General features: G+C 71.4%; 53 protein-coding genes and 3 pseudogenes (2 of these 56 cut by a window edge). 31 read left to right on the top strand and 25 right to left on the bottom strand.

All coding sequences use genetic code 11. The annotated features are described in order from the left end of the window. The 3 genes from ACLHRZ_RS01575 to ACLHRZ_RS01565 all read left to right on the top strand — a co-directional run. Positions 1-322: the 3' portion of an OsmC family protein gene (locus ACLHRZ_RS01575; protein WP_490416334.1), read on the top strand. 143 nt of this gene lie to the left of the window's left edge; 322 of the gene's 465 nt are visible here — the last part of the coding sequence; the start codon falls outside the window, past its left edge; its stop codon occupies positions 320-322. Between the two features lie 247 nt (positions 323-569). Further along, positions 570-929, top strand: coding sequence for an ArsR/SmtB family transcription factor (locus ACLHRZ_RS01570; protein WP_490416333.1), 360 nt, complete (start codon positions 570-572; stop codon positions 927-929). 95 nt (positions 930-1,024) lie between these two features. After that, complete coding sequence (locus tag ACLHRZ_RS01565) at positions 1,025-1,633, top strand: cation efflux transmembrane domain-containing protein (protein ID WP_490416332.1); 609 nt, start codon at positions 1,025-1,027, stop codon at positions 1,631-1,633. A 23-nt stretch (positions 1,634-1,656) separates the two neighbouring features. Here the strand turns inward: ACLHRZ_RS01565 and ACLHRZ_RS01560 are convergent, their stop codons facing one another. Then, positions 1,657-2,067: a (2Fe-2S) ferredoxin domain-containing protein gene (locus tag ACLHRZ_RS01560; RefSeq protein WP_490416331.1), complete on the bottom strand. Its 411-nt coding sequence runs from the start codon at positions 2,065-2,067 to the stop codon at positions 1,657-1,659. Beyond that, positions 2,064-4,043 carry a heavy metal translocating P-type ATPase gene (locus ACLHRZ_RS01555; RefSeq protein WP_490416330.1) on the bottom strand — a complete coding sequence of 660 codons (1,980 nt, stop codon included), beginning with the start codon at positions 4,041-4,043 and terminating at the stop codon, positions 2,064-2,066. Before ACLHRZ_RS01555 ends, ACLHRZ_RS01560 begins: the two co-directional genes overlap by 4 nt. 111 nt (positions 4,044-4,154) lie before the next feature. Between ACLHRZ_RS01555 and ACLHRZ_RS01550 the strand changes: the two genes are divergently transcribed. Beyond that, positions 4,155-4,556, top strand: coding sequence for an ArsR/SmtB family transcription factor (locus ACLHRZ_RS01550; protein WP_490416329.1), 402 nt, complete (start codon positions 4,155-4,157; stop codon positions 4,554-4,556). A gap of 55 nt (positions 4,557-4,611) precedes the next feature. Here the strand turns inward: ACLHRZ_RS01550 and ACLHRZ_RS01545 are convergent, their stop codons facing one another. From ACLHRZ_RS01545 to ACLHRZ_RS01525, 5 genes and pseudogenes are all read right to left on the bottom strand, one after another. After that, positions 4,612-4,851, bottom strand: a complete 240-nt coding sequence (locus tag ACLHRZ_RS01545) for a hypothetical protein (protein WP_490416328.1) — start codon at positions 4,849-4,851, stop codon at positions 4,612-4,614. Positions 4,852-4,858: 7 nt separating this feature from the next. Beyond that, positions 4,859-5,191: a hypothetical protein gene (locus ACLHRZ_RS01540; RefSeq protein WP_490416457.1), complete on the bottom strand. Its 333-nt coding sequence runs from the start codon at positions 5,189-5,191 to the stop codon at positions 4,859-4,861. Between the two features lie 315 nt (positions 5,192-5,506). After that, positions 5,507-5,620 (bottom strand): annotated as a pseudogene (locus tag ACLHRZ_RS01535) (ATP-binding cassette domain-containing protein); the annotation flags it as partial. Between the two features lie 112 nt (positions 5,621-5,732). Next, positions 5,733-6,152, bottom strand: coding sequence for a hypothetical protein (locus ACLHRZ_RS01530; protein WP_490416327.1), 420 nt, complete (start codon positions 6,150-6,152; stop codon positions 5,733-5,735). A gap of 66 nt (positions 6,153-6,218) precedes the next feature. After that, positions 6,219-7,460 carry an MFS transporter gene (locus ACLHRZ_RS01525; RefSeq protein ID WP_490416326.1) on the bottom strand — a complete coding sequence of 414 codons (1,242 nt, stop codon included), beginning with the start codon at positions 7,458-7,460 and terminating at the stop codon, positions 6,219-6,221. Positions 7,461-7,692: 232 nt separating this feature from the next. On the opposite strand from ACLHRZ_RS01525, the gene ACLHRZ_RS01520 reads away from it, so the two are divergent. Further along, positions 7,693-8,148 (top strand): hypothetical protein, encoded by a 456-nt coding sequence (locus ACLHRZ_RS01520; protein WP_490416325.1) that lies wholly within the window; start codon positions 7,693-7,695, stop codon positions 8,146-8,148. A gap of 242 nt (positions 8,149-8,390) precedes the next feature. Here the strand turns inward: ACLHRZ_RS01520 and lepB are convergent. Continuing rightward, positions 8,391-9,341 (bottom strand): annotated as a pseudogene (gene lepB, locus ACLHRZ_RS01515) (signal peptidase I); the annotation flags it as partial. On the opposite strand from lepB, the gene ACLHRZ_RS01510 reads away from it, so the two are divergent. Continuing rightward, on the top strand, positions 9,288-9,986 hold the full coding sequence (locus tag ACLHRZ_RS01510) for an alpha/beta fold hydrolase (RefSeq protein WP_490416324.1): 699 nt from the start codon (positions 9,288-9,290) through the stop codon (positions 9,984-9,986). The pseudogene lepB and the gene ACLHRZ_RS01510 sit on opposite strands and share 54 nt — an antisense overlap. 4 nt (positions 9,987-9,990) lie before the next feature. Here ACLHRZ_RS01510 and ACLHRZ_RS01505 read toward each other — a convergent pair whose 3' ends face one another. Then, positions 9,991-11,073 carry a cytochrome P450 gene (locus ACLHRZ_RS01505; protein ID WP_490416323.1) on the bottom strand — a complete coding sequence of 361 codons (1,083 nt, stop codon included), beginning with the start codon at positions 11,071-11,073 and terminating at the stop codon, positions 9,991-9,993. A 21-nt stretch (positions 11,074-11,094) separates the two neighbouring features. Between ACLHRZ_RS01505 and ACLHRZ_RS01500 the strand changes: the two genes are divergently transcribed. The 7 genes from ACLHRZ_RS01500 to glsA all read left to right on the top strand — a co-directional run bounded on the left by ACLHRZ_RS01500 (position 11,095) and on the right by glsA (position 18,641). Continuing rightward, the gene (locus ACLHRZ_RS01500; protein ID WP_490416322.1) at positions 11,095-11,235 is read left to right on the top strand and encodes a hypothetical protein; all 141 of its coding nucleotides are present in this window, start codon (positions 11,095-11,097) and stop codon (positions 11,233-11,235) included. Between the two features lie 221 nt (positions 11,236-11,456). Next, the gene (locus tag ACLHRZ_RS01495; protein ID WP_490416321.1) at positions 11,457-12,212 is read left to right on the top strand and encodes a GNAT family N-acetyltransferase; all 756 of its coding nucleotides are present in this window, start codon (positions 11,457-11,459) and stop codon (positions 12,210-12,212) included. Then, positions 12,209-13,129: a lysophospholipid acyltransferase family protein gene (locus ACLHRZ_RS01490; protein WP_490416320.1), complete on the top strand. Its 921-nt coding sequence runs from the start codon at positions 12,209-12,211 to the stop codon at positions 13,127-13,129. The genes ACLHRZ_RS01495 and ACLHRZ_RS01490 overlap by 4 nt, the downstream gene beginning before the upstream one ends. A gap of 73 nt (positions 13,130-13,202) precedes the next feature. Continuing rightward, complete coding sequence (locus ACLHRZ_RS01485; RefSeq protein ID WP_490416319.1) at positions 13,203-13,508, top strand: acyl carrier protein; 306 nt, start codon at positions 13,203-13,205, stop codon at positions 13,506-13,508. Beyond that, entirely contained in the window at positions 13,505-14,740 is a 1,236-nt protein-coding gene (locus ACLHRZ_RS01480; RefSeq protein ID WP_490416318.1) for a beta-ketoacyl-[acyl-carrier-protein] synthase family protein, read from the top strand. The genes ACLHRZ_RS01485 and ACLHRZ_RS01480 overlap by 4 nt, the downstream gene beginning before the upstream one ends. Then, entirely contained in the window at positions 14,737-16,899 is a 2,163-nt protein-coding gene (locus ACLHRZ_RS01475) for an MMPL family transporter (RefSeq protein ID WP_490416317.1), read from the top strand. Before ACLHRZ_RS01480 ends, ACLHRZ_RS01475 begins: the two co-directional genes overlap by 4 nt. Before the next feature lie 170 nt (positions 16,900-17,069). Continuing rightward, positions 17,070-18,641: a glutaminase A gene (gene glsA / locus ACLHRZ_RS01470; RefSeq protein ID WP_490416316.1), complete on the top strand. Its 1,572-nt coding sequence runs from the start codon at positions 17,070-17,072 to the stop codon at positions 18,639-18,641. Between the two features lie 13 nt (positions 18,642-18,654). Here the strand turns inward: glsA and ACLHRZ_RS01465 are convergent, their stop codons facing one another. Both ACLHRZ_RS01465 and ACLHRZ_RS01460 read right to left on the bottom strand, forming a co-directional pair. Next, entirely contained in the window at positions 18,655-20,307 is a 1,653-nt protein-coding gene (locus ACLHRZ_RS01465) for an APC family permease (protein ID WP_490416448.1), read from the bottom strand. A gap of 116 nt (positions 20,308-20,423) precedes the next feature. After that, positions 20,424-21,812, bottom strand: coding sequence for a M14 family zinc carboxypeptidase (locus tag ACLHRZ_RS01460; protein WP_490416315.1), 1,389 nt, complete (start codon positions 21,810-21,812; stop codon positions 20,424-20,426). 299 nt (positions 21,813-22,111) lie between these two features. Here ACLHRZ_RS01460 and ACLHRZ_RS01455 point away from each other — a divergent pair, with 299 nt between their 5' ends. The 3 genes from ACLHRZ_RS01455 to ACLHRZ_RS01445 all read left to right on the top strand — a co-directional run bounded on the left by ACLHRZ_RS01455 (position 22,112) and on the right by ACLHRZ_RS01445 (position 25,969). Then, entirely contained in the window at positions 22,112-22,879 is a 768-nt protein-coding gene (locus ACLHRZ_RS01455; protein WP_490416314.1) for a GNAT family N-acetyltransferase, read from the top strand. Positions 22,880-22,927: 48 nt separating this feature from the next. After that, a complete protein-coding gene (locus ACLHRZ_RS01450) occupies positions 22,928-23,773 on the top strand; it encodes a chitosanase (protein WP_490416313.1) in 846 nt (281 codons plus the stop codon). Positions 23,774-23,923: 150 nt separating this feature from the next. Beyond that, positions 23,924-25,969: an alkyl/aryl-sulfatase gene (locus ACLHRZ_RS01445; RefSeq protein WP_490416312.1), complete on the top strand. Its 2,046-nt coding sequence runs from the start codon at positions 23,924-23,926 to the stop codon at positions 25,967-25,969. Between the two features lie 57 nt (positions 25,970-26,026). Here ACLHRZ_RS01445 and ACLHRZ_RS01440 read toward each other — a convergent pair whose 3' ends face one another. Further along, positions 26,027-26,167 (bottom strand): hypothetical protein, encoded by a 141-nt coding sequence (locus tag ACLHRZ_RS01440; RefSeq protein WP_490416311.1) that lies wholly within the window; start codon positions 26,165-26,167, stop codon positions 26,027-26,029. A 246-nt stretch (positions 26,168-26,413) separates the two neighbouring features. Between ACLHRZ_RS01440 and ACLHRZ_RS01435 the strand changes: the two genes are divergently transcribed. Beyond that, a complete protein-coding gene (locus ACLHRZ_RS01435) occupies positions 26,414-26,815 on the top strand; it encodes a chitosanase (RefSeq protein WP_490416310.1) in 402 nt (133 codons plus the stop codon). On the opposite strand, the gene ACLHRZ_RS01430 is transcribed toward ACLHRZ_RS01435, so the two are convergent. From ACLHRZ_RS01430 to ACLHRZ_RS01395, 8 genes are all read right to left on the bottom strand, one after another. Further along, positions 26,730-27,986 (bottom strand): beta-ketoacyl-[acyl-carrier-protein] synthase family protein, encoded by a 1,257-nt coding sequence (locus ACLHRZ_RS01430; RefSeq protein WP_490416309.1) that lies wholly within the window; start codon positions 27,984-27,986, stop codon positions 26,730-26,732. The genes ACLHRZ_RS01435 and ACLHRZ_RS01430 overlap by 86 nt on opposite strands. Next, positions 27,983-28,252, bottom strand: a complete 270-nt coding sequence (locus tag ACLHRZ_RS01425; RefSeq protein WP_490416308.1) for an acyl carrier protein — start codon at positions 28,250-28,252, stop codon at positions 27,983-27,985. The genes ACLHRZ_RS01430 and ACLHRZ_RS01425 overlap by 4 nt, the downstream gene beginning before the upstream one ends. A gap of 12 nt (positions 28,253-28,264) precedes the next feature. Continuing rightward, complete coding sequence (locus ACLHRZ_RS01420) at positions 28,265-29,326, bottom strand: beta-ketoacyl-ACP synthase 3 (protein ID WP_490416307.1); 1,062 nt, start codon at positions 29,324-29,326, stop codon at positions 28,265-28,267. A gap of 39 nt (positions 29,327-29,365) precedes the next feature. Next, positions 29,366-30,418: a 3-oxoacyl-ACP synthase III family protein gene (locus ACLHRZ_RS01415; protein WP_490416447.1), complete on the bottom strand. Its 1,053-nt coding sequence runs from the start codon at positions 30,416-30,418 to the stop codon at positions 29,366-29,368. Beyond that, complete coding sequence (locus tag ACLHRZ_RS01410) at positions 30,418-32,253, bottom strand: acyl-CoA dehydrogenase family protein (RefSeq protein WP_490416306.1); 1,836 nt, start codon at positions 32,251-32,253, stop codon at positions 30,418-30,420. Before ACLHRZ_RS01410 ends, ACLHRZ_RS01415 begins: the two co-directional genes overlap by 1 nt. After that, positions 32,250-33,227 carry an acyltransferase domain-containing protein gene (locus ACLHRZ_RS01405; protein ID WP_490416305.1) on the bottom strand — a complete coding sequence of 326 codons (978 nt, stop codon included), beginning with the start codon at positions 33,225-33,227 and terminating at the stop codon, positions 32,250-32,252. Before ACLHRZ_RS01405 ends, ACLHRZ_RS01410 begins: the two co-directional genes overlap by 4 nt. 52 nt (positions 33,228-33,279) lie before the next feature. Beyond that, a complete protein-coding gene (locus tag ACLHRZ_RS01400; RefSeq protein WP_490416304.1) occupies positions 33,280-34,728 on the bottom strand; it encodes an NsdA family TPR-like regulatory protein in 1,449 nt (482 codons plus the stop codon). Between the two features lie 239 nt (positions 34,729-34,967). Next, positions 34,968-35,147: a hypothetical protein gene (locus ACLHRZ_RS01395; protein WP_490416303.1), complete on the bottom strand. Its 180-nt coding sequence runs from the start codon at positions 35,145-35,147 to the stop codon at positions 34,968-34,970. 200 nt (positions 35,148-35,347) lie between these two features. Here ACLHRZ_RS01395 and ACLHRZ_RS01390 point away from each other — a divergent pair. The 3 genes and pseudogenes from ACLHRZ_RS01390 to ACLHRZ_RS01380 all read left to right on the top strand — a co-directional run. Then, positions 35,348-35,506: pseudogene (locus ACLHRZ_RS01390) on the top strand (LuxR C-terminal-related transcriptional regulator); the annotation flags it as partial. 39 nt (positions 35,507-35,545) lie between these two features. Continuing rightward, on the top strand, positions 35,546-36,481 hold the full coding sequence (locus ACLHRZ_RS01385; protein ID WP_490416302.1) for an NAD-dependent epimerase/dehydratase family protein: 936 nt from the start codon (positions 35,546-35,548) through the stop codon (positions 36,479-36,481). Positions 36,482-36,533: 52 nt separating this feature from the next. Beyond that, positions 36,534-36,908, top strand: a complete 375-nt coding sequence (locus tag ACLHRZ_RS01380) for a hypothetical protein (RefSeq protein ID WP_490416301.1) — start codon at positions 36,534-36,536, stop codon at positions 36,906-36,908. A 273-nt stretch (positions 36,909-37,181) separates the two neighbouring features. On the opposite strand, the gene ACLHRZ_RS01375 is transcribed toward ACLHRZ_RS01380, so the two are convergent. Next, a complete protein-coding gene (locus tag ACLHRZ_RS01375; protein WP_490416300.1) occupies positions 37,182-37,604 on the bottom strand; it encodes a Rid family hydrolase in 423 nt (140 codons plus the stop codon). Between the two features lie 47 nt (positions 37,605-37,651). Continuing rightward, positions 37,652-38,326 (bottom strand): HD domain-containing protein, encoded by a 675-nt coding sequence (locus ACLHRZ_RS01370; RefSeq protein ID WP_490416299.1) that lies wholly within the window; start codon positions 38,324-38,326, stop codon positions 37,652-37,654. 71 nt (positions 38,327-38,397) lie between these two features. Between ACLHRZ_RS01370 and ACLHRZ_RS01365 the strand changes: the two genes are divergently transcribed. The 4 genes from ACLHRZ_RS01365 to ACLHRZ_RS01350 all read left to right on the top strand — a co-directional run bounded on the left by ACLHRZ_RS01365 (position 38,398) and on the right by ACLHRZ_RS01350 (position 40,859). Further along, positions 38,398-39,378 carry a GlxA family transcriptional regulator gene (locus ACLHRZ_RS01365; protein WP_490416298.1) on the top strand — a complete coding sequence of 327 codons (981 nt, stop codon included), beginning with the start codon at positions 38,398-38,400 and terminating at the stop codon, positions 39,376-39,378. A 45-nt stretch (positions 39,379-39,423) separates the two neighbouring features. Beyond that, a complete protein-coding gene (locus ACLHRZ_RS01360) occupies positions 39,424-39,693 on the top strand; it encodes a TetR family transcriptional regulator C-terminal domain-containing protein (protein ID WP_490416446.1) in 270 nt (89 codons plus the stop codon). A gap of 147 nt (positions 39,694-39,840) precedes the next feature. Beyond that, complete coding sequence (locus ACLHRZ_RS01355) at positions 39,841-40,605, top strand: SDR family NAD(P)-dependent oxidoreductase (RefSeq protein ID WP_490416297.1); 765 nt, start codon at positions 39,841-39,843, stop codon at positions 40,603-40,605. 56 nt (positions 40,606-40,661) lie between these two features. Further along, positions 40,662-40,859, top strand: a complete 198-nt coding sequence (locus tag ACLHRZ_RS01350; protein WP_490416296.1) for a hypothetical protein — start codon at positions 40,662-40,664, stop codon at positions 40,857-40,859. Positions 40,860-41,052: 193 nt separating this feature from the next. Here the strand turns inward: ACLHRZ_RS01350 and ACLHRZ_RS01345 are convergent, their stop codons facing one another. Beyond that, positions 41,053-42,465 (bottom strand): amino acid permease, encoded by a 1,413-nt coding sequence (locus ACLHRZ_RS01345; protein ID WP_490416295.1) that lies wholly within the window; start codon positions 42,463-42,465, stop codon positions 41,053-41,055. A 205-nt stretch (positions 42,466-42,670) separates the two neighbouring features. Here ACLHRZ_RS01345 and ACLHRZ_RS01340 point away from each other — a divergent pair, with 205 nt between their 5' ends. Next, positions 42,671-43,126 carry a DNA-binding protein gene (locus tag ACLHRZ_RS01340; RefSeq protein ID WP_490416294.1) on the top strand — a complete coding sequence of 152 codons (456 nt, stop codon included), beginning with the start codon at positions 42,671-42,673 and terminating at the stop codon, positions 43,124-43,126. 59 nt (positions 43,127-43,185) lie between these two features. On the opposite strand, the gene ACLHRZ_RS01335 is transcribed toward ACLHRZ_RS01340, so the two are convergent. Beyond that, positions 43,186-43,572: a hypothetical protein gene (locus ACLHRZ_RS01335; RefSeq protein ID WP_490416293.1), complete on the bottom strand. Its 387-nt coding sequence runs from the start codon at positions 43,570-43,572 to the stop codon at positions 43,186-43,188. Positions 43,573-43,725: 153 nt separating this feature from the next. Here ACLHRZ_RS01335 and ACLHRZ_RS01330 point away from each other — a divergent pair, with 153 nt between their 5' ends. The 6 genes from ACLHRZ_RS01330 (at position 43,726) to ACLHRZ_RS01305 (ending at position 56,117) form a co-directional block, all read left to right on the top strand. Then, a complete protein-coding gene (locus ACLHRZ_RS01330; RefSeq protein WP_490416292.1) occupies positions 43,726-44,781 on the top strand; it encodes a chitinase in 1,056 nt (351 codons plus the stop codon). A 115-nt stretch (positions 44,782-44,896) separates the two neighbouring features. Continuing rightward, positions 44,897-45,673: a GNAT family N-acetyltransferase gene (locus ACLHRZ_RS01325; protein ID WP_490416291.1), complete on the top strand. Its 777-nt coding sequence runs from the start codon at positions 44,897-44,899 to the stop codon at positions 45,671-45,673. Positions 45,674-45,721: 48 nt separating this feature from the next. Continuing rightward, entirely contained in the window at positions 45,722-53,083 is a 7,362-nt protein-coding gene (locus ACLHRZ_RS01320; RefSeq protein WP_490416290.1) for a type I polyketide synthase, read from the top strand. Positions 53,084-53,287: 204 nt separating this feature from the next. Next, the gene (locus ACLHRZ_RS01315; RefSeq protein ID WP_490416445.1) at positions 53,288-54,310 is read left to right on the top strand and encodes an alpha/beta hydrolase; all 1,023 of its coding nucleotides are present in this window, start codon (positions 53,288-53,290) and stop codon (positions 54,308-54,310) included. Positions 54,311-54,458: 148 nt separating this feature from the next. Then, on the top strand, positions 54,459-54,674 hold the full coding sequence (locus tag ACLHRZ_RS01310; protein WP_490416289.1) for a hypothetical protein: 216 nt from the start codon (positions 54,459-54,461) through the stop codon (positions 54,672-54,674). A 216-nt stretch (positions 54,675-54,890) separates the two neighbouring features. After that, the gene (locus ACLHRZ_RS01305; RefSeq protein ID WP_490416288.1) at positions 54,891-56,117 is read left to right on the top strand and encodes an acyltransferase family protein; all 1,227 of its coding nucleotides are present in this window, start codon (positions 54,891-54,893) and stop codon (positions 56,115-56,117) included. Positions 56,118-56,181: 64 nt separating this feature from the next. Here the strand turns inward: ACLHRZ_RS01305 and ACLHRZ_RS01300 are convergent, their stop codons facing one another. After that, positions 56,182-56,444: the end of a DUF937 domain-containing protein gene (locus ACLHRZ_RS01300; RefSeq protein ID WP_490416287.1), read on the bottom strand. Its footprint extends 304 nt past the window's final position; 263 of the gene's 567 nt are visible here — the last part of the coding sequence; its start codon lies beyond the right edge, outside the window; the stop codon is at positions 56,182-56,184.

The raw sequence follows: 56,444 nt of genomic DNA, 5'->3' as shown, positions 1-56,444 counted from the left end.
AGGCAACGACGAGGGCCCCACCCCAACCGACCTGTTCGCCGCCTCGCTCGCGTCCTGCGTGGCCTTCTACGCAGGCCGATACCTCAAGCGCCACCAGGTCGACCCGGCCGGTCTGCAGGTGGATGCAGAGTTCACCATGGCCGGGGACCGGCCCGCCCGTGTAAGCGCGCTGCGGCTCACGGTTAAGACCCCCGCCGGGCTGGAGCCACAACGCCGTGACGCGTTCCTGGCGGTCATCTCCCACTGCACCGTGCACAACACCCTTCAGCAGCCGCCCGGGGTCAGCATCGCACTCGAATTGGCGACCCCGGCTGAGTACTGAAGTTCGCGGTGGACAGGAGGGCCACCGCTCTGCAGCGCCTCTAATAACAGGCCCAACGCGCGCCTTCACCGGTGAAATGGAGAAAGAGCAAGCGACAGCCCTTCGAGTTCGGGTGGCGGATCGGTGACGTCGCGAGGGGGGGCGGGGTTGCGGCCGTGGAGCGTGACGGACAGTTCTGGAGTGCTGGGGCCGACTTCGTCGCGGCGTCGGGGCTTCACACCAGCGCCGCGATGTCTAGCATCGTGATATGGCGATGATGACTCCGGAGGTCGCTGCCGGGCGGAGTGAGCTGGCGCCGGCGGCTGCCTTGTTCCGATCGCTCGGCGACCCTGCCCGTCTGGCGATCGTGCGGCGGCTCGCGGTCGGTGAGGCGCGCGTGGTGGACCTGGTCGACCAGCTTGGCCTGGCGCAGTCGACGGTCTCCAAGCACCTGGCGTGCTTGCGCGAGTGCGGCCTCGTCGGATCCCGGCCGGTGGGCCGTGCATCGGTGTTCTCACTCACCCAGCCCGCGCTGCTTGAGGTGCTGGCTGCGGCGGAGGCCGTGCTGGAAGCCACCGGGTGCGCTGTCGCTCTGTGCCCTGCCTACGGGAAGGAGAGCGACGCGTGAGCCATGAGGGAGGCAGCGGGATATCCACCCAGCGGGAAGGGGGTGGGTGTGCGTGCGGTCCGGGGTGCACGGACGTGTGCTGTCGCCCGCCGGTCGTGCGGGATGCAGCCTGGCATGCGGCGGCCCGTAGGGCGAAGCTGCTGTCGTGGATCTCGCTGGGGTACATGGCCGCCGAGGGCCTGATCGCCGTCATTGCGGCGGTGCTGGCCTCTTCGGTCGCGCTGCTCGGCTTCGGCCTGGACTCGGTGATCGAGGGGCTGGCCTCCATCGTCATCGTGTGGCGTTTCAGCGGTAGGCGGACCTTGTCGGAGACCGCCGAGGCGCGCGCGCAGAAGGCGGTGTCGGTCACCTTCTTCCTGCTGGCCCCGTACATCGCCTACGACGCCATCTCGACCCTGGCTGCCGGTGAGAAACCCTCCGCCAGCTGGCTCGGCATCGGCCTGTCGATCACGTCGCTGATCGTCATGCCGTGGCTGGGGCGGGCCAAGCGTCGTCTCGGTGCCGTCCTGGAATCGGCCGCGACCAGTGGTGAGGGCACGCAGAACCTGCTGTGCGCGTACCTGGCCGCAGCTGTTCTCGTCGGACTGCTGGCCAACGCCCTCTTCGGGCTGTGGTGGCTCGACCCCGCCGTCGGCCTGCTTGTCGCCGGCCTCGCGGTGCGCGAGGGCCTCGAAGCCTGGCGGGGCGAGGAGTGCGGCTGCTGACCGGGCCGGGTCGACCCGCCCGCTTATGCGTCCAGGGCCTGGCGGATGCGGCGGGACGGGACGAAAGTGTACAGGTCGAGGGCGCCGGGCGGATCTGCGAGTCCGGGCCCGCCGTCACGTATCCAGGCGGCAGTGTCCTGCGCGGCGTCCGCGTCGTTGACCAGCCCGAGCCAGACCGGTCGTCCACCGGCTTTGCGCCCTTCCGCTGAGGGCTGGACAACGATGACGTTGGCGTGTTCGCAGGCGTCCAGGCAATTGGTCACGCGTACCTGGGCCGAGTCCGGGAGGGACCGTCGGAGTTCGGCAAGCTGGGCGGTGTGGTCGAGGCCAGGGATCTTGGGTGTGCCGCAGCAGCAGCCGCGGCAGACGGTGATCGTGCAGCGGGCTGCCCCCGTGGTGGCGGGGGCAGCCTTGCGGTTGGCGCGGCGGCTCACTGGCCGTTTCCGCTGCGGGCGCGACGCCATGCCGCGTCGGCCAGCAAGCGCAGGCCGTTGAGGCCGACGATCACGGTGGAGCCCTCATGCCCGGCCACGCCGAGCGGCAGCGGCAGAGTGCCAGCAAGGTCCCAGATGACCAGGCCCGTGATGAACACCGAGGCGATGACCAGGTTCTGCACCACCAGATGCCGGGCCTGGCGCGAGAGCGCCACGACCGTGGGAATGGTGGCGAGTTCGTCGCGGACAACGACGGCGTCGGCGGTCTCCAGAGCGAGGTCGGATCCGGCGCGGCCCATGGCGATGCCGGTGTGGGCTGCGGCGAGCGCCGGGGCGTCGTTGACGCCGTCGCCGACGACGAGCACCTTCCGGCCTGCCTGTTCCAGCTCCTGAACAGTCGTGACCTTGTCCTGAGGCAGGAGTCCCGCGCGGACGTCGGTGATGCCGACCTCGGTCGCGAGGCGGGTGGCTGCGCGCGGGTTGTCGCCGGTGACCAGGATCGGGTTGGTGCCGGTCAGGGTGGACAGGGCGGCGACGGTGGAGGTGGCCTCGTCGCGCAGGCGGTCGGCGATGCCGAGCACACCGACGGGGACGTCGTCCGCCTCGACCAGGACGGCAGTGCGGCCATCGGCTTCCAGCTGTGCTGCAACCTCTGCTGCGGGGTGGTCGCCCCGGCCGTTCAGGAGACGAGCGGGGCTGCCGACAGCGACCGCGCGGCCGTCGACGCTGGCGGTGACGCCGGTGCCGGGTGCGGAAGCGAAGTCCTCCACCACGGGGATGGCCAGGCCGCGTGTGCGGGCGGCGTCAACGATCGCGCGGGCCAGGGGGTGTTCGCTGGGGTGCTCGGCCGCCGCCGCCAGCGTCAGCAGCGCGTCCTCGTCAAGGCCGGATGCGGGCAGAGGACGGACGTCGGTGACGCGGGGAGTGCCTTCGGTGAGGGTGCCGGTTTTATCCAACGCCACCTGGTCGATCTGTCCGAGCCGCTCCATGACCACCGCCGACTTCACCAGCACACCGTGACGTCCGGCGTTGGCAATGGCGGACAGCAGCGGCGGCATCGTTGCCAGCACCACCGCGCACGGCGAGGCGACGATCATGAACGTCATCGCCCGCAGCAGCGTCGGCTGCAAGGCGGCGCCGAAGAGCAGGGGAAGCGCGAACAGGGCCAGGGTGGCGGCCACCATGCCGATGGAGTACCGCTGTTCGACCTTCTCGATGAACAGCTGGGTCGGCGCCTTGGTCTCGGATGCCTCCTCGACCATGGCCACGATCCGGGCGATCACCGAGTCCGACGGGTCGCGCTCGACCTTCACCCGCAGGACACCCGTGCCGTTGAGCGTGCCGGCGAAGACCTCGTCCCCGGTCTCCTTGGCGATGGGCAGGGGCTCGCCGGTGATAGTGGCCTGGTCGACCTCGCTCGCCCCGTCCAGGACCCGTCCGTCGGCGCCAATCCGCTCACCGGGCCGCACCAGCACGGTGTCGCCCACGGCCAGCTGCTCGGTCGGGACGGTCTCCTCGGTGCCGTCATCCAGCAGCCGGGTCGCCGTCGCCGGAGCGAGGTCGAGCAGGCCGCGTACCGAGTCGGCAGTGCGGGCAGTGGCGATGGCCTCCAGGGCGCCGGAGGTCGCGAAGATGACGATCAACAGGGCGCCGTCCAGCACCTGCCCGATCGCCGCCGCGCCGATCGCGGCGACGACCATCAGCAGGTCCACGTCGAGGGTCTTCTCGCGCAGTGCTTGAAGCCCGGCCCAACCGGGCTCCCAGCCACCGGTGATGTAGGCCAGCGCGTACAGCGGGCCCCACGCCCACGCGGGGGCACCCAGCAGATGCAGCGGGAACGCGATCAGAAACAGCACCAGGGCCGCCGCTGCCCAGCGTGCTTCGGGCAAAGCGAAGATCCGCGTACGACGGCGGGGCGCCGTCACGTCACGGACGGCGCCGCTCGGCGGCGCCGGGCAGGTCAGGGTGGAAGACATCGCAGCGGGTAATCCTTCGCATGCGGGGCTCGAACGAGATCCAACCCTTCCACCATACAGGAACACATGAACATCGATTCATGTATTCATTCGGATCGGTACCATGGGGGCATGGGTCATGGAGCCGCTCCCGCGAAGAACGCCGTCCCGCGCAGCCGTCTGGACGCGAGCACCGCTACGAAAGTGGCCACCACGCTCCAGGCGCTGGCCACCCCCTCCCGGCTGCTGATCCTCGCCCGCCTGCGCGAAGGCCCCCTCGCGGCCACCGAGCTCGCCGCCGAAGTCGGCATGGAACAGTCCGCCTGCTCCCACCAGCTCCGCTTGCTGCGCAACCTCGGACTCGTCGTCGGCGAACGCCACGGCCGCTCGGTCGTGTACTCGCTCTATGACGACCACGTCGCCGAGCTCCTCGATCAGGCCCTCTATCACGTCGAACATCTGCGCCTTGGCATCACCGACACCCCCGCCCGCGCCGAGCCGGAGGACGTGCCGGTCGGCACCCCGAGCGCCTGACGGGCACTTCGTGTACGTCCGCTGCACGACGACTGGTTTTCCGGCGGCACACCGTTCAGGCGTAGGGATCGTGGAGGAGCTGACGGGCGAGCGTGGCGTACTTCGTGGCCGTGGCCGGGGAGAGGTCGAAGAGCACGGTCAGGTGGAGGGGGTCCGCGCCGGTGGCGAGGGCCTCGGCGAGGACCCGGTCTGCGCGGATCCGGTCGAGGCTGACCCCGTGGAGGGTGAGCTGCCGCTTGAGGAAGTAGGTACTCACCGGGCCGTTGCTGCCGGCGTTCTGCTGGGAGACGAGCACGTGACGGTTAAAGCGTGTGCGGCCACCGTGCCTTGCGCTCAGCGAGACAGGCCCGCAGGGCGGCGCGGGTGAGGGCGCCCATGGGCTGGACGTGGCCGTCGAGGGTGATGGTGCCGGCGGCGAAGTCGAGGTGGTCCAGCAGCAGGGCCCGCATCGCTTCCTCCCGGGCGGCGTGGGCGGCGGCCAGGGCGGCGGCGAGCCGGGCGGCCGGCCTGAAGCGGGGGCGCTCAGGGGTCCGTCCGGCCCTCCTCGGTGCCCGCGCCCCGGAGAGACCATGGAAGGGGAGGTCGCCTGCGGGCGTCCGCTCGAGCCCCGCCGATCTGGGGAAGTGAGCCGCCACGAACTGCCGGGCACCACGTTCTCCACTACCGCCGAGCGCGGCGCCTACTACAGCGACGGCAAGGCCGCGCTGACCCTGGCCGAGTTGCAGAAGTGGCTGGCCCTGGCGGTGGCCTGCTACCACGGTGAGGTCCACGAGCGGCTCGGCCGCACCCCGGCCGGAGTGTGGGCCGACAAGGTCACCGAGGCGCCGCGGCCGGTGACCGTGACGAACGAGACGGCGTTCCTGGTCGACTTCCTGCCGGTGATCCGCCGAACCTTGAGACGTAGCCGATACCCGCCGTACTTCGGCCGCGTCGCGCGAGACGTCGAACCCGAGCACCAGGGCCCGCCCGCTGCTGGGGGACATGAGGGTGGTGAGAATCCTGATCATGATCGTCTTGCCGGCACCGTTGGGCCCGAGGAGGCCGAAGACCTCTCCAGGCTTCACCTCGATGTCCAATTCGCCAATGGCCGGCGTTCGCCGAACTCGCGTGTCAGGCCCTCGGTCCTGATGACGTAGTTCATGCGGGGATGCGGGGCAGGATGTCCCGCGCCCGCGTTCACAGCGTCAGGATCCAGACTCGGACGCCGGACGCGGCGGTGTGGAGCTTGAGGGGGTGTCCGAATGCGCCGCGGGGGGTCGGGGGGCACGGGACTTCTCCCAGATCGGTGTAGTCGCCGTGCCCGAACAGGGTCGTGCGGAGCTCCTGGTACGAGCCGGCGGCCAGTTGCTCGGCGAGGCGTGCGGGCAGGGGGCCGAGGCCCTTGCCCGCCCATGCGAGGACCCGGGCCGTGCCGGCGCCGGGCTCGGCGCGTTCCTGGACCTGGATGTGCGCGCCGCCGGGGCCCTGCAGCAGCAGCGCCCACAGCTCGCGCTCGACGGTGTCGCGGGGGAGGGCGAACAGGCGCCGGGCCACGGCGTCGGACGAGCCGCTGAAGAAGTGGAACTCGGCGTCCGGCAGGGCGTCAGAAGGAGGCATGTCCATCCGCATCGTCGTCGTGAAGGGGCCGGCCGTCCCGGGGCACGAGGTGCTCTGCGCCGAGGATCAGGAACGCCCGGCAGGTTCCTGCACCGGCTTTCTCCCGGCTCGCGCGCGCCGCCGAGCGGCCTGGTCCTTCGCCGCGGGCAGGGCCATGGAGAGGGCGGCGAGCAGGGCGGCGGCCCCGGTGGTCAGGGTGCCGATCGTGACGGACGCGTGCTGGATCACCAGGCCGACCACGAAGCTTCCGGCGGCGAACCCGACCCAGTTGGACGCGACGAGGCACGCGAACGCCTGGGCGCGGGTGCCCTCCGAGGCGTACTCGCCGACCAGCACCGACTCGATGGCATCTGCCGGACCGTTGACGAAACCGATGACCACGAGCAGCGCCATGGTGACCAGAGTCGCGGGGCCCAGCCCCAGGGCCAGGATGCCGGCGCTGTACAGGGCCAGGGCCACGACGAGTTGGGCGGGGCTCGTACCGGGCAGCCGAAGCCCTCCGTACAGGAAACTTCCCGCGACGCCGCCGCAGGCCAGCGCAGCGACGAACACCCCTGCGCTGGCGCCGAGCTCGGCCGCGTGGGCGGTGACCGTCACCTGCAGGCCGCCGATCGCGAACGCCGCGAGTGCCACCACGAGCTGGATATGGACCTGGCGCCGGTTCCAGTCGGGGCGCAGCCCGGGCCCGGCCAGTGGCGGACGGTTCCGGTCCATCAGCCGCACCGCCGGTGCGGCCCGCATCCACCACACGCCGACGAAGGAGATGGCCGCCGTGACCACGACGGCGTACAGCACGGGAAGGGCCACCACGATGCCGGCCACCAGCAGCGGACCGCAGACGAAGACGCTCTCGGTGAGCAGCCCGCACAGGGCGAACAGCGTTTTGCGGTCTTCCTCGTCGGAAACCACCGTCATGTACACGGCGTTGGACACTGCGGCCGCGGGCGGGGTCGCGGCCCCGGCGCAGAAAGCGGCCGGAATCAGCAGCCCCGGCCACACGGATGCGGCGACCAGCGCGATGAACGCGCCGAAGAACAGCGTCTGCAGGCAGACCGCCCAGGCGAGGGCGGTGCGGGCACCATACCGGTCGGCGGCCCGGCCCCAGCCCGGGGAAGTGAAGGCCAGAGCGACGGCGTAGGCACCGGACACCGAGCCCGCGTTGGCGAAACTCCCGCTGGCGTCCTTCGCGACGAGCAGAAGGGACAGGCTGACCATCCCGGAGAGCATGCGGCAGACGAACGCCGCCGCCACCACGCGGGTGATCCCGGGGTGGGCCAGAGCCGACCGGTACCGTGTGACGACTGCCATGCGGCCACCCCCGCGCAGTGGATTTCCGACGCCGGGCGACGCTACTCGCGATCCAGGAAACCGGGAAGTGTGAACCGGGGATTCTTGGGTATAGGGCTGGGCGTCCGAGGACGTCCAGACAGGTCGATCACGGACGGCCGTCTGCGATCGACCTCCGCTCGCATACGGGCGGGCAACAGAAGTCCAGGGGGTACAAGCAATGGCCACCGAGTCCTTATCCACATCCCGGACCGTGACCGAGGCCACGGCGAAGGCCTGCAGGACGGCCGCATGGGACTGCCAGTCGCACCACTTCATGGGCTCGCCGGAAACGGTGATCGGGAACCTGGCCGGACTGCCCGACGAACTCGTCGGGCGCAGGGTGTACATGCTCATGGTCGAGGGCGACGGACACTCCGAGGCACGGATCTTCGAGCGCTTCAACCTGGAGGACACCGAGGGTACGGTCTCCAGCTGGGCCGAGAAGGACGTAGCCGGCCTGGTGACCCAGATCACCGAGGTCCTCGTCGCCAACCGCGGCGTGCACTGTCCGGGCGAACAGGTCAGGGCCACGCTGGACAGCGAGCGCGAGATCCACGTCGGCGCACCGGCGCCTGCTCCGAAGTCCGCCGCCGAGGCGTTCGTACCGCTCCTCGACGGCTTCCGTGACGACAGGTTCGTCCGGGCCACCGTGATGGTCCTCTGCTGACGGCAGAAGTCACACCTGCGCGGACACCGGTTCGGTGTCCGCGCTCGTCACCTTGGTTCGCGCGCCGCCTCGTCCGTACGTGCCGCCTTCGGGACCGCGCGGAGCGGACAGCCCCGAGCGCCCTCTCAGAGGACACGTGGTCCATGACCGTGCCCCGTACGGCAGTTGGCCCTCGCCCATCAGCGCCGCGCTGGTTGGGCGCGCGAATGGTCGTGCATGGAGCGTCAGCGGGCGCTATCGGCCGGCAGGGTGCTCCAGTGGGTCGGGGGCCAGGCGACGGCAACGGCGCGGCCCACCACGTCCTCCACCGGGACCATGCCGTGGTTCCTGTCGCCCTGGTGGTAGCGGGAGTCCCACGAGTCCTGGCGGTGGTCGCCTATCACCCACACCTTGCCCGGCGGAACCGTGACCGTGAACTGGCCGCCCCGCTCGTCGGCGCTGCACGGGGTGTTGCCGTCGAAGACGTACGGCTCGGTGAGCGGCTTGCCGTTGACCTTCAGCGGGCCCGTGCCGTGGCACTCGACGGTGTCTCCCGCCACCCCGATCACTCGCTTGATCAGATCCTTCTCATTGGCGGACGGCGTCAGCCCGACGTATGCGAGGGTCTTGCGCAGGGCGTTCGGGTGTGGTGTCGGCTGGTCCTTGAGCCAGCCGTCCGGGTCGTGGAAGACCACGACCTCGCCGCGCTGCGGCGTCGAGCCGAACCACGGCGTGAGCTTGTCGACCAGAACACGGTCTCCCAGCTGAAGAGTGTTCTGCATCGAACCGGACGGGATGGAGAACGCCTGCACCAGGAAGGTCTTGATGACGAGCGCCAGCACGAGGGCCAGCACCACGAGGACGGGGAGTTCTTTCCACAGGGGGCGCGGTTTCGAGGACCGGGAGGAGCGTGAAATCCGCCGGGACCGTGAGGACTTCAGGGGCGTCGGGATATCCGACGGGTCTTGGGCCCCTGGAGCGGTTCCTCCCTCGGGTCGTGGCCTCTGCCCGGCCCCTTCCGTCGCATTGTCCACGCCCGTCTCCCCAGTCGGTTGCCGCACTTTGTATCTCCGTCCTCCACATAACGAACGGGAGTTCCCGCCTCGTCCTGAGATACGGTGATCACAGCAGGCCATGGGTGGGGAATCAGGGAGGCGGCAGTGTCCAACGTTGCGCTGGTGCACGGAGCTTGGGGCGACGGGTCGATCTGGCAGGCGGTGATCGCCGCCCTTCAGGACGAGGGGCACCGTGTGGTGGCCCTTCAGCTGCCGCTGACTTCGCTGGAAGAGGACATCGCCTGGACACGGCGGCAGATCGCGGAGCTCGACGGGCCGGTGACGTTGGTCGGGCACTCCTACGGCGGCATGGTGATATCCGGGGCCGCCCATCACAACCCCAAGGTCACCGCGCTGGTGTTCGTCGCGGCCTACGTCCCCGACGAATCCGAGACGCTCGGGGGGCTGACCCGCGGCGGTGCGAGGAGCCGGGGCCAAGATGCGATCCGGTTCGGCGAGGACGGCTGGTCGACCCTCGACCCCGACCAGTTCAGAGATGCGCTCGCAGCCGATGTTCCGGAGAGGACGACCCGGGTCCTGGCAGCGGTGCACAGGCCGACTCACAGTGCCTGCTTCTCCGGTCCGTCAGGGCGCGGTGCGTGGCACGACCTGCCGTGCGCCTACGTCCTTTCCACGGACGACCGGATGCTCGATCCCGGGCTGCAGCGGTGGTTTGCCGAACGGACGAATGCCACGGTGACGGAACTGCCCTCCAGCCACTTCTCCATGGTCTCGCATCCTGATGAGGTGGCCGCTGTCATCAGCGGGATGCTGTCTGCCGGAACCTCGCCCGAGCCGAACTGACTCGTCAGCCGCGCAGACCCAGGTCCACCGGCAGCCGTTGGAGCCCGTAGACCATCGCCAGGCCGTGGAAAGGGATCTCGCGCTCGTCGATTGCGAGCCGCATCCGGGGAAAGCGCTCGAACAAGGCCTGATAGGCGATCGCCAGCTCCCTGCGCGCCAGTTCCGCGCCGAGACAGCGGTGGGTGCCGTGGCCGAAGGCCACGTGATGCTGCGCGCTGCGGGCGCTGCCGGCCGTGTCGCCTTCGGCCTCGGTGTGGCGGTTGGCGCGCAGCAAGGAACACAGCACCACGTCGCCCTGGGACACGTGGTGACCGCCGATCTCGATGTCCGTGAGGGCGTAGCGGGGGAAGGCGACCTGTACGACGGACAGTTGTCGCAGGAGTTCTTCCGTCAGGGCGCCGATCGTGCGGCTGTCGGTGGCGCGTTCGCGTGCCGAGGGGTTGCGGAGCAGGAGGAGCGTGCCGAGGGCGAGCATTCCGGCGCTGGTTTCCAGGCCGCCGGTGAGTACTCCGTCCGCCAGGCCCGCCAGTGTCCGGTCGTCGAGGTCGGCTCCGCGGGTCACCAGGGTGCCCAGCAGGCTGTTTCCGGGCTTCCGGCGTTCGTCGGCGATCAGGCGTTCCAGGCGGAGCTGCGAGGAGGAGACGGCGCCGAATTGTGTGCCCAACCCTGCGACGATGTCGAAGCGTCGTGTGCTGAGATGCTGGAATGCTTCTCGCTCTGCGGTGGGAATTCCGAGCAGTTCGCAGATGGTTCGCGCCGGGACGGGCCACGCGAAGGTCTGCACGAGGTCCACGGGCTGTGGTGCGGCCGCCATGATGTCGAGCTGTTCGGCGACGATGTTCCGGATCGTGGGTTCGAGGCGCCGCAGGCCCCGTGCGGTGAACTCGGGAGCGAGTATCTGCCGCATTCTGGTGTGCAGGGGCGGATCGCACGTCCCCAGGCCTCCCAGCGCATGCTCGGACAGCGCGGGGGACAGGTGCTGGAGTCTGGTCAGGTCGTTGCTGAACGCCCCCTTGGCCGCGAGGACTTGTCGTACCTCTGCCGGGCCGCTCACCAGCCAGACGTTCGTACCGAACAGCAGTGTCACCCGGGTCGTCGTCTCCGTCGGGTGACCCGGGCGCCCCGGCTGAGGGGCGAGCGGCTCCAGGCCGTCGCGGCGGAACAGATCCAGGAGCGGCTCGGGCAGCAGGCGCAGGGCCAGGGCATCGGGACCGCGCCCGCCTCGGCGGCGGAGCCGACGGCGCAGTAGCAGTGCCGACAGCCTGCTTGCGAACCCCACAGACGTGCCCCTCCCCACCCCATGGCGGTGCAGGGACATCGCATCAGCCATGCCGCGGTAACCGCCAGTGATCGCAGGGAAGTTCCACCCTTTGGGGTGGAGATCGGATCGCGTTGCATGGCGCGGACGGCACGGGGCAGAAAAGCAAGCGGTCGGTCTGTCATGCGCGTCGCGTTGGGGGGTGGGTCGCCGTGGCGGTTTCCCGTGTTCTGGCTCGTGTCGCCCGCCCGTCCGGCGGCGCCTATCAGGCCGTCCTGGCCCGGGACGAGGACGGCGTGCGCAGCGCCCAGCAACTGCGGTACCAGGTGTTCGCCACGGAGCAGGGGGCCCGATTGCCCTCCGCTGCCGACGGGCTGGACGTGGACGGGTTCGACGGGGTCTGCGATCACCTTCTGGTCCGTGACGAGGCGACCGGGGAAGTGGCGGGGGTCTACCGGCTGTTGCCCCCGGGCAGATCCCAACAACTGGTGTCCGACGGGCTGTTCGAGCTCGGTGCCGTCACCTCACTGAGCGGAGGGCTGGTCGAGATCGGCCGGGCGTGCGTGCACCGGGGGCATCGCAACGGTCTGGTGGTGCTGTGCCTGTGGGCGGGCGTTCTGCGCTACATGACGGACCGCGGGCTCCGCTGGCTCGGCGGGTGTGCCTCGGTGTCCCTGGCCGACGGCGGGACCCAGGCCTCCGCCGCCTGGCAGACCGTTCGTGCCCGGCACTACGCGCCGGCCGCGTACCGGGTGCGGCCCCGGACCCCCTGGATCCCGCAGGACTCCGGCCCGTGCCCGCCCGCTGCGCTGCCGTCGCTGCTGCGCGGCTACCTCATGCTGGGCGCCTGGGTCTGCGGACCACCGGCGCTGGACAGCAGCTTCCGTACAGCGGATCTGTTCACGCTGCTGGCGGTCGACCGGGTGCCGAAGGGCCGGCTGTCCCCGCTGCAGGCGGTGGCTTCATGACCGACGCCATCGATGCCACCGGGGCAACCGGCGCACAGGCGGCCGCCGATCCCTGGAGACCGGGCTCGCCGTGCAGCCGGTCCTGCCTGCCCGGGTCGGCGGACCAGGACCGGGTGGGGCTGCCGCGGCAACTCCTGCGACTGACAGCGGTACTGCTGGTCTGCTCGCTGATCGTCGTGCCGGCGCTGTCCTCTGCAGCAGGCCGCCGTCTGCGGTTGCGGGTCTTTCGCTGGTGGATCCGGCTAACGGTCCGGGCCATGGGCGTGCGGGTGCACTTCACGCCGTCCGAGGCCGGGCCGCAGGACACGGCGCCCGGCCTGCTGGTGCTCAACCACACCTCGCTGCTCGACGACCTCGTTCTCGTCGGCTACGACCCCGCCCGGCCGCTGAGCAAGGCGGACCTACGGCGGTGGCCGGTCATCGGATGGGCCGCTGCGCTCGGCCGCACGCTGTACATCGACCGTGAACGGCCGTTGACGCTGCCTGCCGCCGTCGCCGGGGTCACCCAAGCGCTGCGTGCCGGCGAGCGGGTGTTCGTCTGCCCCGAGGCGACGACGTGGTGCGGCTCGGCCAGTGGGCCGTACCGGCCGGCGTTCTTCCAAGCGGCCCTGGATGCGGGCGTGCCCGTCCTGCCCGTGGTGCTGCGGTACCGGTCGGCCGGCCGTGCCACCACGGCGGCCGCGCTGGTCGGCCCCATGTCCGTGGTGGAATCGGTGACGCTGCTCATCGCCCAGCGCGGCCTGGTCGTCGAGGTGGAGCGGCTCGATCCCCTGCCGGTCCGCCCGGGGTCCGACCGGCGGTCCCTGGCCCGGGCCGCCGAGCAGGCGGTGGACCGCGCCATACCGGAGGTTCCGCGGCTCCGGACGCCGGGAAGCCCCTGCCGACCGGCTGCTCTTGTGGCCACCGGCGAGCGGTGAGGCCCGTCGCCGGTGGACCCTTTTCCGTCTCCCTCGGTCCTCCTGGACCTCGACCGCCCGAGGAATCTCGTCCATGACCGACAGCCATGACGGTTACGACCGCGTCTACGCGCTTCTCACCCAGGCCCTCGTGGAGAGGATCGGATGCGCTCCCCAGGAGCTCGGCCCGGGCCGCACCTTCGCCGAGCTCGGGCTCGACTCCGTCTCGATGCTGGAGGTCTCGCTGGTCCTTGCGGAACACACGCCCGGCACCGTCGCGTTGGAGGACTTCACCATGAGCACGTCCCTCGGCGAGGCGGCACGGATCATCGACGCCGCATCGCACACCGGCACCGCCCCGTACGCCGCCGCGCCGGAGGAGGCCGGGGGCAGCCGGTGAGGCGGACCGCGGACACCACGGACGTGGCCGTCACCGGACTCGGAGCGGTGACCCCGGCGGGCCCGACGGCGCCGGAGACCTGGGCCGGCCTCCTCTCCGGAATCCCGCGCGCAGTGTCCGATCCGCTGCTCGCCGGACTGGCCGTCGACTTCTCCTGCCCGGCTCCCTACGACGTGTCCGCGCGCCTGGGACCACGCCTGGCCGCCCGGCTCGACCGCTATACGGCCATGGCGGTGAGCGCAGCCCGCGAAGCCGTCACCGACGCTCGGCTGGACACCTCCCGATGGGACGCCTCCCGCGTCGCCGTCGTCATGGGTACGGCGACCGCCAGCACCGAACACCACGAGCAGATCTACACGTTGATGGCCGCCGGCACACCGCAGAAGGTGTCTCCGATGGCACTGATGCGCAGCATGCCCAACATGTCCGCTGGAGAGATCGGCATCGACCTCGGCGCCCGCGGCCCGAACCTGTCTGTCTCGACCGCCTGCGCCTCCGGCGCCACGGCCGTGGGCCTGGGCTGCCACCTCGTACGGTCCGGCGCCTGCGACATCGCGCTCGTCGGCGGCAGCGAGTCGGTGCGCACGCGCAGTGCTGCCGTGTGCTTCCACCAGATGAGGGCGCTGTCCACCCGCCGGTCCGATCCGGGCGCCGCGTCACGCCCCTTCGACGCCGGGCGCGACGGCTTCGTCCTCGGCGAGGGCGCCGGGGTGCTCGTGCTCGAACGGGCCGCGCACGCCCGCGCCCGGGGCGTCGCCCCGTACGCCTACCTCGCCGGGTACGGCGCCTCGTGCGACGCCCACCACATGACCGCGCCCCACCCCGGCGGCCGTGGTGCTGCGCAGGCGCTGCACAGCGCCCTGGCCGACGCCGGTCTCGCCCCCGCCGACATCGGCCACGTCAACGCCCACGGCACCTCGACCCGGGCCAACGACCTCGCCGAATACCATGCGTTGAGAACGGTCTTCGGCCAGGAGCCGCCTCCGGTCACCGCGTTGAAGGGGGCCCTGGGACACGCCGCCGGCGGCTCCGGCGGCATCCAGGCGGTGTGCGCGGCGCTGATCCTGCGCCACCAGACCATCCCGCCCACCCCCAATCTCGACGTCCTCGACCCCGCCATCGACCTCGACGTGGTCACCGCAGCCCCCCGGCGCACAGCGGTGGGCGCCGTGGTCAGCAACTCCTTCGGCTTCGGAGGGCAGAACGCGGTACTGGCCCTCCGCGCAGCATGACGGCCGTCCTGCCGAGCCGACGGCTCGGCGACGGAGGCCGTTGGTGCGCCCGGCACCCCTGGCGCGTGATCGCCTCGTGGCTGCTGGTGCTCGGCACGCTGCTCGCGCTCGACGCCGTCCGGGGCGGCACCTACCGCGACGACTACTCCTTGCCCGGGACGTCCGTCCAGCGCGGGGCCGACCTGATCACGGCCCGTGCAGGCGGCAGCCTGCGCGGTGTCGCCTCGCAGATCGTCGTCCAGGCCCGGGCGGGGAAGCTGGCGGCACACCGACCGGCTCTCGACGCCGCCGGAGCCGCCCTGTCGCATCTCCCTCACGTGCTGTCCGTGACCGGCCCGTTCGCCACCCCGGGCGCACTGGCGCAGGACGGGAGGACCGGGTACTTCACGGTCCGGCTCGCGGACTTCCCGAGCGCGTACGGCACTTCCTTCCTGACGCGCTTCGACGAGGTGGCGAAGCCGCTGCGCGCCGACGGCGTCACCGTCGAATACGGAAGTCCGCTCGGAGAGCTGGCGCGTCCCCCGGGAAACGACCGCTTGTCGGAGCTGATCGGTCTCGTCACCGCGGTGGCCGTGCTGATCCTGGGCTTCGGCAGCGTCGCAGCAGCCGCGCTTCCCCTCCTCACCTCCGTGGTGGCACTGCTCGTCGGGCTCAGCCTGCTCGGCCTGCTGGCCAACGCGTTCACCTTCTCCACACCGTCCCCGACGGTGGCCACCATGATGGGCCTCGGGGCCGGGCTGGACTACACCCTCTTCCTGACCACGCGCCACCGCCGCCTGCTGCGTCACACCGGTGACCCGGTCGAGGCCGCCGGGGCTGCGATGGCCACCAGCGGCCACGCCGTACTGATCGCCTTCGTCGCCGTGATCCTGGCGCTGACCGGTCTCTGCCTCTCCGGCACCGGCTTCATCGCCACGCTCGCCGTCGCCGCCGGAATCACCGTCCTGGTGGCCGCCGTTGCCTCGCTCACCCTGGCTCCGGCCCTGTGCGGGCTGCTCGGCCGGAACATCGACCGCCTCCGCCTCGGCCGTCCCGCCGACGAGGCCACCGGCACCGCCGACCTCTGGTACCGCTGGTCCCGCACCCTCGGCCGGTACCCGTGCCGCTTCCTCGCCGTCGGTGTTCTCGCGGTGGGGGCGCTGAGCGTCCCGCTCGCCTCCGTGCACCTGGGCCACGTCGACGCCGGTTCCATGCCCGCCCGTTACACCGACAAGCGCGCCTACGAGCTCATGGCGAAGACCTTCGGCCCCGGCGCCAACGGCCCGTTCACCGTCGTCGTCGACCGCGGCCCCGCCCGGACCGGCGCGCAACCGGGTCCGTCGGCCGGCTCCCTCGCCACGGCCCTGGCCCGGACCCCGGGTGTCGCCGCGGTCGGCACGCCGGTGTCCACCGCCGACCGCACCCTCCTGATCGCCACCGTCACTCCGGAGCACGGCCCCCAGGACCGCAGAACCGCCGACCTGCTCCACCGCCTCGACCGCACCGTCCTGCCCGGGGCTCTCGCAGGGACCGGAGCGCGCGGTTACCTCACCGGCCTCACCGTCGCCCGGCTCGCCTTCGCCGACGTGCTCCTGGGGAAACTGCCCACGATCTCGGCCTTCGTGACCGGCACGGCCTTCCTCCTGCTGCTCGTCACCTTCCGCGGTCTGCTCGTCGCGGCGAAGGCCGCACTCCTCAACCTGTTCTCCATCGGCGCGGCCCTCGGCGTGGTCGTCGCCGTCTTCCAGAAGGGCTGGGGCGGCTCCCTCGTCGGCGTCACCGGGCCCGTCCCCATCGAGCCCTACGTACCGGTCCTGGTCCTCGCCATCGTCTTCGGACTGTCCATGGACTACGAGATCTTCCTGATCGTCCGCATCCGCGAAACCTGGCTCCGCACCGGGGACAACCACGAGAGCATCGCCACCGGCCTCGCAGCCACCGCGCGCGTCATCACGAGCGCCGCCGCCATCATGGCCAGCGTCTTCCTCGCCTTCCTGCTCAGCACCGACGTCGTCATCAAGATGATCGCTCTGGGCCTGGGCGCCAGCGTGATCATCGATGCCACACTCATGCGCCTGCTCCTCGTGCCGGCCGCCATGCACCTGCTGGGGAACGCCAACTGGTGGCTGCCGGGCCTCCGGTGGAGGAGGTCCCCCCGGGCTCTGGCCGACGGGGCGTGAGCCGCGCTCCTGGCGCATTGCCCCGTACGGGGCGCGCGACCGGTCATGTCCGCCAGGGGGCACCACCGCACCACCGGTCGCGCGTACACGCATCGCTGCATGGCCGGTTCTCGTCGTCTGCGAGCGGGAATTCCCGGTGCGGCAGAGGCACTTGGGGCGGAGGGTCTGCGATGGCTGCTGTGAAGGCCGGAACGCACACCGGTGTCGTCGAGTTCTTCGAGCGGGAGCCGTCCGGCCGGTTCGATCCCGACCAGGTGCTGACGGTGCTGCGGCGGGCGGGCATTCTGGCGGACGATCCCCGGATCGCCGAGACCATCGCCTACCTGAAGGGGGCCCGGCCGGCCGGGGCGGCGGTGAGCGTGGAGGAGTTCACCACCGGAACGCAGCGCAACAGCGGCATCATCGAGCGGGCCGCCCGGGGGGAACTGGCCGTGCCCGACTTCCCCGCACTGGTGGCCGATGTGCGGCGCATCCACCGGGAGGTCCGGGCCGATGCGCGGGGCGCCGTGGCCGATTACATTCCGCAGCTGGCACGGGTGGAGGCCGACCGGTTCGCGATCTCGGTGTGCACGGTGGACGGGCAGCGGTTCTCCATCGGCGACGCGGGAGCGCGCTTCTGCCTGCAGTCGGTGTCCAAGACCGTCAACTACTGCCTCACCCTGGAGGAACACGGGCCCGACACCGTCCACCGCCACGTGGGACGCGAGCCCAGCGGCCAGGGGTACAACGAGCTGACCTTCAACAAGGCCGGGCTGCCGCACAACCCGATGATAAACGCCGGGGCGATCATGAGCTGTGCGCTCATCCAGCAGGGCCTGGACGCCGCGGACCGCTTCGACTTCGTGGCCGACGCCTGGCGACGGCTCGCCGGCGGGCGGGCCGTGGGCTTCAACAACTCCGTCTACCTGTCCGAGCGCACCACCGCGGACCGCAACTTCGCCCTGGGCTATTCGATGCGCGAACGCGGCGCGTTCCCGCCCGGCACCGATCTGCTGGACACCCTGGACTTCTACTTCCAGTGCTGCTCGATCGAGCTCACCGCCCGGCACCTGGCCACCGCGGCGGCCTCGCTGGCCAACGCCGGGGTGTGCCCGCTGACCGGGGACCGGGTCTTCTCCGCCCGGACGGTGCGCCACTGCCTGTCGCTGATGTCCTCGTGCGGCATGTACGACTTCTCCGGGGAGTTCGCCTTCACCATCGGGCTGCCGGCCAAGAGCGGCGTCTCCGGCGCGCTGATGCTGGTCGTCCCCCAGCTGATGGGCATCGCCGTCTGGTCGCCCCGCCTGGACGCCCAGGGCAATTCGGTGCGGGGCATCGAGGTCTGCCGGCGTCTGGTCGACTGCTACAACGTGCACACCTACGACCTGCTCACCGGCTCGGGGCCCGGGACGGGCAAACGCGATCCGCGCCTGCAGCGCAACCAGAGCCGGATCGAGGGCACCGTCGGTCTGTGCTTCGCCGCCAGCCAGGGCGACCTCGACGAGATACGTCGGCTGGCCGCCTGCCACGTTCCCCTCGATGCCGCCGACTACGACGGACGCACCGCGCTCCACCTGGCTGCAGCCGAAGGGCACGTGGATGTCGCGATCTTTCTGCTGTGCAAAGGGGTCGACCCGCGACCGGTCGACCGGTGGGGCCATACGCCGCTGGATGACGCGAACCGTTCCGGGCATCGGCAGCTCGCACGGCTGCTGGCCGATGCCGCCGGGGCGGCTCCTGCCGCCCCGACCGCCGCTGGGTGACCTTTCAGGCCCGTCAGGCCCCGACGGCCACCTTCGCCGGCTCGTCCCCGGCCTCGGGCGCCGTCTCGCGGGTGGTCTCCAGCACCGGGTCCGCGTCCGGCAGCCCGTCCTGGTGGGCGCGGACGCCGGCACGGACGGCCCAGAAGTAGAAGCCCAGGGCCGAGACGGCGACGAGTGCGATGTCGGCTCCGCCCGTGATCACGCCGTGGCCGCCGAACTCCTTGCCGCCGAGGGCGGAGATCCCCGCCATCCACAGCAGGAAGGCGGCCATCCACCAGGCCGGGGCGAACTGGCGGCGCAGGTCCGTCTCACCGCGGCGGCGCAGGACGATCGCGGCGATGGGCACGGAGACGAGGGTGAGCAGGGCGACCTTGCCGGTGTTGGGCCACTTCGACCAGTACAGGGCGCAGGCGGCGAAGGCGAAGGTGAGCGGGCAGAGCACCGAGGCGGCGGGCAGGCGGAAGGGGCGGGGCAGGTCCGGCTTGGTCCTGCGGAAGACGCCGACGGCGATCGGGCCCATGAGGTAGGAGACGACCATGGCGGCGGAGACCACGCTGGCGAGCGCTTCCCAGCTGTGCCCGATGGTCAGGAGCAGCAGTACGGAGAAGGCCAGGTTGAGCCACATCGCGGGGCGGGCGACGCCGTAGCGGGGGTGCACCTCGGCGATCTTCTTGGGGAAGAAGCCGGTGTCGGCGAGGTTCTGGGCCAGGTAGGCGGCGGAGGCGACGTTGCCGATGTTGGCGCCGTTGGGGGAGATGAAGGCGCCGAACTGGAGCATGGTGACGACCCAGTGCAGCATCAGCAGCTTGGCGAGGTCGGCGAAGGGCGAGGCGAAGTTGATGCCGCTCCAGCCGCCGGCCTCGGCGAGCTTCTCCGGGGGGACGGCGCCGAGGAAGGCGACCTGCAGGGCGAGGTAGATGACCAGGCCGAGGGAGAGCGCGCCGACGAGGGCGAGCGGGATGGCGCGGCCGGGGTTCTTGGCGGCGCCACCGAGGTTGACGACGGCCTGGAAGCCGTTGAAGGCGAAGACGACGCCGGAGGTGGTGACGGCCGTCATCACGGCGGACCAGCCGTTAGAGGCGAAGCCGCCGTGGTCGGTGAAGTTGCCGGTGTGGAAGCCGGAGGCGATGAGCGCGGCGACGGCGAGGACCGGGATGGCGAACTTGACCAGGGTGAGCAGGTTGTTGGCGCGGGCCAGCAGGGCCACGGACCAGTAGCAGGCGAGCCACAGGGCGAAGGTGAGGAACAGGGCCGTCACCATGCCGGTGGCGGAGAGCTTGCCGTCGGCGACCAGGCCGCGGGCCCAGCCGAAGCTCCAGGAGGACATGTACTGGGTGCCGGCGATCGCCTCGATGGGTATCAGCGAGGCGGTCGCGATCCACACCGCCCAGCCGGTGACGAAGCCGAGCACCGGGCCGTGCGATAGGGAGCCGAAGCGGGCCATGGCCCCCGGCAGCGGGTAGGCGGCGCCGACCTCGGCGTACGACATGGCGATCATGCCGATGAAGACGGCGCCGATCACCCAGGCGACGAGCGCGGCCGGTCCGGCGACCTGGGCGGCCTGCCCGGCCCCGAAGAGCCAGCCGGAGCCGAAGATGGACCCGAGACCGATCATGATCAGGGCGAAGAGACTGAGGCCCTTGCGATTGGCCGCGCTCATGTCCACAGTGGGCATCCGTTCTGGCGTGGGGATACACGAATCGAACGCCTACTGTATTTACTTTTAGCCAGTTTTTGCTAACCGGGGCCGGGAGGGTTCCCGGCCCCGGAGCCGGTTAGGGGTCACCGGGCGGTGACGGCCCCCTGATACGGGGCGGCCGCGTGCTGGGCCGCGTAGACCAGAGCGGGCTTGATCTTGGGCCAGAAGTAACTGTCCTGGCAGGAGAAGGCGGGCGTGAAGCCGCTGCACCCGCGTCCGTCGACGTCACCGATCTCGATGGTGAAGCTGGCCAGGCCGAGCTTGTCGTACGTCCAGTCGTCGGTGCCGCCGGAGGCGTCGTAGAGGATCTCCCCGGCCTGCCCGGACTGGTAGCCGGTGATCGACCCCATGTGCCCGGCGAGCGCGCGCAGCGCGGCGTCGTTGCCGGTGTGGATCGTGTGATCCGCCTCCCAAGGGAAGAGGACCATGCTCGCGTCGCTGTGCAGGCTGATCATCATGCCCTTGGTGTCGGCGGGTGCGGGGTCGCTGTCGCCCGTGCCGGTGCGCACGGCCGGGTACAGCTGCCGGAAGAGGCTCTCCAGCCCGGTGTTCTCCGCTTCCGAGTCCGCGGCGGGCCCGAGGTAGACCTCGTTGCACGGCTCGGTCGAGGTGCCCAGGCCGCCCCAGTGGGTGCCGGCGTTGCGGTTGAGGTCGACGCCGCTCTGGCCGCTCCAGCCGCAGGAGACGCCGTTGGCGTTGTCGGCGTTCTTGCGCTGCAGGACGGGGCTGTCGCCGCCCTGGGCGACGATGTCGACCCCGTCCGGGTTGGCGATGGGGATCACCCACATCTCGGTGGAGTCCATGAGCCGGGTGATGTCCGGGTCCTTGCCGTAGTCGTTGGTCAGCGTGTCGATCCAGCGCCAGGACATCTCGCCGGTGGTGATCTCGCGGGCGTGGATCTGGCTCATGAGGAGGAAGCGGGGCTTGGCCGACGTGGGGTTCAGCCGGCAGTCGCCCGGCTTGACCTTGGTGATGCAGATCGCCTTGAGGTCGTGGCCGCCGGCCCCGGCCTGCTTGAGCCAGGACTGCCCGTAGGTGACGACCGTCGCCATGTCGGGGTGCGCGGCGGCGACCTGGTCCAGGTGCGCGTAGTGCGCGTCGACGGTGTGGTAGCCGCCGTCGTAAGTGGCGTCTGTGCCGGGGTGGGCGTGGGCCGAGGGCCTGGATCTCGGCATCGTCGAGTCGACCGTCGGCGCGAAGCCGAGCCGGCGCAGCCCGGCGGCCGAGCTCCGGTCGCCCAGGACGAACAGGTCGTCGCCCTGGCGGCGTTCGAGGAGGTCGTAGCCGGCCCGGATGAGCGCCTGCGCGTCCTGCCGGTGGTGGGCCGGCACCCGGTAGACGACCACGGCGTCGGGGGAGGGCGAGGGGGCGGCCGTGGTGCCTGCCACTGCCGATGAGGCCTGCGGGAACACGGCCGCGGCGGCCAGGGCCGTCGCTCCGGCGGCCAGCGCCGCCAAGCGTGTGCGGGACATGGATGGCCTTCCGTGGGGGGTAGCGGTACCGCGCGCGGGCCGGGCCGCAGAGCGGCGACCGGGCGCGCGCCACTGCCGACTGCCGTGGCCGCGCGCAGGGCCCTGCGGCGGTCCGGGCAGCCGGTCCTTGGTCCGACGGCGCTGACTGCGGGAGGCGCCGGAGGTGTGGGGCGGCGCTCCGCGGGGGCCGATGCCGTCAGGCCGGTGCTCGGAGGATGACATGTCCGCGCCAGGAAGAGAAGAGGGTGTGCGAGCCCCGATGCGCTGCCGATGCGCCTGCACCTGCCACAATCGCCACCGTGCGGACGTCCATACGGGAGATCGACTCCCTTGAGGAACTGGCCACATACTGTCGCGGCGACTCACTGTGCCGCTGGGCGGCCCAGCACCTGGGCGAGGACAACCGCGCCTGGGCGAGCGCCGACGGCCGCGCCCTCGCCGTGGCCGGTCGCGCCCTGTCGACGCGGGACCGGCTGGCCGTGTGGGGCGCCCCCCGCTCCGCCGTCCCCCTCGCCCGCACCCTGCTGCACGAACTCGGCCCGGCCTACCGCCCCTTGGGCGACCGCACCCTGATCGACACACTGACGGCCGAGCTGCCCGGCCTGACCCGCTCCGGCGGCTTCGGCTGGATGGAGCGCACACGCCCGGGCCCGCCCCTCCCCTCCACAGGCGCCGCGCAGTGGCTGCCGCAGAACGCATGGGACGAAGCAAGTGCCGTCGTGGCAGCGGGATTTCCTGACTCCTACGCGAAACCCGGCGGCCCCGGGGCCGGACGCTGGGCCGGCGTGCGCGACGGCGACGGCCGGCTCGTCGCCGTGGGCGCCCTCGCCTGGTCCGCACCCACCGTCGGCCTCCTCTCCGGCATCGCCGTACTCCCCGCGGCACGCGGCCGGGGGCTCGCGCGCCAGGTGTGCGCACTGCTGCTGGACGAGGCACTGACCCGGCACGGCACGGCCGCCCTGATGGTCGACGACGACAACCGGGCGGCCCTGCACCTCTACCGCGGCCTGGGCCTGCGGTACCGGCCGCTGCGGGCCGCAGGCCGGCGCGAGCGGGACACGCCCTGAGTCCCCGGTGCTTGTCCCTCCCGCCCGCGCCGGTCCTCAATGGTCGGCATGCACCTGCGGATCACGCTCGTCACCGCATCGGCCCTCGCCCTCCTCGCCGGCTCGGCCCTCACCGGAACCAGCCAGGCGGCCCCCTCCCGCCCCTTTCCCGTCCACGGCAGCGGCCTGGACAACCCGCGCGCCAAGGAGGTCGCCATGGAACTGGTGGCCAGCGCCGAGAACTCCACCCTCGACTGGCGCAGCGCGTACGGATACCTGGAGGACATCGGCGACGGGCAGGGATACACCGGCGGCATCATCGGCTTCTGCTCCGGCACCGGCGACATGCTCGAGGTCGTCCTCCGCTACACCCGCCACCGGCCGCACAATCTGCTCGCGCCCTACCTGCCCGCCCTGCGCCAGGTCAATGGCACCGCCTCGCACGTGGGCCTGGGCGCGCCCTTCGAGCAGGCGTGGAAAACCGCCGCCCGGGACAGGTTTTTCCAGGCCGCCCAGGAGGAGGAGCGCGACCAGGACTACTTCAACCCCGCGGTACGGCGCGCCAAGGCCGACGGGCTGCGCACACTCGGCCAGTTCATCTATTTCGACGCGATCGTCATGCACGGCAACGGCCATGACAAGTACAGCTTCGGCGCCATCCGCGCGAACGCGCTGAAAAAGGCCCGTATCCCGGCTCGTGGTGGTGACGAACGGGCGTATCTGGACGCCTTCCTCGACGCCCGCAACGTCGCTATCAGGGGGGAGACGGTGCACGGCGACACCACACGCGTCGACACCGAACAGCGGGTCTTCCTCGGCGAGGGCAACTTCCACCTCAGGCCGCCGCTGAAGTGGCGGACGTACGGCGACACGTACGAGATCACACGCTGGCCCCACCCGTCACGCCACACCTGAAGGCGGAGTTGGCGAGTTTCGTTGCATACAGCATCTGTCTGATTCGATGCCTTGCAGGCATATTTCGCCTACACATAGCGTGATCGCGCTCCGGAACGCTCCGCGCATCCCATGACGCACACAGCGCCGTGTGCCCGAGGAGGCTGTCGCATGCCCGAATATTCGCCCCAGGTCGAGGTCGAACCGTCGGTCGCCGAGGCCAACCGCCAGATCGTCAACACCGTCCCGCCCAACTCCGAGGACTTCGAGGACGCCCGGCGCGGTCTGATCGCGCTCCCCCAGATCCCGGCGATCCCGGCCCGCCGCCAGGGCGACCGGATCGTGTGGAACTTCGTCAGCTACGACTTCCTCAGCCAGGACCAGACGGCTGAGGCCCCGCCGTCGGTCAACGCGAGCCTGTGGCGCCAGGGCATGCTCACCGCCCAGGCCGGCCTCTTCGAGGTCACGTCCTACGAGCACGGCAAGATCTACCAGGTCCGCGGCTACGACCTGTCCAACATGACGATCGTCGAGGGCGATTCGGGCATCCTCGTCATCGACCCGCTCGCCTGCTACGAGACCGCCCAGTGGGCGTTGAAGCTCTACCGGGACGCCACCGGCAGCCAGCGGCAGATCGTGGGCATCATCTACACCCACAGCCACGTCGACCACTTCGGAGGTGTCCGCGGCCTGTTCCACGAGAAGAACGACGTCATCGACACCGACATCCCGATCATCGCGCCCGACGGCTTCCTGGAACACGCCGTCAGCGAGAACGTCTATGCGGGCCCGGCGATGGCCCGGCGCTCGGAGTACATGTACGCGGCCAAGCTGGACAAGAGCCCGGTCGGGCAGGTCGGCGCCGGCCTGGGGCTGACCGTCTCCACCGGCGAGGTCACCCTCGTCCCGCCGAACGTGAACATCGGCGGCAGCGGCACCGCCCCCGTCCCGCGCAACGAATGGTCGGCCAAGGACGTCATCCCCTGGCGGCCCGGCCTCTACCGGCAACTCGTCGACGGTATCCGGCTGATCTTCCAGCTCACGCCGGGCACCGAAGCCCCGGCGGAGATGAACATCTACTTCCCGCAGGCCCGCACCCTGTGCGCGGCGGAGAACGCCACCCACACCCTGCACAACCTCCTCACCCTGCGCGGCGCCCAGGTCCGGGACGCCCACGCGTGGTCGAAGTACCTCACCGAGACGATCCAGACCTTCGGCGAGCACACCGACGTCGAATTCGCCTCCCACCACTGGCCCCGCTGGGGCAAGGAGAAGATCGTCGAGTACCTGGGCATCCAGCGCGACGTCTACGGCTTCCTCAACGACCAGACGCTCCGGCTGATAAACGCAGGCAGGACGGGCATCGAGATCGCCGAGGAGCTGGATCTTCCCGAGTCCCTCGCGTCCCACTGGTACACGCGCGGCTACTACGGCTCCCTCAGCCACGACCTCAAGGCCGTCTACCAGCGCTACATGGGCTGGTTCGACGGCAACCCCGCCCACCTGTGGAACCTCCCGCCGTCCAAGGCGGGCGCGCGCTATGTGGCGGCCATGGGCGGCGTCGACGCCGTCGTCGCCACAGCACAACAGGCCTACAACAGCGGCGAGTACCGCTGGGTCGTCGAGCTCCTCAACCACGTCATCTTCGGCCACCCCGAGGACAGTGCGGCGGCCAAGGAGCTCCAGCACAAGGCCCTGACCCAGCTCGGCTACGGCTCCGAGAACGGCACCTGGCGCAACTTCTTCCTCACCGGCGCCCACGAACTGGCCCGCGGCATCGAGAAGCCCTACAACCAGGAGCCCGGCGACATCATCCTCAGCACGACCCTGGAGCAGTACTTCTCCACCCTGGCCCGTGCCCTCGACGGCCCCAAGGCCGCCCGGGAGCAGCGCGACCCGATCGTCCTCCAGTGGGTGATCAACGGCGGCGAGGAGGAGACCTGCACCACGACGCTGCGCAACGGCGTCCTCGTCTTCGTCCCCGGCAAGGACCGCTTCGCCGGCGCCCCGCAGGTCGTGATCAAGCTGACCCGTGACGTCCTCAACGGCCTGATGTACGGTGCCCAGGGCGACTACCGGGCCGCCTTCGACGGGGCCGTCCGCGACGGGCTCGTCCAGATCCCCGAAGGCAAGCAGGACTACGCGGACACCGTGTTCGGCTACCTCACCCGGCCCGACACCTCGTTCCCCATCGTCGCCCCGGCCGACCCGAAGTAACCGAGCCACCCGCACGAGCGTGCCGGTGCCCCGTCCGCGGGGCCCGGCACCGCGGGCTCAGGCGGCACGCGGGTAGGACACCTCGCCGCAGAGCTGAAGCCCAAGGATGGACTTGAGGCACCTCTCCTCGTCCCGGGGCACGGTGAGGACACTGGCGAAAGCGATGACGTCGATGGCGGCAGCGTCGATGCCACGCATGAACTTCCCCCACTGAGCATGCAGTTGATCCTGTCGTACGGCTTCCCGCGTGCCCGCCCGGGCATGCGCCGTATCACTCGCACGAGTGGGCTCGTGATCCGATCGCGGTTGATCGGCGCCGCCCGGCGCGGAGCCTGTTTCACAGCACCGCGGCAGCCCTTCGCTGTGCCAGACGAGCGAGTCGCCAGTGCACGGGCGTAGTCTGCCGCCCCGAGCGGGACCGCCCGTCCGGGGCCGGGGGAGCCCATGACCGCCTCCAGCAGGCGCAGCTGCGGCAGCAGCAGGTCGCACAGCTCGTCCATCGCGCGCGGCAGAGCCCGTACCGTGCCGGGGCCCAGCACCTGCGTGGCAAGCAGGCCGCCGGACAGGCGGCGCCTCCGCAACCCCGTACAGTGCCGCCAACGGGCGCAGGGCGGCGGCCAGTTCGTCTACTTCGACGCGATCGTCATGCACGGCAACGGCCACGACAAGTACAGCTTCGGCGCCATCCGCGCGAACGCGATCAACAAGGCCCGCCTCCCGGCCCGCGGCGGCGAGGAACGGGCGTATCTGGCCCCGCCCGTCACACCGCACCTGAAGGCGGTGCGAAGGCGAGGACGGCATTGTGCCCGCCGAACCCGCACGAGATGCTCAAGGCGGTGCGGATGATCTGCCGCCGTGGCGCGGTGTGCACCACGTCCACAGGAGCCATGGCGGGCTCCGTCCGGCGGAAGTTGGCCGTGGGCGGGACGAGTTGGTGCTCCACGCTCAGCGCGGTCAGGGCGGCCTCGACCGCACCGGCTGCCCCCATCGTGTGCCCGAGGACGCCCTTGGCCGAGGTGACCGAGGGAAGCGCGGTGCCGAACACCCGGTGCAGCACGGCCGCTTCGGTGCGGTCGTTGAGGGCCGTCCCGGTGCCGTGTGCGTTGACGTGGTCGACGCGGTGCACGCCGGTGCCGGCGTCCAGCAGCGCCTGCCGGACGGCCCGGTGCAGCCCGCGGCCTTCGGGGTCGGGGGCCACGAGGTGGTGGGCGTCGGCCGACGAACCGTGGCCGGTCAGGCGCGCGTGGACGGGAGCGTTGCGGGCCGCTGCGTCCTTCTCCCGCTCCAGGACCAGGACGCCCGCCCCTTCGGCCAGGACCAGGCCGTCGCGGTCGTGGTCGAAGGGCCGGCACGCGGCCGCGGGCTCGCCCGTGCGGCGCGAGAGCGCGCCCAGGGCGCCGAAGGCGGCGGCGCACATCGGGGTGACCATGGCGTCCGCCCCGCCGGCGACGGCGATGTCACACGCGCCGGCGTGCAGCAGCATGGCCGCGGTGATGATGGCGGTGGCGCCCGAGGCGCACGCGGTGGCGGTGTGCAGGGCCGGGCCGTGGGCCCGCAGGGCGATGGCCAGTTGGCCGGCCGCCATGTTGGGCAGGAAGGCGGGCAGGGTGAACGGCGAGACCGCCCGGTTCCCCTCGTGCAGCAGCTTGCGGTGCTGGGCCTCCAGGGTCCCGATCCCGCCGACCGCCGAGCCCAGGACCACCGCGACCCGGGCGGCGTTCCAGGAGCCCGGGTCCAAGCGTGCGTCCGCGACCGCTTCGTGGGCGGCGACGAGGGCGAACTGGGTGAACCGGTCGTGCCGCCAGGGCCGCGGGCCCGGCACGTGCCGGTACGGGTCGAATCCGGGAACGCGGCAGGAGAGATCGACCGGCAGACCGGCCAGTTCGGGGTCGTGGGTTGCGGCGGACCGTCCGGCACACACCCCCTCCCAGGTCCGCCGGGTACCGATGCCGGCCGGGGTGACCAGGCCGATGCCGGTGACGGCGAGAGCGCCGTCACCGCCGTGCCGCCCGGTCACGGTGAGGCCCCGGGCTCCGCGGACTCCCGGCCGGCGGCAAGATGCGTCCGTACCGCGTCGGCGAGTTGCCGCAGGCTCTGCCCGGCGGCGGAGTCGTCGGGCTCCAGCGGCACGTCCCAGCGGTCCTGGAGAGTGATGAGGAGCTCGGTCACCGCGAGGGAGTCCAGGTCGAGCCCGGCGAGCGTGACCTCGGGCCGGATCTGCTCGGGGCCGACCTCGAACTTGCCGGTGAGCACGGTCACCAGGTGGTCGTAGACGGTGTCCATGGCAGGTTCCTCCTAGGGCAGCAACGGGGCGGTGGAGCCGCGCACGGCGGGGGCGTGGCTATGGGGCACCGCCGCCGGCCAGGTCAGGGCGACCGACCCCCAGGTCAGTCCGCCGCCGAATGCGGTCAGCAGGGCGCGCGCCCCGGGCCGGACGGCGTTGCGCGCCGCCGCGTGGGCCAGGGCGAGGGGGAGCGAGGCGGCGGCGGTGTTGCCGACCTCGCGGATGTTGCCGTGGCGGTGGTGACGGGCGATGCCGATGCGGTCGGCGACGGCGTCCAGGATGCGCTGGTTGGCCTGGTGGCCGATGAACGCCTCGACGCTGTCCGGCGGCCAGCCGGCCCGGTCGAGCACGGCCAGCGACGACTCCGTCATGCGGCGCACGGCATGCCCGTAGACCTTGCGGCCGCGCATGCGGAAGTAGCGCGCCTCGCGGGACAGCCGGGGCGTGGTGCCGGGCAGCCGGGAGCCGCCCGCCGCGATGGCGATGAGATCGCACCCCGCACCGTCCGCCCCCAGGTCGACGGCGGCGACGGCCCCCGGCTCCGCCCGGTCCCCGCCGCGTAGGAGCACTGCGCCCGCCCCGTCACCGAAGAGCACGGCCGTGTCGCGGTCCTTCGGGTCGACGACGACCGAGTAGGTCTCGGCACCGACGACCAGGGGACGGGCACAGAGCCCGGCCGCGACCATGGCACCGGCGACCGCGACGCCGTAGACGAACCCCGAGCACACGGCCGCCAGGTCGAAGGCCGGCACCGGGCCCAGCCCCAGCCGGTGGGCCACCTCCGGTGCGGTGCCCGGGCAGGGCCGGTCCGGGGTGGTGGTCGCGAGCACCAGCAGGTCCGCCCCGTCGGCACCCGCCGAGTCGAGCGCGGCCCGTCCCGCCGCCACCGCGAGGTCTCCCGTGCTCGTGCCGACCCCGGCCCGGTGGCGTCGGGCGATGCCGGTGCGGGTGCGGATCCAGACGTCGGTGGTGTCGAGCCCGCCCAGCCGTGCCACGTCGCTGTTGGTCAGGACGTGCGGCGGGAGACAGGTGCCGATGCCGCAGAGCACCGCGGTGCGAAGATCCTGGTGCATCTGGGGAGTTCCTTGCCTCGTGGGGTGCACCGCGGCCGGTCACGAAGGGCTCGTGGCAGCGGCGGCGCGGGGCGCGATACGGATGGAGGAGGCACCGGTCCACGTCAGCAGGGCGCTGCCCCAGGTCACGCCCGCGCCGAAGACGGTGAGCAGGATCCGGCCGCCGGGCGGCAGCAGACCGCGCCCGGCCGCGGTGGCCAGGGCGTACGGTGCACTGGCGGCCCCGATGTTGCCGACCTCGTCCCCGACGATGACGAGCCGCTCCGGCGGGATGCCGATGCGGTCGCCGAGGCCGCGCAGCAGGACGGGGTTGGGCTGGTGGGCGATGAAGACGTCGATGTCCTCCAGGCACAGCCGGTTGCGGGCCAGGCACTCGGCCACGAGCCGGGGGAAGATCTCGGCGATGAAGTCGCGCACGGCGCGGCCGTCCATGTGGATGTGGTGCTTGCGCCCGTCGACGGTGTCGGCCCCGGCCGGCATGCGGCTGCCGCCGGCCGGGATGAGGACGTGGTGGGCGAGCGTGCCGTCCGAGCCGAGTGCGAAGTCCGCGAACCCGCCGCCGTCCGGGACCGGTCCCAGGACCGCCGCGGCTGCGCCGTCGGCGAAGAGCACCGACGTCCCGCGGTCCGCCGGGTCGAGGAACTTCGAGTACGCCTCGACCCCCACGACCGCGGCGTACCGCGGGCGACGGTCGGTACGCAGCCAGTCGTGGGCGACCCGGGCCGCGAACAGCCAGCCCGAACAGGCCGCGCTGACGTCCAGCGCGACGGCGTGGCGGGCACCGGTGAGCGCCTGGACCCGGCAGGCGGTGGAAGGGCCCAGCTCGTCGGGGGTGGAGGTCGCGGCGATCAGCAAGCCGATCCGGTCGGTGTCGAGGTCGGCGGCTGCGACGGCCGCACGGACCGCGGCGGCCGCCAAGTCGGAGGCGGCTTGGCCGGGTTCGGCGATGTGGCGGGTGCGCACCCCGGTGCGCCGGAGGATCCACTCCGGGGTGACGCCCAGGGCCGCGGCGATGTCGTCGTTGGTCCGTCGGCCGCGGGGGAGGTAGGTGCCCGTCCCCAGCACGCCGATGGCGGGCGCGGTGCCGTTCATCATGTTCCTTCGGTCTGCCAGGCGAGGGAGTCGGCCAGGGCGCGGGCGTAGTCGGCTGCGCCGAGCGGGACTGTCCGTCCGGGGCCGGGGGAGCCCATGGCCGATTCGAGCAGGCGCAGCCGTGGCAGCAGCAGGTCGCACAGCTCGTCCATCGCGCGCGGCAGAGCCCGTACCGTGCCGGGGCCCAGCACTTGCGTGGAGAGCAGGCCGCCGGACAGGCGGCGCGCCTCCGCAATCCCGTACAGCGCGGCCAACGGACGCAGGGCAGCGGCGAGTTCGGGGTCGTGGATGCCGTCGACCGTGCGGACCAGCTGCTCCGCGGCCAGCCGGCTCGCATGGGCCGCGCCGAGTTCGTACGCGGTGGTCAGCAGGGGGTTCCACAACTCCAGTCCGCGCAGCCCGCGTTCCTCTCCCCGGCGCACGGACCTGCGCAGTCCGGCGGCCAGGCGCGCCTCGTGGGTCCGGGCGGCTGTCGGCCACCAGGTGAGGCTGCGGGGCGGGATGCGCGAGGGCGGGGCCGATCCCGTGCCGGCGGGCTGCGGGCGGTCGACCAGGGAGCGTCCGGTGTCCAGGAGGATCAGCCGGTTGTCGCCGCCCGCGCTGTCGAAGGCATGGGCGAAACCCTGATACGCGGCGAGCCGGTTGAGGTCCAGATGTCCGGCGAAGCCGCAGCAGTGCTGGCACTCGGCGGCCAGGCGGGCGGTGGCGCTCGCCGCATGGGCCTTGTACACCGCGAGGAGCGGGTCGACCGCCGTCCAGGGGGAGAAGGCCGCCCCGGCGGAACGCGCCGCGCCGGGTGACCGCTGCCAGGCGTCCAGGGCCGCGTTGCCCACGCACGTCAGGGCGAAGGCCTCGGCCAATGAGCCCAGAACGGCGTGCTGTTGGATCCGGTAGGCCAGGACGGGCGAGCCCGGCGCGAGCCGCCCGTGGCTGCGGCGGTGGGTGGAGTGACGCAACGTCAAAACGGCGCACTGCCGGGCCATCGCGGCCAGGGCCGAGGGCAGGGTCGCCCACAGCGCCTGCCCCACGCTCAGCGTGCGATGCAGCCGCGCGTCGGGGCCGGGGAGGGGGTCGTGGAAGGTGCCGCGCTCGTCGATGCGGGCGGTGTCGCGCAGCCAGTTCCGGTAGGGCAGGCGCACGCCGTCGAACCGGACCAGGGCGTAGTCCAGCGGCAGGGCGCCCAGCTCCAGGGGCTCGGAGACCCGCACACCGGGCAGCAGCCCTTGTTCGTCACAGAGGTTGACCAGGAAGGAGAACACCCCGCAATCCTGGTGCGCCGTCTGCAGACGCGCGCACACCACGGCGGTCTGCGGCTCCCCGAGCGCACCGACACCGGAGAACTTCGCGGCTCCCGCGTCGGGGGTGGTGAGGACGAACTCCCTCTGCTCGGCGTCGAAGCGGGCCGTGGTGCGCAGCGCCAGGTGGCTGCCCGCGTCCCCGGTCTCCGTTGCCAGGAAGGCGCCCTTGGCGTAGCCGCTCTCCAAGGCGTCCAGTGGTGCTCGCAGTTCCGCGGGGTCGCCCGCCAGGGAGAGCACGGACCCCATGCAGAGCACGTAGTGGGAGAGGGCGGCCAGGTACAGGGGCGGGTCGGCGGCGGCCGTGCAGGTGCTCACGAGGGCGAGCAGGTACGAGTCGGCGAGCAGATCCCGGGCCGGGGGCAGGGCCTTGGCCAGTCGGCGCAGGGCGTGGTGGGTCCGCCGGCCGTGGCCGGCGGGGGCCGCCTCCGGTGCGGCGCCGGCCATGAGCGCGGCCGTCAGCCGCTCGCGCAGTTCGGCCGGGTGCGGTCCGCCGACGATGCGGGCGAGTTCGGCCTCGGCCCCGGTGTGGGGGATCATCGTGAGGCCTCCGGGGCGGTCTGGAGGCGCAGACGTTCGGGGTGCCGCCAGGGGAAGCCGGGGTCCGCCAGCGGGGCGTGGGCCGTGGCCGCGGGGAGCGAGCTGCGGACGCTGTGGGTGAGGGCCTGCCCGGTGCCGGCCTCCAGCAGCAGCGTGACCGGCGACGTCCACACCTGGTGCAGCACTTCGGGGATCCTTGCGGGGCGGACGAGGCAGTCGGCGAGCCCGCGGTGGACGTCGTCCCCCTTGCCGTACGCACGGCCGAGGACGGCGGAGTGCACGGGGAAGCGCGCCGGCGCCGCGGAAACGTTGCGGATCGACGCGGCGAAGCAGTGCGCCTCGTCGGTGAGCGAGGGGTGGTGGGAGAGGAAGGGCAGCCGCAGCCGGGTGGCCGTCACGCCGCGCCGCCGGGCGACGCGCTCCAAGGCCGCCACAGCGGCCGACGGCCCGCTGACCACCGTCTCGCCGGGGCCGCTCACACAGGCCAGGGCCAGCCCGCGGGTGCGCGCGGCGTGCATGAGGACGCGCGCCTGTTCCTCTCCCGTCCGCAACAGGAGCATGCTCCCGTCGCACCGGGCCAGGGAACGGGCGAGCAGACAGGCGATCCGGGCGCCCCCGGCGACATCGAACACACCGGCCGCCGTGAGGGCGGCGATCTCGCCGAAGCTCACCCCCAGCGCCCGCTCGGGCACCAGCCCCACGGTACCGAGGGCCCGGCTGACGGCCAGCGAGGAGCAGAACAGGGCCAGTTGCGGTGTCCCCGGCGCGGCTGTGGCCAGTTCGCGGCCGCTGGGCGGTGAGCTCCCCAGCAGCCACGGGCCCAGCGGCCTGATGCCGAATTCGGCGGCTACGCCGTCGGCCTGCCGGAGCACGCCGCTGAGGGCGTCGCGTACGGGCCGGTGCGTCCGGGCGGCCCGCAGCAGGGGACTGAGTGCGAAATCCCCCTGCCCGGGGAAGAGATGGACAATGCTCACGGCACAGGCTCCTTTCGCCGGCCCGTGGAGCCCGGAAAGGCCTTTTCCTTGCTCAATTCAACAATGTCGGGCGCGCCGGGAGTTGCGCCACCGGCGGTCGAGGTGTTGAACGGAGTGAAAGTCGTCGTGCGCCTGTTGGTAAGCGCCGGTATCGTCCGGCCCGTTCTGCCGCGGCCCGGGCAAGAACCTGTGCGGCGGCCGGGGTCCTGCGATAGGGGGCCAGCAGGTGGCGCAGCCGGACGGCGGCGATGTCGGCTGCACCGGAGCGCAAGTACCGGTAGTGCTCCAGAAAGGAGTGCCACGAGATGCAGGCTTCCTCGACATGCCCGTTGCGGAGCAGGATTTCCGCCCGCATCGCGTGGCTGAGCGCCAGTCCCCGGCGGTCCATTGCGGGGCGTACGGCCAGCGAGCGCGTCAGCGCCTCGCATGCGGCGGAAGAGTCCCCGAGGTATCTGAAGGTTCTGGCCCGCTGGAAGCCCAGTGCGGCCGGCGTGTAGACGGTGAACGGCCCATGCTCGTGGCCCGGTTCCGCAGCCGATTCCATGCAGCGCTCCGCATGGTCGAGGGAGCACAAGGCCTGCCGCCGGAGGCCGCAGGCGGCCTGGGCCACGGCGAGTTGGGCGAGGAAATACGCCCCCGGACCGCCGCCGCCCGCCCGTTGCCTCGCCTCCGCTGCGGCCTCGGCGGCGTGCAGGGAGGCTTGATGGTGTCCGAGTGACAGCCCCTGCGCACTGAGGCCGCGCAGGCCGACCGCCCAGGCCAGCCGGTCACCGGATTCGGCGGCGATCTGCTGGGAGGTGACGAAGCACCGTTGCGCGAGCCCGTGGGCTGCGGCGTCCTCGTACATCCGGGCCAGCAGAAACGTCAGGCGGGAGGCCTCCTCCAGGATCTTCCTGTGCGCGTGTTCCGTACGCGTCGAACGGAGCCAGTGGGCGACGTCCTGGGCGAGGTAGGCCGCCAGGGAGGACCGGGTGCTGCGGCCACCGTGGGCGTCGAACGATGCGGCGTAGAAGCGCTCGGCACTTTGCAGCATGAGGGTCTCCGCATCGGCGGAGCGGTCGCCGTGCCGGGGACAGGGTTTCCGGGGCACCGGCTGGTCCAGGCGGGCCGTGCGGAGCAGCGCCTCGCGGTAGGGCTGCTGCTGGGCCGCGACCCTGCGGACGGGGTCGGCCTCGGTGCCGGCGAGGGCCACGAGTTCGGCCTCGAGGGAACGTTTCACCCGAGGGACGGACGCCGCGGTGAACCCCACGGCGTCCGCCGAGACGGTGCGCTGCAGGCGCCGCGTGAGCACCTCCGCCACCAGCTCCGGCACTGGCGCCCTGGGCCGGGTGCCGCTGAGCCAGTGCGCCACGGACGTGCGGTCGTACCCCAGGCTCAGACCGACCTCGGCAGCCGCCGCGTTGACGGCACGGGCGAGTGCACCCTGCGTCCACCGGGCCTCCGTGAGCAGAGCCCGCAGCCTTCTGTTGGGACGGCGATGGGTGCGGTGGCGCGAGGACATCCCGTTCTCCTGCCGGGCCGGTTACCGGAACATTGTGATTTCCGCACCATTCCGCGGCGCGCGGATTCCGGGGGTGTCCGGATAATTCCCCGGACGATGTCCGAACGAACCGGAAAAACGCCCCGCGGGGAAATGCGCCGGTGCACAACCGGGCACGAACGCGGGCGCAGGAGAAGCAGTTCCGGCCCGAATCCCGGCCCGGGGCGGCGAGTTCGGGGCACCGTGCATGCGTGGCCGCTTCACGGAAGACAGGCGATCCCGTGAGTACCTTGCACCGTTACGGGGTCCCCGGGGTCGATCGCCAGGGTGTGCAGGACGGTGCCGGCTGACAGGTCGACGACGTCGAGGATTCCCGAGTGCAGGTTCGCGACGAATGCGCGTGTACCGTCGGGGGCGGTACGGATGGTCAGCGGCATCATGCCTACGACCGCGGTGTAGTGGAGCGAGAACCAGAACGGCCTAGCTGATGCGCAAACCGTTCCCGGCTCCACCGGCAGCCCTGCGGACCCTCCGCGCCCGAGGTGACGACACCACGACGCCCCGCGTCGCGATCACCGGATGCGCCTCCTCCCGGTCGTGAATGACCGGGGTTCCTCGCAAAGGCCCTGCTGGAGCTGATGCCGAGGGCCGGTCCAACGCCGCCATCATGAGCGCCCTGCACATCAGCGAGAGCGCCGTCGCCAAGCACACCGCGAGCATCTTCGCCAAGCTGCGGATCGAACCGTCCGCCGACGACAACCGCCGCGTCCTGGCCGTCCTGGCCTACCTCAAACGGTGACGGACAATCGATGACGGACACGCACGCTAGGGTTCGGGCGTGAGTCTTCATGTGGTAATCGGGTACGGGCCCGCCGGGGTCGCCACCGCGCAACTGCTGGCCGAACAGGGGCATTCCGTACGCGTGGTCACCAGGTCCGGCCGCGCTCCCGAACCCGGCATCGAACACGTCGCGGCGGACGCCGCACATTCCGCACGACTGACCGAGGTCGCACAGGGCGCGGTCGCCATTCACGGCTGCGCCGCGCCGCCCTACCACCGCTGGCCGGCGGAATGGCCGCAACTGGCCGCGTCGATGGGCGCGGCGGCCGAGGCGACCGGGGCCGTCCTGGTCGTGCTGGGCAACCTCTACGGCTACGGCCCGGTAGACCGCCCCCTGACCGAGGACCTGCCGCTCGCGGCGACCGGCCCCAAGGGGCGGGCTCGGGCGGCCGCGTGGGAGCTGGTGCACAAGCTGCACGAGGAGGGCCGTATCAGGGCGGTCGAGGTCCGCGCCTCGGACTTCTTCGGGCCCGGCGTCACTGACGGAGGCCACCTGGCCGCGCGGGTCGTACCGCGCCTGCTGCAGGGCAAGTCCGTCTCGGTCCTCGGCGACCCCGATGCGCCGCACAGCTGGACCTATCTCCCCGACGTGGCCGCGGCGTTGGCCGAGGCCGCGGGGGCGGAGCAGGCCTGGGGCCGGGCATGGCACGTGCCGACGGCTCCCGCGCTGTCGGCCCGGGAGATGGTCGGCCGACTGGCCGCCGAGGCGGGGACGGGTCCGGCCGCGGTACGCAGGATGCCGCCGGCGGTGCTGGGAGCGGCGTCGCTCTTCTCGCCCCTGATCCGTGAACTGCGCGAGATCCGCTACCAGTTCGACCGTTCCTTCGTGGTGGACTCCACCGCCTACGAGTCCGCATTCGCGGTGCGCGCCACCCCGGTCGAGGAGCAGGTCCGGGCCACGGTGAGGTGGTGGCGCGAGCGGCGGTCGGCATAGGCTCGGGTGACCAGCGCCGCCGAAGTGCCGACTGAGCTGTACGAAGCCCGGCGTGTCGGCGGATTGCCGAGCGGTACGTCCGTCGAACGGGAAAGCACACGACTGGCCGCAGGAGCTTCGTAAGAGCGAAACACCAGAGTTCTGCCGGATCCTCCACCAGGATTGCGGGCCGTACGCCTTCATTGTCGGGCACGAAGTGGCTACGGATCACCGCCTGTCCTTCACCGACCTGGCCGTGTACATCAAATGCCGCTGGCTGTTCGACGTGTGCGGCCCCGAAGGCGATGCCGAATGGCTGATCCGGGAACTGTCCCTGCCGCCGGAGGAAACACGGCAGAGCCTGGCGCGCCTTGTCGAGCTGGGCTACTTGGGTACGCCCGGGAGCATCCGTGACGACATGGAGAACCCGCTCCGGCTTCGACGGTGACCACGGGCGCCTGCGGAAGGGTGCTCATCGCCTTGCCGGCGCCCGTGGTTGGCGCCCGTGGCGTCGGTCGCCTTATGTGGTCTGGAGCCAGAGGCGGGCGCGGTGGTCGAGTTCTTCGGCTTCGTGGACGCCTCGGGGTCGCAGGGTGGCGAGTTCGCCTCCCGTTCCGCCTGCTCGCCTCCTCTTGACCAGCCTTGTGACGTGCCCGGGGGGCGACCGTCATGCGGCCGGCCCCCGGGGTGCTCGGCGGCTCCTGGGACCAGGAGCGGCGGTCTACAGGGACGCGTCGGGATACGCGGCGGTCGCGCGGATTTCGACGAGGAGTCCCGGGCTGGCGAGGCCGCTGACTCCGATGATCGTCCAGGTCGGGTAGGGCGCATTGACAAGGCGCTGCTTGGCCTCGACGAAGCCGGGCAGGTGCTGGCGGATGTCGACGTGGTAGCTGGTGACGTCGACGAGGGCGGACGTGTCGAGGTTCTCCAGCCGAAGGATCTCCTCGATCTTCCGGATGGCGATCTCGGTCTGCTCTTCGATGGTGTCCGGGATGGTTCCGTCGGCGCGGCGACCGATCGTTCCGGCAATGAACAAGAGGCCGTGCGCGCGGACCGCGGCGGAATAGCCGAAACTTGCGAAAGCGCTGGTGGTTTGCCCGAAGACTGCGTTGTCCTCGGAGACCGTGACGGTGTGGACGGTCATTGCGGTGCTTCCTCTTCTCTGTTGATGGGGCCGTACGGTCCGTGGGGTCAGTCGCCCCAGCGGGACGAACCACAGGCGTGCTCCAGCCGGGTCCGGCCGAAGGTCTCGCGTTCGCGGAGGAATTCGCCGGGGGGCGTGTACAGGGGTGCGTTCTTCGGGTTTTTCGCGGCCTGCACGACGATCGCGTCGGTGAGTGAGCGGATCATGTCCAGCCGTGGATAGGCGGCGTGCAAGGCGTCGGCCTGCTCGTCGGTGACGGCGTCGACGTGGTCGGCGCCCAGTGGGCCGCCGAAGTCGAGTGCGACGCCTTCGCGGACGAGCACGCACAGCGTGCCGCGGCGTTCCGCGATACCCGGGGAGGTGTGCAGGGCGATGGCCTGCCAGACCTGGTCGGCATCGGCTGCGGGTACTCCGTGGTCGATGAGGAATGCGGCGGCCCGGTCGGCGCCTTCGACCTCGAACCGCTGGCTGTGCGGGCCGTCCGGCGCCAGGCCGAGGTCGTGCATCGCGCATGCGGCGAACAGCAGGTCGTCGTGGTAGTCGTGGCCGGCGGTCAGGCCGAGGCGGCCGGCAACCAGCCGGGCGAACAGGTAGCTGCGGATGCTGTGGTTGAACAGGGACGGCGTTTCCACCGGTCGGATGAGGTTCATGACGGCGTCGGCAAGCGGTGTGCCGGGCAGCGTGATCAGGTCGGCGGTCGTTTCGTGGGTGGGTCCGGTCATGTCTTCAGCCTGGCCGCAACCGCCCTGACCTGGTGAGAGGCAAAAATTCCATACTTCGTTAGAATCTTGCCATGGCAGTGCATCGAGTCGCGGTCCTGGCGCTGGACGGGGTCACCCCGCTCGACCTGGCGATCCCGACGCAGATCTTCACCACCCGGCCGGAAACCCCCTACGAGATGACCCTGTGCGCGCTGGAGGCGAAGGTGACCACCACCGCGGGTTTCGCCCTGATCGCCGACGGGGGCCTGGAGCAGGTGCGCGCCGCCGACACCGTGATCGTGCCGGGGTTCGAACCGGTCCTCCCGGTGCCGGATGCCGTACTCGGCCCGCTGGCCGAGGCCCGCGAACGAGGCAAGCGTGTGGTGTCGATCTGCACGGGCGCCTTCGCGCTGGCCGCGGCGGGCGTCCTGGACGGGCTGCACGCCACGACCCACTGGAGGCACATCGACGAGTTCGAGCGGAACTTCCCGGCCGTCACGGTCGACCGCGACGTGCTCTACGTCGACGAGGGCGACGTGCTCACCTCGGCCGGAGTGTGCTGCGGCATCGATTTGTGCCTGCATATCGCGCGCCGCGACCTGGGCGCGGAGGCGGCCAACCAGATCGCCCGCGGTCTGGTCGCCGCCCCGCATCGAGACGGTGGGCAGGCCCAGTACGTGCCGGCTCCCGTCGCGGTGGCCGGTGAGGCGTCGCTGTCCGGTACCCGTGAATGGGCCCTGCACCGGCTCGGCGAGCCGCTCACGCTGCGCGTGCTCGCCCGGCACGCGGGTCTCTCGCAGCGCACCTTCATGCGCCGGTTCACCGAGGAGACGGGCACGACCCCGTTGCAGTGGATGCTCAACGCCCGGCTCGGCAGGGCGCGGGAACTGCTGGAAACCACGGACCGCTCGGTGGAGCAGGTGGCGCGGGACTGCGGGCTGGGCACCGCAGCCAATCTGCGCCTGCACTTCCGGCGCGTACTGGACACCACTCCCACCGCCTACCGCCGCACCTTCACACGCTCGACGTCGCGCAGTCCGGCCTGTTTGCCGGTAGTCCCGCGCTCGGACTGAGAACGGCCGGCGCGACACTGAAGGGTTTCAACTGAAGGGTTTCAACTGAAGGGTTTCAAAGGCTGGTCGCTGCCGTCCAGGCTGCCGAGCAGTGACCGCCGCGGGCGTCGGCGGGGTGCAGCAGATGGCCCGTTCCACCCGCCACCGCTTTGCCGGGACGGCGAAGCCGTCCTGTTCCTTCTGGAAAGCACGCGACTGGCCGCCCTCCTCGACGGGCTCAACCTCCAGGCAACGCTGCTGCCGGACCGCTATCCGCCGAAGCTGCTCCGGCAGGTGCTGCGACGGCATCTGGACGCGCTCAGAGCCGACAGCTGACCTCCGGGGGGCGGCCCCTCAAGTCCGTTGAGTCCTCATGTGGTTGACGGTGTTTGAGGTGTTGATCGAATGTGACGGCAAGTGGCAAACTTAGGGAAGCCTAAGTTAGGTGAGGGGAACTACGCAGAACGCGGTCGAGGAGCGAACATGGCAAACCTCAGCGGAAAGGTCGCACTGGTCACCGGCAGCAGCCGGGGTATCGGGCGCGGCATCGCCGAACGTCTGGCCCGGGACGGTGCGTTGGTCGCCGTGCACTACGGCAGCAACGAGGCGGCGGCCGAGGAGACTGCCGCGGCCATCGCCGGGTCCGGTGGCCGTGCCTTCGTCGTGGGCGCCGAACTGGGCGTTCCCGGCGACGTGGACACGCTCACGGCCGGGCTGGAGGCCGGGCTGAGCGCACACGGGGAATCGGCGATCGACATCCTGGTCCACAACGCAGGGCTCAACTTCATGGGGCGGCCGATCGAGGTTCTCACCCCTGAGGAGTTCGACCAGATGGTCGCGGTCAACATCAAGGCGCCGTTCTTCCTCACTCAGCGGCTGCTGCCACGGCTTCGCGACGGTGGCCGGATCATCAACATCTCCTCCGTCTCCACCCGTATCGCCTCGGCCCATGGCATCGGTTATCCGCTCACCAAGGGCGCACTGGATGTGTTCAGTCACAGCCTGGCCAAGCACCTCGGCCCTCGGGGCATCACCGTCAATTCCGTCTCGGTCGGCTTCACCCACACCGACATGACTGCCGAAGTACTGGCCGACCAGGCGAACCTGGAGCGCAACATCAGCCTGACCGCCCTCGGCCGGATCGGCCAGGTCCCGGATATCGCCGACGCCGTCGCGTTCCTGGCCTCCGACGACGCTCGCTGGATCACCGGTACCAAGATCGACGTCAGTGGTGGCGTCAACCTGTAGCAACGCTCAAAGCCCAAAAAATTTGGGTTACTTGGGCAGGTGGCACACTGCGGGCCATGAGCGCTGACGCGTACCGTCCGTACCACCCGCAGAAACCACCTGTGCAGTGCGTCAAGTGCGAGGACATCAACGTGATTCTGACCAAGGCCACGCACCCCGGAACCGGAGAGGCGCAGTGGCGGTTCACGTGCCTTGACTGCCGGGTTGCCTGGCCCATGGACCAGCACGGGGGTTCACCGGACGAATACGCGTGATCGGAAGAACCGTACGCACCGGGCAGTACGACTGATCGCGGCTCTACAACGCTCCGCGAGCCGGTGATCCGGCCCCGGGTGGATCACCAACCGGCCATCGGCGACGCCGCCTCGGACCACGCAAAGGGCCCCGCTCACTAGAGGTGAGCGGGGCCCGATGTTGTCTTGCGACATGCAGGATGGCCGACCGGTGCTAGGCGCCGACGCCCGCCTTCCGGTCACGCCGCTGCTTCAGGTGGCCCGCGGCTGCCAGCGCCGCGACCACGATCGCGGTGCCGGCGAGCTGCTTGAGGCCGTCCGTGCTGCCGGCCATGACGACGAAGACGCCGATGATGGCGGCGAACGCCAGCCAGGTGAGGTACGGGAAGCCCCACATCCGCACCGTCAGCAGTTCGGGCGTCTCGCGCTCCAGGCGGCGGCGCATCCGCAGCTGCGTGAGGCAGACGATGCACCAGACGACCAGGACGGCGCAGCCGGCGATGTTCAGCAGCCAGGCGAAGACGGTGGTCGGCCAGATGATCCCGGCGATGACGGCCGCGAAGCCGAACACGCAGGAGGCCAGCACGGCGGCCATCGGCACGCCGCGGGTGACCTTGGTCAGGAAGCGCGGGCCCTGGCCCCGGCTGACCAGGGAGAAGGCCATGCGTGACGAGCCGTAGATGTTGGCGTTCATCGCGGAGAGCAGGGCCACGAGCACCACGACCTTCATGATCGTGCCCGCGGCGGGGATGCCGAGGGTGTCGAGCACGGTGACGTAGGGGCCGTCGGTGGCGACGCGCGGGTCGTTCCACGGCACCATCGTGACGACCACGGCCATGGAGCCGATGTAGAAGACGGCGATGCGCCAGACGGCGGTGCGCACCGCACGGGCCACGTTGCGGCTCGGGTTGTCGGACTCCGCCGCCGCGATGGTGACGGTCTCCAGGCCGGCGAACCCGGAGACGGTGGTGAGCAGTCCGGCGGCGAGCCCGGCGGCTCCGGCGGGGAAGAAGCCGCCGTGGCCGGTGAGGTTGCCGGCGCCGGGGGAGGTGCCGAAGACGCCGAGGATGCCGAGCAGGCCCAGGACGAGGAAGGCGACGATCGCGGTGATCTTGACGGCGGAGAACCAGAACTCGAACTCGCCGAAGTTCTTGACCGCGGTCAGGTTGCTGGCGCAGAAGAACACCATGAAGACCGCGACCCAGCCGTAGGCGGGCATGAACGGCACCCAGCTGTGCATGATGGTGCCCGCGGCGGTGGCCTCGGCGGCCACGCCGGCGCACAGCATCAGCCAGTACATCCAGCCGGAGGTGGTCCCGGCCCAGGTGCCGAGTTCCTCCTCCGCGTGGACGGAGAACGATCCGGTCGAGGGGCGGGCCGCGGACATCTCGCCGAGCATCCGCATGATCAGCATGACGAGCGCGCCGGTGCCCGCGAAGAGCAGGACGATGGCCGGTCCGGCCGCGGCGATACCGACGCCCGAGCCGACGAAGAGACCTGCGCCGATGACCCCGCCGAGCGCGATCATCGAGAGGTGGCGCTGCTTGAGCCCGTGCGACAGCACGGGCGTGGCAGGCTCCGTCGGGGGCGGGGAGTCCTGGGGGGACCGGGTGATCGTCCGACTCATGGTCGCACCTGTTCATTACGTGAGACGTTCGGTGAGCTTCACGATTTTGCGGGGACAGGCTGGGCGTATGACGTGAACGCCCACTATTCGAACGTTTCCCTGACGCACAGTGGGGGCGCGGGTGCGCAGAGGAACATCTGTGCTTGAACGGAATGTTTTCAATAACTCATTGACGCTGCATCGTGCAGTGATCCACCCTGAGGGCATGACGACGACTCCCGAGCAGCCCGCCGACCCCTTCGCGCCCCCGCACCCCGAGCAGGCGCGGGTCCAGCGCGTCCACGCCTCCCTGTTCCGCATCGCCGAACGGCACGCGGCCACGGACGAGCAGCGCCGCCGGCAGGTCCACCCCCACGTCCTCGCACCGCACGAGGCCGTCCGCCTCGTGGCCTTCCTGCTCAGCGGCGCCGCCCTCGCCGACGACGGCGAGCCGGAGGTCGACCGGGCCGACATCACCGCCGCCCTCAGCCTCGTCCCCCTCGCGCGCGGCGACATGGACGAACTGGAGGCCGGACTGCTGCGCATGGCCCGCGGCCGCGGAATGACCTGGCAGGAGATCGCCTTCGGTCTCGGGCTCGGCACCCCGCAGGCCGCCCGCCAGCGCTACGAACGGCTCGCCGGCCGCACCACCGGGGAAGAAGCGGAAGAAGGGGAGGCGTAGGCCCCGCCACCGCCCGGCGCAGCGCCCTGTCGGCGGCTCACGGTTTGAACCCCCGGATGTCAGGCTCGGTGAAGAACTTGACGACCGTCAGCACCGCGACCAACTGCACCAGTGCATAGGCGACCTGTGCGGAGAAGCCCCGCCCCGCTGCCCCCGGCGGCCTTCAAGAACCGCCACTGTGAAGGCCTCGTGTGCCCGGTCGTCGCCGCCTTCTCGACGCGGACCTGCAGGGTGCGGGCCGCGATGTCATGGGTCTCCACCCGCACCTCGTCGGTGGCCACGGGAAAGTGGTCGTGCAGCAGGCACAGTCCGAAGCGGTTGAGATTGCCGTGTTTCTCCAGCGCGGCCACGATTTCGCGCACGAACCGTTCGTCCTCCGGGCCCAGGCCCCAGGCGTCCTCGAAGCGGGGGAGGGCCCCGCGAGCCGTGCTGGTCTGATTTCCCATGATTCGCTCCCGGAAAATCGCGTGAGTGGCAACGGAAGCGGAGATACGGGCATATGCTCCCCGCATTTCGAGTAAGTCACACGGGGTGTCCGGGCTATTGACGGCAGTCGCGGGCAACTTTATTTTTTGACGAACGCGAAGGGGGTATCGAGGGTGAAGTATCGATTATCACGGCTGCTCGCGGTCTGCGTGGCGACGGCCGCCGTCCTGCAGTTCCCGGCCACCGCCGGGGCGTCGCCCGCGCCGTACGGCGACACCTGCGCCGCCAAACCGAGACCCGCCGGCCCGGTGCTCCAGGGATATTGGGAGAACTGGGACGGAGCGGCCAACGGAGTCCATCCGCCGCTCGGCTGGATCCCGGTCACCGACGCCCGTATCCGCGACCACGGATACACCGTCCTCAATGCGGCATTCCCCGTCATCCGCTCCGACGGTACCGTCCTGTGGGAGGACGGGATGGACGCGACGGTGAAGGTCCCCACCCCGGCCGAGATGTGCCAGGCGAAAGCAGCCGGCCTCACCGTCCTGATGTCCATCGGCGGAGCCACGGCCGGAATCGACCTGAGTTCCAGCGCCGTCGCCGACCGGGTCGTCGACACGCTCGTGCCGCTCCTGAAGACCTACAACTTCGACGGCATCGACATCGACATCGAAACCGGACTCACCGGCAGCGGCAGCATCAACGACCTGTCGGTCTCACAGGCCAACCTCATCCGCATCATCGACGGCGTGCTCGACCGCATGCCCGCCGGCTTCGGCCTGACCATGGCGCCCGAGACGGCCTACGTCACCGGCGGCAGCGTGACTTACGGCTCGATCTGGGGCGCCTACCTGCCCATCGTCAAGAAATACGCGGACAACGGCCGCCTGTGGTGGCTGAACATGCAGTACTACAACGGCAGCATGTACGGGTGCTCGGGCGACTCCTACGAAGCCGGGACGGTCGCGGGCTTCACCGCGCAGACGGACTGCCTGAACAACGGGCTGGTAGTCCAGGGCACCACCGTCCGGGTCCCCTACGACCACCAGGTCCCCGGACTTCCCGCCCAGCCGGGAGCCGGCGGCGGATACATGCCCCCGGAAACCGTGGCACAGGCATGGAACACCTACTCCGGCGCATTGAAAGGGCTGATGACCTGGTCGGCCAACTGGGACGGTTCACGGGGATGGACGTTCGGCGACAATGCGAGGGTTTTGCAGGGCCGCTGAATTCGGCCCGCGGGCGTGTCCGTGGACAACCCCATCCACGATCCGTAGCGTGACGCGCAACGCAATTGGCCGTTCGAGTGGCCCGATTGCGTCGTGACGCACGAACGGAACGTCCATGATTCCCACGGAGACCTCCGGAATCTCCGATCAATCCGGCCGGCAATTCCCCTGCTATGCCCTTTCCCTCGCCCGCGACGCACAGGACGTGCAGGACGCCCGGCGGCTGCGCAGCCGGGTTTTCGTGCAAGAGGCGGGGGCCCGCCTGGACACTCCGCCGAGCGGTCTCGGCACCGACGGCTTCGATCCGTACTGCGACCACCTGCTCGCTCGCGAGACGGCCACCGGAGAGCTGGTGGCCACCTGCCGGCTCCTCCCGCCGGAGGGAGCCGCGGCCGCGGGCCGGCTCGTCGCCGAGGCCGACTTCGACCTGAGCGGGCTGGCGGTGCCGCGCGGCGAACTGGTGGAGATCAGCCGGGCCTGTCTCCACCCCGCCCACCGCGGCGGCACCCTGGTCCCGCTGCTGGCGCTCGGGGTCGCCGCCTATGCCACCCGCAGAGGCCTCGCCTGGGCGGGCGGCAACTGCCTCGCACCGGGCCAGGACCGGGAGCGGACGGCAGCGGTCCTGTGGGCCGCCGCCGCCCGCCACTCCGCGCCCCCGGACCACCGGGCGGTCCCGCGCCACCCGCTGCCCCCGCCGCGGACGGCCGCAGGACCCGACCCGGCTCTGCTCCCGCCGCTCGTCCGCGGATCCCTCTCGCTCGGAGCCTGGGTGTGCGGACCGCCCGGCTGGAGCCCGCGGTTCGGCACGGCAGCCGTCTACGTCCTGCACTCCCTGCGCCGCATCGACCCGGCCCGCCTGCGGCAACTCCCCGACCTTTCAGCGGACTTCTGACGCCGGAAGCCCCGCCGAGCGCGCACGACACGAGACGGAGCCACCACCATGGAACGCATCGACAAAGCGGTGGCCGTCGTCGGCGCCGGCTGCCGGCTGCCCGGCGGGATCACGGACCTGGACGGCCTGTGGGCCGCCCTGCGGGAAGGCCGGGACCTGGTCGGCGAGATCCCGGCGGACCGGTTCGACAAGGCCCGCTTCGTCGATCCCGGCGCCGTCCGCCCCGGCCGCAGCTACACCGCGGCCGGCGGTTTCCTCGACGACGTGGCCGGCTTCGACGCCGCCTACTTCGGCATCGCCCCCAAAGAGGCCGCGCACATGGACCCGCAGCAGCGACTGCTGCTCGAAACGGCCGTCGAGGCCCTGGACGACGCAGGCATCCCCGCCGAATCGCTGGCCGGGTCCGACACCTGCGTCTTCGTCGGGATCTCCGACCCGGACTACGGCCACTTCCAGGCCGCACTGGGCGACCACACCAGCCCGTACACCATGACCGGAGCCACCCTCTCGATCGCGGCGAACCGCCTCTCGTACTGCTTCGACCTGCGCGGCCCGAGCATGGCGGTCGACACGGCCTGCTCCTCCTCACTGGTGGCCCTCGACCGCGCCTGCCGCACCCTGCTGGACGGCACCAGCCGCACCGCCCTCGTCGGCGGCGTCAACGTACTCGCCAGCCCCTTCTCCTTCACCGGGTTCTCGCACGCGGGCATGCTGTCGCGGCGCGGCCGGTGCGCGGCCTTCTCCGCCGAGGCCGACGGATTCGTACGGGCCGAGGGCGGGGGAGTGCTCGTCCTCAAACGGCTCGCCGACGCCCTGGCCGACGGCGACCGCATCCACGCGGTGATCGCCGGCACCGCCACCAACTGCGACGGCCGCACCCAGGGCATGGCCCTGCCCAGCACCGAGAGCCAGGAGGCGCTGCTGCGCTCCGTCTACCGGCAGGCCGGAGTGACACCGGACGACCTGGTCTACTTCGAGGCGCACGGCACCGGCACCACCGTCGGCGACCCGGCGGAAGCCGGTGCGATCGGCCGGGCGCTCGGACAGCGCCGCACGACCGGACCGCTGCCCATCGGCTCCGTCAAGTCCAACCTGGGCCACCTGGAACCGGCCTCCGGCATGGCCGGCCTGCTCAAGGCCCTGCTGGTCCTGCGGTACGGCCTGGCCCCCGCGACGCTGCACGCCCAGCCCCTCAACCCCGACATCGACTTCGCCGGCCTCGGCCTGGCACCCACCGTCGCCCCCGTGGGACTGCCGCGCCGGGCACGGGCGGCGGTGGGCATCAACTCCTTCGGCTTCGGCGGGGCTAACGCCCACGCCGTCCTGACCGCACCCCCACGCCTGCCCGTCCAGCAGGAACACAGCGCAGGCACCGTACCGGTGGTGGTCTCCGCCCGGTCACCCCAGGCACTGCAGGAACTCGCCGCACGAGTCGCAACGCGGCTGCGCCGGGCGACGGACGCGGAGTTCTACGACCTCGCCCACACCACCACCCTGCGCCGCAGCGCCCACCCCTACCGCGCCGCCGTCCTGGCCGACGGACCGCAGCAGGCCGCGGACCGGCTGGACCGGTTCTTCACCGATGCCCCCTCCGCCCCGCCGGCCGGCGTCCGCAAGGCCGAACGGGACACGGTGGCCTACGTCTTCTCCGGCAACGGCTCCCCATGGCCCGGCATGGCCGCCGACCTCATGCACACCGACCCCGTCTTCACCGCGGCCGTCGAGGAGGCCGATGCCGCCCTGGCCCCGCACCTGGGCTGGTCGGTGGCCAAGGAGCTGACACATCCCGTCGCACCCCGCTGGCAGCGCACCGAAGTCGCCCAACCTGCCCTGTTCGCCGTGCAGATGGGGCTGGTGGCCGTCCTGGCCGCCAACGGACTGCGCCCGGCGGCCGTCGTCGGACACAGCGTCGGAGAAGTGGCCGCCGCCCTCGTCTCCGGGGCACTGACCCTGGACCAGGCCGCCCAGGTGATCGCCGAACGCAGCCGCACCCAGGGCACCACCGTCGGCAGCGGACGGATGGCCGCCGTCGGCCTGCCCGAACACGAGGCCCGGGAAGTCCTGGAACCCTACGGAACAGCCCTGGGGATCGCCGGGATCAACAGCGACCGGGACGTCACCGTCACAGGCGACCCGGACGCCCTGGCCGTCCTCGGCAGACACCTCAAGGCCCGCGGCATCTTCTTCCGCGACCTCGGCCTCGACTATGCCTTCCACAGCCGCGCCATGGACCCCATCGCCGTCCGGCTGTGCACGGCCCTGACCGGGCTGGTCCCCGCCGCCGCCCGGATCCCCTTCGTCTCCACCGTCACCGGAGCCCCGATGCCCGGCGAGGAACTGACGGCCGGCTACTGGTGGCACAACATCCGCCAGCCCGTCCGCTTCGCCGACGCCATGGCCCACGTCCTCGCGAACGCCGCCGACATCGTCGTCGAGATCGGCCCGCACCCGGTGCTGCGCCCCTACCTGCGCCGCACCCGTGCCATCTGCATCCCCACCCTGCACCGCGACGGCGACGGCCCGCGCGAGACGGCCGCCGCGATCGGCTCCCTCGTCGCGGCGGGCGCCGCCGTGGACTGGCGCATGCACTTCCCCCGTCCCGGCCGCGTGGCGGACCTGCCCGGCTACCCCTGGCAGCACGAACGCCACTGGCACGGCACCCCGCAGGACTTCGTCCTGCGCACCAGCGGCACCGGACTGCTCGACCACCCCCTGCTCGGCGAACGCCTCCCGGCACCGCACCCGTTGTGGGAGGGCGCCGTCGAGCCCCAACTCGTGCCCTGGCTCGGCGACCACAGGATCGCCGGAACCGTGCTCATGCCCGCCGCCGCGTACGTCGAGACGGCCCTGTCCGCCGGACGCCGCGCGCTGCAGCGCCCGGTGGAGGTACGCCACCTGGAGATCAGCAGGCCGCTGCAGCTCGGCTGGCCCGACCCCGGCGGCGTCGCGCTCCAGACCGCCGTCACCCCCGAGGACGGCACGCTGACCATCAGCAGCAGCGAGGGCCGCGGCACCCCCTGCCACCCCGTCGTCCGCGCCCAGATCCGCACCCTGACCGGCACCGCCCCCGCCCCCGTCGACCCCGAAGCGATCCGGGCCCGCTGCCCCCGCACCGTGGACGGCCCCGACTACTACCGGACCTGCCACCGCGTCGGCCTCGACGTCGGACCCGCGTTCCGGCTGCTGCGCGAACTGCACGTCGGAACGGACGAGTTGCTGGCCTCCTACGCGTACGACGAACCCGGCGACCCGTACACGGTGCACCCCGTGGTGCTGGACGCCCCGCTCCAGGCCACCATCGCCCTCGCCGAGCAGTGGATGAGCGACGGCCACATCTACCTGCCGTCGGTGTTCGGCTCGGTACGGGTCTGGCGCACCCCCTCCCCGCACGGCATCGTCCACCTGCGTCAACGCAGCCGCACCGAGACCGAGTTCTGCTGGGACATCACCTACGCCGACACCGACGGCACCGTCACCGTGGAGATCGAGGGCTGCCGCACCCGCCGCATCCACAACACCGCACACACCCCGCTGACGGTCCAGCACACGGTCCTGCGCGCCGCACCACTCCCCGCAAGCCCGGCCGCCCCCTCCCCGCTGCCCCCGCCGCCCGACCTGATGGCAGCCGTCGCAGACCGGACCGCCGCCCTGCGCACGGCCCTGGACGACACCGGATACCGCCGCTACACCGCCGCCGTCGAGGAGACCGGCGCCCACTGCAGGCGTGCCGCCCTGGACGGACTGCTCACCGACGCCGGCCCCGGCGCGCCGTTCCGCATCTCCGACCTCGTGGCACACGGGCTCCTGCCACGGCACCGGCGGCTGGTCCGCCTGATGCTCCCCCTCCTCGCCCGGCACGGCCTGGCCGAGCCCGCCCGCGACGGCTACTGGCGGCTGACGGACACCGCACCGCGGCACACGACCCTGCTGCGCAGCCTGACCGAGGACCACCCGGCCTTCCACTCCGAAACCGTCCTGCTCAACCGGCAACTGCGCCGACTCCCCGAAACGCTCCGCAGCACCACCGGGCCGCTCGACGACACCGCGTACGAACACCTCCATGCCACCGCCCCCGCACACCGCTTCACCCACGGCATCGCCCGGGCCGTCGTGGGCGACATCGTCCGGCGCTGGCCCGAGAACCGCCCCCTGCGCATCCTGGAAGTGACCGCCGGAACCCACGCCCTCGCCGCGACCCTGCTGCCCCTGCTCCCCGCCGACCGCACCCGCTACACCCGCACCGACAGCGACAGCACCCGCCTCAGCCGTACCCAACACCGCTGCGCCGCCCACGACTTCGTCGACCACCGCACCCTCGACCTGGACACCGACCCCGCCGCCCAGGGCTTCCACCAAGGGGAGTTCGACCTCGTCGTCGCCGACGACGCTCTGCACACCGCCACCGACCTGACCTCCGCCCTGCGCCGCCTCCGCACCCTGCTCGCCCCCGGCGGACTGCTCCTCGCCACGGAACCGCACCACGCGCAACGGCTCGGCCTTCTGGACGGCAGCACGGGAGCCTTCTGGCAACGCACCGACCGTGCACTGCGCCCACAGCACCGGCTGCTGCCCTGGGACCGGTGGGTCCGGCTCCTGGGCGCATCCGGCTTCACCGACACCGCACGCACAGGCACCGAGGAACGTTCCGTCCTCCTCGCGGCCGCCGACCGGCCACCCGTACGCGAGCCCGCCCTGCCGGAGCAGCCCCCCGGCACCGCCTGGGTCGTCGCCGTGGAGAGCCCTACCGAGGTGCCGACGGGCCAAGTCCTCTCCGACCTGCTGGGCGGCACCGGAACGATCACCGCGACGGACGACGCTGCCGCCTGGGCCGCTCAACTGCCGCCCGGGGCAACGGAACTGGGCGTCGCCTTCCTGCTGGCCGAGCCGGACGGCCCGCACAGCGTCGTCTCCCGGATGACCGCTTGCGCCGCCTCGCTGCGAGCTCTGGCCGCCGCCTGCGACGCACTGCCCGACGGCGTGCGCCCACAGGTATGGCTCGTCACCCGGCCCAGCGGCCTGTTCCCGGCTCCCGAACGTCCGGCCCACCCGGCCGACGCAGCCGTCTGGGGCACCGCGCGAACCCTGGCCAACGAGCGCCCCGACCTGCACCTGCGCCGCATCTCCTGGGACCGCGGCGACGACCCGGCCGCCGACACCCTGCGCCTGGCCCGCGAACTGCTCGCGCCCGGCGACGAGGACGAGATCGTCCTCACCCGCGCCGGCCGGTTCGTCCCCCGCGAGACCCAACGACCGGCCGCCGAACCCACGCCCGTTCCCACCGGAGCGCCGTTCATCCTGGACGTCCGCAAACCCGGCCTCTCCCGCCGCCTCGTGTGGCGGCAGACCGAGCCGCCGGCACCGGGCCCCGGCGAGATCCTGGTCGAGATGCGGGCCGTCGCCCTCAACTACCGCGACCCCATGCGCGCCAACGGGCTGCTGCCGCCCGAAGCCGTCGAAGGCACCCCCCTGATCCGCGGCCTGGGCACCGACGGCGCCGGCATCGTCCGCGCCGTGGGGCCGGACGTGTCCACGCTCAAGGCCGGCGACGAGGTCTGCGGCATCATGCCCGCAGCACTCGCCTCCCACACCGTCACCCCCGCGTACTCCGTCATCCGCACCCCCGAGGGTCTGAGTCACGCAGAGGCGGCGACCCTCCCGGTGGCCTTCACCACCGCCCACTTCACCCTCGTTCACCAGGCCCGGCTGGCACCCGGCGAGACGGTGCTGGTGCACGGCGGAGCCGGCGCCGTCGGCCTGGCCGCCCTGCAATGCGCCCGCAACCTGGGCGCCCGGGTCATCGCCACGGCCGGCAGCGAGACCAAACGCGAACTGCTGCGCACGCTGGGAGCCGAGCACGTCCTGGACTCCCGCAGCCTGGACTTCGCCCCGCGCGTGCGCGAACTGACCGACGGACAGGGCGTCGACGTCGTCGTCAACTCCCTCAGCGGCGAGGCCATCGCCCAGAGCCTCGATCTGCTGCGCCCCAACGGCCGCTTCGTCGAACTCGGCAAACGCGACATCTTCCTCAACAACCCCCTGCTGCTGCGCCCCTTCCAGCGCAGCCTCACCTTCATCGGCTTCAACCTCGACAGCGTCATGCTCGACTCCACCCTGGGACAGCAGACGGCCCGCGAGCTCACGACGCGCATCGCCTCCGGCGCCTACCGCCCGCTGCCCCACACGGTCTATCCGGCCGCCCGGGTGGAGGAGGCGTTCCAACTGCTCCAGCACTCCCGGCACACCGGCAAGGTCGTGATCTCCTTCGACCCTCTGGACGAGCCCGTAGCCGTCGAACCCGAACCGACGGCCGAGAAGTTGGACCCGGACGGCACCTACCTGGTCACGGGTGGGCTCGGCGGATTCGGCGCTGCGACGGCCGAGTGGCTCGCGGACCGCGGCGCTCGCCATCTGGCCCTGGCCGGCCGCCGCGGGGCCGACGCCCCGGAGGCCGCGGCCGTCCTCGAACGGCTGGCTGCGCGGGGGGTGGTGGCTCGTCCGTTCGCCGCCGATGTCACCGACGAGGCGGCCGTGCGTGAGGTGATCGCCGCCGTGGACGCCGGCGGGCATCCGTTGCGTGGGGTGGTGCACTGCGCCGCACAGCTGGACGACGCCCCGCTGGCCGGCCTCACCGATGAACGGTTCGCCGCCGTGCTCGCCCCCAAGGCCGCCGGCGCGGACGTCCTCGACCGCCTCACCACCGACCGGGAGTTGGACCTCTTCCTGCTGCACTCCTCCGTCAGCGCGGCTGTGGGCAACCTGGCGCAGGCGCCGTACGCCGCCGGCAACGCTTACCTGCAAGCCCTGGCCCGCGCCCGTCGCCGCGGTGGCCGGTGTGGCGCCGCGGTCGCCTGGGGGCCGATCGCCGACGCCGGATACGTCGCCCGTAACGACCTGGCGGACACTATGACGGGCATGGGCTTCGAACCGGTCACCCCCGCCGAGGCGTTCGCCGCCGCGGACCGGGCCCTCGGCACGGGGGCGGACGTTTTCGGCGTCGGCCGCTACAACTGGAACCGCACCCGCCGCCTGCTTCCGGGCCTGGCCGCGCCCCGACACGCCCTGCTCGCCCCGTCCGACGCCGCCGAACCGGACGACGATCGCGGCGAACTGCTGCGTTCCCTGGCCGCCATGCCGCCGGACGAGGCCGTGGCCGTGATCACCGGCATCCTGGCCCGCCTCCTCGCCGCCGTGCTGCACACCGACCCGGCCGCTCTGGACGCGGACCGCCGGCTCCAGGAGTTCGGCCTGGACTCCCTCATGAGCGCCGAGTTCCTCTTCCAGGCCCGCGAGCACTTCGCCCTGCGGATCCCGCCCGCCGAGCTCTTGGGCGGCGGCCGCACCCTGACCCACTTCGCGCGCCTGGTCCACCGGCACCTCGCGATTGCCGACAGTGGTGCTCCCGTGCACTGACCGGAACGGCGGAAAACCAACGGAAGAGATTTTCCAAAAAGCGACTCCCCGTCGGCCCGATGGCTGAATCACACTCACCCCATGAAGATCCACAAGCCCATCGGGTGGCTGTTCGGGGAACGGGTCCTGCCTGCAGGGTCTGCACGCGCCCGATGCGTGCTGCGCGCGAAAGCGACCGTCACCGCGGCGGCGGCCGCCCTCCTCATGCTGGGGGCATCGTCCGCACATGCCGAAGCCCCGGCCGCCGCACCGAAGCTGACCGACGGATTCGGCCTGACCCAGGTCGGCGAAGCCACCGGCACCGCCACCAACTTCGTCATCACCGTGAGGACCGCCGAGGTCGCAGGGGACCATCACATCCGGATCCTGCTCCCGGACGACTACGCGACCGCGCCCGTGAAGCGCTACCCCGTCCTCTACCTCCTGCACGGTGCGTCCGACGACCCGGCCAACCCGGGCCTGGCCTACCCCGCTGTCACCGCGACCCAGAAGATGATCACGGTGATTCCGGACGGAGGACGACGCGGCTGGTACACCGACTGGCGCGACCAGAACACCGCCGCCGGTGCGCAGAAGTGGGAGACCTTCCACATCGATCAGGTGCTGCCGTTCATCGACGCCAACCTCCGCACCATTGCGGACAAAAAGGGTCGGGCTGTCGCCGGCATATCGATGGGCGGCTTCGGCGCCCTGCACTACGCCCAGCGGCACCCGAACCTTTTCGGCCAGGTCGCCTCGCTCTCCGGCGCCAACGACCTCTCGGCGAACCACCTCGTGATGCGGGCCGCCGTCGTCGCCACCCTGACCAACGCCGGTGCCCCGTTCTGCGGTTCCAGCTCCGGCACGACCTGTGCCCTGGACTTCGGTCCCACGGTGTCCAGCGACGCGGTCTTCGGCTCGCCGTACCCGGTGTTCAACGCCGACCGGCTCTGGAACGAGGCCGACCCCACCTCCCACATGGGCATCCTGGCCGACGCCGGCATCGGCGTCGCGCTCTACACCGGCAACGGCAACGGCAACCCCGCCAACGCGGAGTTCTGGGCGGAGTCGGCGACGGTGCACGCCAAGAACGCCCTGGAATCCCGTGGATACCCGGTCCACTACGTGAACTACGGCAACGGATCGGGCTGGGGCACCACGTGCAAGGGCGGCCACGACAGCGGCTGCTGGACGCAGGACCTCACGGACTACATCCCCCGCCTGGAGGCGGCGTTCGCCTCCTCCTGACCGCGTAATCCCTTCCTGCTCTGCCGCCCGGCGAACGCCGGGCGGCAGAGTCATGTGGCCGGCCTGCCCGGCAGTTGCCCCGGGTCGATACGAGCCTTGGGCGGCTTCCAGGCGGGAGAGCTCATTCTCCGCGGGGAAGGACCACTGGGTGAGAGACAAACTTCGCACCTATGGCGCTTACAGTGTCGGATGCGCCGTCACCTGGGCCGTCATCCTGATCGTGCTCACAGCCACCGGCTCCGGCAAACGAGACACCGTCCTCCTCGTGGCCGCCGGCTGGGTCATCGGCTGGGCATCGGCCACCATCGCCCGATTCGTCTACCCACCACCGAAGAAATGGCGGGGAGGCTCCGCGCCTGAGTGAGAGGGCTCTGCGGCCCCGCCCGTAGCCAGCTGGCCGGTAGCGCGCGGTGAAGACCACCTCCCCGCAGGCGGCGCACACCGTCTCGTTGCCCAACTCGCCCTGCGGTAACCGACCTTGCGTCAGACCTGCACCTCTCACCTTGCGGCCATGGCGCGGTCAGGAGCCAAGCCGCCACCTCTATAAACTCAATGTATACGCACTATGTATAGTGCACTCATGTCCACCCCTGCCTCAGCCCTGCTTGCCCGCCGTCTCCCCCGACCACTTCGGGCCATCAGGCATCTGCAGCCCCGTCCCCCCACTACGGGCGGGCGTCTGGCCGCAGTCGACGGGCTGCGTCTGCTCGCAGCAGCAGCCGTGGCCGCCTACCACTACCTGGGCACCCCGACCCCCCATTTCTGGGGCGAGGCCTACGACTTGCCGCAGGCGGCACCCCTGATTCACGCGGTCAGCGGCTACGGCTGGCTCGGGGTCGAGGCGTTCTTCCTGATCAGCGGCTTCGTCATCTGCATGAGCTGCTGGGGCCGCAGCCCGGCGCAGTTCGCCGTCTCCCGCATCTCCCGGCTCTTCCCGCTGTACTGGGCCGTCGTCCTGATCGTCGTCGCCATGGGCACCGTCACGGTGCTCGCCGGACAGCGGTCGGGGGCGCCCACGGACCTGCGCACCACCCTCGGCAACCTGACGATGATTCCCAGCCCACTCGGCCTGAACTTCACCGCAGGCGTCGCCTGGACACTATGGGTCGAAGCTCGCTTCTACCTGCTCATGGGCGCCCTGCTGCTGATCGGCCTGACCTACCGGCGCGTCATAGCCTTCGGGTTCCTCTGGCTCGTCCTGGCGTCCATCGGCCGCGAACTGCACTCCACCGTCCTGGACGAGGTCCTGCTCAGCCAATACGCCGGGCTCTTCGTGGCCGGTATCGCGCTCCACCTGATGCACCGCTTCGGACCCAACCTGCTCCTGTGGCTCCTGGCCGGCTTCGCCTGGTGTTACACCCTGACCGTCCTGAACGACCGCGTCGCCACGCACGCTGGCTCCAACTGGGCGATCAGTGCGGCCGTCCTCACCGGCTTCCTCGTACTGCTCGCCCTGGCCGGCCCCGGCCCGCTGCGCCACCTCCAATGGCGAGTCCTCGTCTACGCGGGCGCCTTGACCTACCCCTTCTACCTGGTCCATCAGAGCCTGGGCATACCTGTCACCCGAGGCATCCTCAAAAGCGTCCCCGGCCTCGGACTGCTCCCGTCGATCGCCCTCGGGCTGGTCTTCTCCCTGTTGCTGGCAGCCGCGTTGAACCGCCTGGTCGACCGCAGACTCGGCCGCCTGCTCCGCCGCCACCTCACCGCCGCCCTCAACCCCACTCCCAACGAGCAAGGCCGGCCCACACCGCCCGCTGCCGACGGTCCCCGCACATCAGCGCCTGACGCGGTGCCGAGAGCGTGTTGACGTCGGTGGATGGAGTGGGGCCGGGGGCGGAACCGTCATATTCCCGGCAGGCTTTGGGCCGGGATCACCGCTTCCCGAACAAACCGCCGAGCACCTTGCCCAGCGTGCTGCCTGCGTCCTTGCCGAGCGCCTCGGAGATCGCACCGCCGGTACCGCCGGGTTTGCCTGCGCCACTGAGCAGTCCGCCCAGGAGGTCGCCGAGCGGGCTGTCGGCTGCGTCGCCCGACTTGCCGCCGGACATCTGCTTGCCGAGATAGGCGAGCACGATCGGCGCGAGGATCGGCATCACCTCGGCGACCAGGTCGTTGCCGCCGCTGCCGGTCTCGC

This window comes from Streptomyces sp. AM25, assembly GCF_058146165.1.
Note: the sequence above shows the minus strand (reverse complement) of the source record. Positions and strands in the feature narration are given on the sequence as shown.

Bases quoted from the DNA above. Each gene is read 5' to 3' on its own strand.
- ACLHRZ_RS01475 (WP_490416317.1), top strand. From the start codon at position 14,737: ATGACGGCCGTCCTGCCGAGCCGACGGCTCGGCGACGGAGGCCGTTGG.
- ACLHRZ_RS01335 (WP_490416293.1), bottom strand. From the start codon at position 43,572: ATGGGAAATCAGACCAGCACGGCTCGCGGGGCCCTCCCCCGCTTCGAG.
- ACLHRZ_RS01355 (WP_490416297.1), top strand. From the start codon at position 39,841: ATGGCAAACCTCAGCGGAAAGGTCGCACTGGTCACCGGCAGCAGCCGG.
- ACLHRZ_RS01440 (WP_490416311.1), bottom strand. From the start codon at position 26,167: ATGCGTGGCATCGACGCTGCCGCCATCGACGTCATCGCTTTCGCCAGT.
- ACLHRZ_RS01450 (WP_490416313.1), top strand. From the start codon at position 22,928: ATGCACCTGCGGATCACGCTCGTCACCGCATCGGCCCTCGCCCTCCTC.
- ACLHRZ_RS01365 (WP_490416298.1), top strand. From the start codon at position 38,398: ATGGCAGTGCATCGAGTCGCGGTCCTGGCGCTGGACGGGGTCACCCCG.
- ACLHRZ_RS01460 (WP_490416315.1), bottom strand. From the start codon at position 21,812: ATGTCCCGCACACGCTTGGCGGCGCTGGCCGCCGGAGCGACGGCCCTG.
- ACLHRZ_RS01435 (WP_490416310.1), top strand. From the start codon at position 26,414: ATGACCGCCTCCAGCAGGCGCAGCTGCGGCAGCAGCAGGTCGCACAGC.
- ACLHRZ_RS01485 (WP_490416319.1), top strand. From the start codon at position 13,203: ATGACCGACAGCCATGACGGTTACGACCGCGTCTACGCGCTTCTCACC.
- ACLHRZ_RS01375 (WP_490416300.1), bottom strand. From the start codon at position 37,604: ATGACCGTCCACACCGTCACGGTCTCCGAGGACAACGCAGTCTTCGGG.
- ACLHRZ_RS01420 (WP_490416307.1), bottom strand. From the start codon at position 29,326: ATGCACCAGGATCTTCGCACCGCGGTGCTCTGCGGCATCGGCACCTGT.
- ACLHRZ_RS01530 (WP_490416327.1), bottom strand. From the start codon at position 6,152: ATGCCTCCTTCTGACGCCCTGCCGGACGCCGAGTTCCACTTCTTCAGC.
- ACLHRZ_RS01340 (WP_490416294.1), top strand. From the start codon at position 42,671: ATGACGACGACTCCCGAGCAGCCCGCCGACCCCTTCGCGCCCCCGCAC.
- ACLHRZ_RS01550 (WP_490416329.1), top strand. From the start codon at position 4,155: ATGGGTCATGGAGCCGCTCCCGCGAAGAACGCCGTCCCGCGCAGCCGT.
- ACLHRZ_RS01425 (WP_490416308.1), bottom strand. From the start codon at position 28,252: ATGGACACCGTCTACGACCACCTGGTGACCGTGCTCACCGGCAAGTTC.
- ACLHRZ_RS01415 (WP_490416447.1), bottom strand. From the start codon at position 30,418: ATGAACGGCACCGCGCCCGCCATCGGCGTGCTGGGGACGGGCACCTAC.
- ACLHRZ_RS01345 (WP_490416295.1), bottom strand. From the start codon at position 42,465: ATGAGTCGGACGATCACCCGGTCCCCCCAGGACTCCCCGCCCCCGACG.
- ACLHRZ_RS01525 (WP_490416326.1), bottom strand. From the start codon at position 7,460: ATGGCAGTCGTCACACGGTACCGGTCGGCTCTGGCCCACCCCGGGATC.
- ACLHRZ_RS01395 (WP_490416303.1), bottom strand. From the start codon at position 35,147: ATGATGCCGCTGACCATCCGTACCGCCCCCGACGGTACACGCGCATTC.
- ACLHRZ_RS01305 (WP_490416288.1), top strand. From the start codon at position 54,891: ATGTCCACCCCTGCCTCAGCCCTGCTTGCCCGCCGTCTCCCCCGACCA.
- ACLHRZ_RS01555 (WP_490416330.1), bottom strand. From the start codon at position 4,043: ATGTCTTCCACCCTGACCTGCCCGGCGCCGCCGAGCGGCGCCGTCCGT.
- ACLHRZ_RS01325 (WP_490416291.1), top strand. From the start codon at position 44,897: ATGATTCCCACGGAGACCTCCGGAATCTCCGATCAATCCGGCCGGCAA.
- ACLHRZ_RS01445 (WP_490416312.1), top strand. From the start codon at position 23,924: ATGCCCGAATATTCGCCCCAGGTCGAGGTCGAACCGTCGGTCGCCGAG.
- ACLHRZ_RS01490 (WP_490416320.1), top strand. From the start codon at position 12,209: ATGACCGACGCCATCGATGCCACCGGGGCAACCGGCGCACAGGCGGCC.
- glsA (WP_490416316.1), top strand. From the start codon at position 17,070: ATGGCTGCTGTGAAGGCCGGAACGCACACCGGTGTCGTCGAGTTCTTC.
- ACLHRZ_RS01320 (WP_490416290.1), top strand. From the start codon at position 45,722: ATGGAACGCATCGACAAAGCGGTGGCCGTCGTCGGCGCCGGCTGCCGG.
- ACLHRZ_RS01570 (WP_490416333.1), top strand. From the start codon at position 570: ATGGCGATGATGACTCCGGAGGTCGCTGCCGGGCGGAGTGAGCTGGCG.
- ACLHRZ_RS01370 (WP_490416299.1), bottom strand. From the start codon at position 38,326: ATGACCGGACCCACCCACGAAACGACCGCCGACCTGATCACGCTGCCC.
- ACLHRZ_RS01410 (WP_490416306.1), bottom strand. From the start codon at position 32,253: ATGATCCCCCACACCGGGGCCGAGGCCGAACTCGCCCGCATCGTCGGC.
- ACLHRZ_RS01315 (WP_490416445.1), top strand. From the start codon at position 53,288: ATGCTGGGGGCATCGTCCGCACATGCCGAAGCCCCGGCCGCCGCACCG.
- ACLHRZ_RS01350 (WP_490416296.1), top strand. From the start codon at position 40,662: ATGAGCGCTGACGCGTACCGTCCGTACCACCCGCAGAAACCACCTGTG.
- ACLHRZ_RS01400 (WP_490416304.1), bottom strand. From the start codon at position 34,728: ATGTCCTCGCGCCACCGCACCCATCGCCGTCCCAACAGAAGGCTGCGG.